General features: G+C 43.8%; 45 protein-coding genes and 2 tRNA genes (1 of these 47 running past the window's edge). 21 read left to right on the top strand and 26 right to left on the bottom strand.

The window, feature by feature from the left end; translation table 11 throughout:
• A protein-coding gene (locus tag ACHEVO_RS11620) for a hypothetical protein (protein WP_394125034.1) crosses the window boundary here: on the top strand, positions 1-15 show its 3' end. It extends 705 nt beyond the left edge of the window; only the last 15 of its 720 coding nucleotides appear in the window; the start codon falls outside the window, past its left edge; its stop codon occupies positions 13-15.
• A gap of 93 nt (positions 16-108) precedes the next feature.
• On the opposite strand, the gene ACHEVO_RS11615 is transcribed toward ACHEVO_RS11620, so the two are convergent.
• From ACHEVO_RS11615 to rsmH, 8 genes are all read right to left on the bottom strand, one after another.
• Positions 109-408, bottom strand: coding sequence for a hypothetical protein (locus ACHEVO_RS11615; protein WP_394125033.1), 300 nt, complete (start codon positions 406-408; stop codon positions 109-111).
• A 431-nt stretch (positions 409-839) separates the two neighbouring features.
• Positions 840-1,787 carry a putative RNA methyltransferase gene (locus tag ACHEVO_RS11610; RefSeq protein ID WP_394125032.1) on the bottom strand — a complete coding sequence of 316 codons (948 nt, stop codon included), beginning with the start codon at positions 1,785-1,787 and terminating at the stop codon, positions 840-842.
• Positions 1,788-1,926: 139 nt separating this feature from the next.
• On the bottom strand, positions 1,927-3,045 hold the full coding sequence (mraY, locus tag ACHEVO_RS11605) for a phospho-N-acetylmuramoyl-pentapeptide-transferase (RefSeq protein ID WP_057762045.1): 1,119 nt from the start codon (positions 3,043-3,045) through the stop codon (positions 1,927-1,929).
• Between the two features lie 3 nt (positions 3,046-3,048).
• Positions 3,049-4,497 (bottom strand): UDP-N-acetylmuramoyl-tripeptide--D-alanyl-D-alanine ligase, encoded by a 1,449-nt coding sequence (locus tag ACHEVO_RS11600; protein ID WP_394125031.1) that lies wholly within the window; start codon positions 4,495-4,497, stop codon positions 3,049-3,051.
• A gap of 83 nt (positions 4,498-4,580) precedes the next feature.
• Complete coding sequence (locus tag ACHEVO_RS11595; RefSeq protein ID WP_394125030.1) at positions 4,581-6,296, bottom strand: UDP-N-acetylmuramoyl-L-alanyl-D-glutamate--2,6-diaminopimelate ligase; 1,716 nt, start codon at positions 6,294-6,296, stop codon at positions 4,581-4,583.
• A gap of 66 nt (positions 6,297-6,362) precedes the next feature.
• On the bottom strand, positions 6,363-8,453 hold the full coding sequence (locus ACHEVO_RS11590) for a peptidoglycan D,D-transpeptidase FtsI family protein (protein ID WP_057762051.1): 2,091 nt from the start codon (positions 8,451-8,453) through the stop codon (positions 6,363-6,365).
• Complete coding sequence (ftsL, locus tag ACHEVO_RS11585) at positions 8,450-8,932, bottom strand: cell division protein FtsL (RefSeq protein WP_394125029.1); 483 nt, start codon at positions 8,930-8,932, stop codon at positions 8,450-8,452. Before ftsL ends, ACHEVO_RS11590 begins: the two co-directional genes overlap by 4 nt.
• Positions 8,933-9,358: 426 nt before the next feature.
• Positions 9,359-10,408, bottom strand: a complete 1,050-nt coding sequence (gene rsmH / locus ACHEVO_RS11580; protein ID WP_394125093.1) for a 16S rRNA (cytosine(1402)-N(4))-methyltransferase RsmH — start codon at positions 10,406-10,408, stop codon at positions 9,359-9,361.
• A 352-nt stretch (positions 10,409-10,760) separates the two neighbouring features.
• Between rsmH and gltX the strand changes: the two genes are divergently transcribed.
• The 6 genes from gltX to ACHEVO_RS11550 all read left to right on the top strand — a co-directional run bounded on the left by gltX (position 10,761) and on the right by ACHEVO_RS11550 (position 15,904).
• Complete coding sequence (gltX, locus tag ACHEVO_RS11575; protein ID WP_394125028.1) at positions 10,761-12,284, top strand: glutamate--tRNA ligase; 1,524 nt, start codon at positions 10,761-10,763, stop codon at positions 12,282-12,284.
• A gap of 142 nt (positions 12,285-12,426) precedes the next feature.
• Positions 12,427-12,792 (top strand): hypothetical protein, encoded by a 366-nt coding sequence (locus ACHEVO_RS11570; protein WP_394125027.1) that lies wholly within the window; start codon positions 12,427-12,429, stop codon positions 12,790-12,792.
• A gap of 122 nt (positions 12,793-12,914) precedes the next feature.
• Positions 12,915-12,990: transfer RNA gene (locus ACHEVO_RS11565), tRNA-Ala, on the top strand.
• A 148-nt stretch (positions 12,991-13,138) separates the two neighbouring features.
• Positions 13,139-13,214: transfer RNA gene (locus ACHEVO_RS11560), tRNA-Glu, on the top strand.
• Between the two features lie 292 nt (positions 13,215-13,506).
• Positions 13,507-14,160, top strand: coding sequence for a LysE family translocator (locus ACHEVO_RS11555; RefSeq protein WP_394125026.1), 654 nt, complete (start codon positions 13,507-13,509; stop codon positions 14,158-14,160).
• Positions 14,161-14,395: 235 nt separating this feature from the next.
• Positions 14,396-15,904, top strand: coding sequence for a DUF5677 domain-containing protein (locus ACHEVO_RS11550; protein WP_394125025.1), 1,509 nt, complete (start codon positions 14,396-14,398; stop codon positions 15,902-15,904).
• Positions 15,905-16,168: 264 nt separating this feature from the next.
• Here ACHEVO_RS11550 and acnA read toward each other — a convergent pair whose 3' ends face one another.
• Together acnA and ACHEVO_RS11540 are read right to left on the bottom strand one after the other, a co-directional pair.
• Positions 16,169-19,006 (bottom strand): aconitate hydratase, encoded by a 2,838-nt coding sequence (gene acnA / locus ACHEVO_RS11545; RefSeq protein ID WP_394125024.1) that lies wholly within the window; start codon positions 19,004-19,006, stop codon positions 16,169-16,171.
• 296 nt (positions 19,007-19,302) lie between these two features.
• Positions 19,303-20,373, bottom strand: coding sequence for a DUF3025 domain-containing protein (locus ACHEVO_RS11540; protein WP_394125023.1), 1,071 nt, complete (start codon positions 20,371-20,373; stop codon positions 19,303-19,305).
• Between the two features lie 126 nt (positions 20,374-20,499).
• Here ACHEVO_RS11540 and ACHEVO_RS11535 point away from each other — a divergent pair, with 126 nt between their 5' ends.
• Both ACHEVO_RS11535 and ACHEVO_RS11530 read left to right on the top strand, forming a co-directional pair.
• A complete protein-coding gene (locus ACHEVO_RS11535; RefSeq protein WP_394125022.1) occupies positions 20,500-21,216 on the top strand; it encodes a hydrolase in 717 nt (238 codons plus the stop codon).
• A gap of 59 nt (positions 21,217-21,275) precedes the next feature.
• On the top strand, positions 21,276-21,863 hold the full coding sequence (locus tag ACHEVO_RS11530; protein ID WP_394125021.1) for a YchJ family protein: 588 nt from the start codon (positions 21,276-21,278) through the stop codon (positions 21,861-21,863).
• A gap of 24 nt (positions 21,864-21,887) precedes the next feature.
• Here ACHEVO_RS11530 and ACHEVO_RS11525 read toward each other — a convergent pair whose 3' ends face one another.
• The 3 genes from ACHEVO_RS11525 to ACHEVO_RS11515 all read right to left on the bottom strand — a co-directional run bounded on the left by ACHEVO_RS11525 (position 21,888) and on the right by ACHEVO_RS11515 (position 24,407).
• On the bottom strand, positions 21,888-22,808 hold the full coding sequence (locus ACHEVO_RS11525) for a class II glutamine amidotransferase (protein WP_057762068.1): 921 nt from the start codon (positions 22,806-22,808) through the stop codon (positions 21,888-21,890).
• Positions 22,809-23,171 (bottom strand): hypothetical protein, encoded by a 363-nt coding sequence (locus ACHEVO_RS11520; protein WP_341610369.1) that lies wholly within the window; start codon positions 23,169-23,171, stop codon positions 22,809-22,811.
• Between the two features lie 72 nt (positions 23,172-23,243).
• A complete protein-coding gene (locus ACHEVO_RS11515; RefSeq protein ID WP_394125020.1) occupies positions 23,244-24,407 on the bottom strand; it encodes a homoserine kinase in 1,164 nt (387 codons plus the stop codon).
• A gap of 185 nt (positions 24,408-24,592) precedes the next feature.
• On the opposite strand from ACHEVO_RS11515, the gene hisF reads away from it, so the two are divergent.
• The 7 genes from hisF (at position 24,593) to glmS (ending at position 32,376) form a co-directional block, all read left to right on the top strand.
• A complete protein-coding gene (gene hisF, locus ACHEVO_RS11510; RefSeq protein ID WP_101205985.1) occupies positions 24,593-25,375 on the top strand; it encodes an imidazole glycerol phosphate synthase subunit HisF in 783 nt (260 codons plus the stop codon).
• A 185-nt stretch (positions 25,376-25,560) separates the two neighbouring features.
• On the top strand, positions 25,561-26,082 hold the full coding sequence (ribH, locus tag ACHEVO_RS11505) for a 6,7-dimethyl-8-ribityllumazine synthase (protein WP_075106501.1): 522 nt from the start codon (positions 25,561-25,563) through the stop codon (positions 26,080-26,082).
• Positions 26,083-26,298: 216 nt separating this feature from the next.
• Positions 26,299-27,141 (top strand): transcription antitermination factor NusB, encoded by an 843-nt coding sequence (nusB, locus tag ACHEVO_RS11500; protein WP_394125019.1) that lies wholly within the window; start codon positions 26,299-26,301, stop codon positions 27,139-27,141.
• Between the two features lie 8 nt (positions 27,142-27,149).
• On the top strand, positions 27,150-28,181 hold the full coding sequence (gene thiL / locus ACHEVO_RS11495) for a thiamine-phosphate kinase (RefSeq protein ID WP_394125018.1): 1,032 nt from the start codon (positions 27,150-27,152) through the stop codon (positions 28,179-28,181).
• Positions 28,182-28,184: 3 nt separating this feature from the next.
• Entirely contained in the window at positions 28,185-28,766 is a 582-nt protein-coding gene (locus ACHEVO_RS11490; protein ID WP_296211298.1) for a phosphatidylglycerophosphatase A family protein, read from the top strand.
• 206 nt (positions 28,767-28,972) lie between these two features.
• Positions 28,973-30,349, top strand: a complete 1,377-nt coding sequence (gene glmU, locus ACHEVO_RS11485) for a bifunctional UDP-N-acetylglucosamine diphosphorylase/glucosamine-1-phosphate N-acetyltransferase GlmU (protein ID WP_394125017.1) — start codon at positions 28,973-28,975, stop codon at positions 30,347-30,349.
• Positions 30,350-30,531: 182 nt separating this feature from the next.
• Positions 30,532-32,376, top strand: a complete 1,845-nt coding sequence (gene glmS / locus ACHEVO_RS11480) for a glutamine--fructose-6-phosphate transaminase (isomerizing) (RefSeq protein ID WP_394125016.1) — start codon at positions 30,532-30,534, stop codon at positions 32,374-32,376.
• A 302-nt stretch (positions 32,377-32,678) separates the two neighbouring features.
• Here the strand turns inward: glmS and ahr are convergent, their stop codons facing one another.
• The 6 genes from ahr to recG form a co-directional block, all read right to left on the bottom strand.
• Positions 32,679-33,680: an NADPH-dependent aldehyde reductase Ahr gene (ahr, locus tag ACHEVO_RS11475; protein WP_394125015.1), complete on the bottom strand. Its 1,002-nt coding sequence runs from the start codon at positions 33,678-33,680 to the stop codon at positions 32,679-32,681.
• 254 nt (positions 33,681-33,934) lie between these two features.
• The gene (locus ACHEVO_RS11470; protein ID WP_394125014.1) at positions 33,935-34,870 is read right to left on the bottom strand and encodes a DMT family transporter; all 936 of its coding nucleotides are present in this window, start codon (positions 34,868-34,870) and stop codon (positions 33,935-33,937) included.
• Positions 34,871-34,959: 89 nt separating this feature from the next.
• Entirely contained in the window at positions 34,960-35,670 is a 711-nt protein-coding gene (locus ACHEVO_RS11465) for an AraC family transcriptional regulator (protein ID WP_394125013.1), read from the bottom strand.
• A gap of 84 nt (positions 35,671-35,754) precedes the next feature.
• Positions 35,755-38,844: an efflux RND transporter permease subunit gene (locus ACHEVO_RS11460; RefSeq protein ID WP_394125012.1), complete on the bottom strand. Its 3,090-nt coding sequence runs from the start codon at positions 38,842-38,844 to the stop codon at positions 35,755-35,757.
• Positions 38,841-40,133, bottom strand: a complete 1,293-nt coding sequence (locus ACHEVO_RS11455) for an efflux RND transporter periplasmic adaptor subunit (protein WP_394125011.1) — start codon at positions 40,131-40,133, stop codon at positions 38,841-38,843. Before ACHEVO_RS11455 ends, ACHEVO_RS11460 begins: the two co-directional genes overlap by 4 nt.
• A gap of 503 nt (positions 40,134-40,636) precedes the next feature.
• Positions 40,637-42,988, bottom strand: coding sequence for an ATP-dependent DNA helicase RecG (gene recG / locus ACHEVO_RS11450; RefSeq protein WP_394125010.1), 2,352 nt, complete (start codon positions 42,986-42,988; stop codon positions 40,637-40,639).
• 280 nt (positions 42,989-43,268) lie between these two features.
• Between recG and ACHEVO_RS11445 the strand changes: the two genes are divergently transcribed.
• On the top strand, positions 43,269-44,273 hold the full coding sequence (locus ACHEVO_RS11445) for a patatin-like phospholipase family protein (protein ID WP_394125009.1): 1,005 nt from the start codon (positions 43,269-43,271) through the stop codon (positions 44,271-44,273).
• A 174-nt stretch (positions 44,274-44,447) separates the two neighbouring features.
• Here the strand turns inward: ACHEVO_RS11445 and ACHEVO_RS11440 are convergent, their stop codons facing one another.
• Positions 44,448-45,035 carry a hypothetical protein gene (locus tag ACHEVO_RS11440; RefSeq protein ID WP_394125008.1) on the bottom strand — a complete coding sequence of 196 codons (588 nt, stop codon included), beginning with the start codon at positions 45,033-45,035 and terminating at the stop codon, positions 44,448-44,450.
• 398 nt (positions 45,036-45,433) lie between these two features.
• On the opposite strand from ACHEVO_RS11440, the gene argA reads away from it, so the two are divergent.
• The gene (gene argA / locus ACHEVO_RS11435) at positions 45,434-46,756 is read left to right on the top strand and encodes an amino-acid N-acetyltransferase (RefSeq protein WP_057762129.1); all 1,323 of its coding nucleotides are present in this window, start codon (positions 45,434-45,436) and stop codon (positions 46,754-46,756) included.
• A gap of 140 nt (positions 46,757-46,896) precedes the next feature.
• Here the strand turns inward: argA and ACHEVO_RS11430 are convergent, their stop codons facing one another.
• A complete protein-coding gene (locus ACHEVO_RS11430) occupies positions 46,897-47,628 on the bottom strand; it encodes an FKBP-type peptidyl-prolyl cis-trans isomerase (RefSeq protein ID WP_057762133.1) in 732 nt (243 codons plus the stop codon).
• A gap of 456 nt (positions 47,629-48,084) precedes the next feature.
• Here ACHEVO_RS11430 and ACHEVO_RS11425 point away from each other — a divergent pair, with 456 nt between their 5' ends.
• Positions 48,085-49,749 carry a mechanosensitive ion channel gene (locus ACHEVO_RS11425; RefSeq protein WP_394125007.1) on the top strand — a complete coding sequence of 555 codons (1,665 nt, stop codon included), beginning with the start codon at positions 48,085-48,087 and terminating at the stop codon, positions 49,747-49,749.
• A 143-nt stretch (positions 49,750-49,892) separates the two neighbouring features.
• Here ACHEVO_RS11425 and ACHEVO_RS11420 read toward each other — a convergent pair whose 3' ends face one another.
• On the bottom strand, positions 49,893-51,344 hold the full coding sequence (locus ACHEVO_RS11420; RefSeq protein WP_394125006.1) for a hypothetical protein: 1,452 nt from the start codon (positions 51,342-51,344) through the stop codon (positions 49,893-49,895).
• Between the two features lie 298 nt (positions 51,345-51,642).
• On the opposite strand from ACHEVO_RS11420, the gene ACHEVO_RS11415 reads away from it, so the two are divergent.
• The gene (locus ACHEVO_RS11415; protein ID WP_057762139.1) at positions 51,643-52,425 is read left to right on the top strand and encodes an SDR family NAD(P)-dependent oxidoreductase; all 783 of its coding nucleotides are present in this window, start codon (positions 51,643-51,645) and stop codon (positions 52,423-52,425) included.
• A 179-nt stretch (positions 52,426-52,604) separates the two neighbouring features.
• On the opposite strand, the gene ACHEVO_RS11410 is transcribed toward ACHEVO_RS11415, so the two are convergent.
• The 3 genes from ACHEVO_RS11410 to ACHEVO_RS11400 all read right to left on the bottom strand — a co-directional run bounded on the left by ACHEVO_RS11410 (position 52,605) and on the right by ACHEVO_RS11400 (position 56,131).
• The gene (locus ACHEVO_RS11410) at positions 52,605-53,300 is read right to left on the bottom strand and encodes a lysophospholipid acyltransferase family protein (RefSeq protein ID WP_341610393.1); all 696 of its coding nucleotides are present in this window, start codon (positions 53,298-53,300) and stop codon (positions 52,605-52,607) included.
• A 165-nt stretch (positions 53,301-53,465) separates the two neighbouring features.
• Complete coding sequence (gene parE / locus ACHEVO_RS11405) at positions 53,466-55,352, bottom strand: DNA topoisomerase IV subunit B (RefSeq protein WP_394125005.1); 1,887 nt, start codon at positions 55,350-55,352, stop codon at positions 53,466-53,468.
• A gap of 110 nt (positions 55,353-55,462) precedes the next feature.
• Entirely contained in the window at positions 55,463-56,131 is a 669-nt protein-coding gene (locus ACHEVO_RS11400; RefSeq protein ID WP_394125004.1) for a YqiA/YcfP family alpha/beta fold hydrolase, read from the bottom strand.
• A 187-nt stretch (positions 56,132-56,318) separates the two neighbouring features.
• On the opposite strand from ACHEVO_RS11400, the gene ACHEVO_RS11395 reads away from it, so the two are divergent.
• A complete protein-coding gene (locus ACHEVO_RS11395) occupies positions 56,319-56,579 on the top strand; it encodes a DUF1289 domain-containing protein (RefSeq protein WP_394125003.1) in 261 nt (86 codons plus the stop codon).
• A 441-nt stretch (positions 56,580-57,020) separates the two neighbouring features.
• On the opposite strand, the gene ACHEVO_RS11390 is transcribed toward ACHEVO_RS11395, so the two are convergent.
• The gene (locus ACHEVO_RS11390; RefSeq protein ID WP_394125002.1) at positions 57,021-57,473 is read right to left on the bottom strand and encodes a hypothetical protein; all 453 of its coding nucleotides are present in this window, start codon (positions 57,471-57,473) and stop codon (positions 57,021-57,023) included.
• Positions 57,474-57,671: the final 198 nt, after the last annotated feature.

The raw sequence follows: 57,671 nt of genomic DNA, 5'->3' as shown, positions 1-57,671 counted from the left end.
TTTCTCAGTCAGTAGCACTTGCTCAATTAGTAACGATCAATAGTGTCATATAAACAAAAAAAATAGCGCCTTATTAAGGCGCTATTTTTAGATGGTAAAATCGGGTTTTTACGAGCGACGGTCATGGTTGTTTTTGTCATGGTTGTTTTTGTCGTGACTATTTTTAGCATGAACATTTTTGGCTATTGCTTTGTGCTTAGCAGCCACTACGTTCGCTTTGTGATGTGACTTTGCTGCCTTAACTTTGGCATGCTTATAGTTATTACTCGCTTTATTGCTGCTGTGTTTTTGTTGCTGTACTTGAGCTGAATGATGCTTATCAAAATTAGGTGCAGCATTGGCTTGACCCACCATCGACAAACAAGCAGTAGCGGCTAAAATCGAACTAACTAGTATCTTTTTCATCATTTTATTCCTTTGAATTCATATTTAGAGTCGTTATAGATAATTCATTTAGTGTTAAATGAACTATCGTGATAAAGCTTTACTCTATCGACAAAGAGAATGATAAATGATTCTGGTATTAAGTAGATTTATGAAACTTGAAGAAAGGTTGCGATTGTTACGAGGGCATGCGCGCTTAAAGGCATGTTAGGTATTGGCGTAATGTTTGGCTAAATGACAGCGTATTTACGCTTTATCGGTAAGCATCGTAAACAGGATATTTATAAAAACGCGAATGACTAGCTGATTGATGAAGAATGCAAATACGGAAACGGTTAAGCCAAATTTCCTGATAGCAATACTTCTGCTATTCGAAAAACCTAACTCATTAGAAGTTTCTGGCTAATGTTTAAAACGAGCATAGCAATACTCCATACTGCGATGCTCTAAATGTGCTAAACAGGCGTTTTCTGCAAAATATAAACCACAAACTTCGCCTCTGTGCTAAATGCTGCTGTTTCTACGGCAGTCAATAGTGCTTGCCTTTTTTCGCTGCGGGCACGGTAAGCGTAAGGTGTCATCGTCATCAAATCAGCCAAATCCTCTGCGGATAACGTCAGCTCTGTACTGACACGGCAGGTCTCAACCAACATAAAATATGGTACCAATTCTTGCAAAAATTTATCAGAATCATGCTCACGTACATCATCAAATAACGCATCACGCATCGTTGCCAAATGCCCGATATCAGGTTTGGCAATAATTAAATAGCCCCCATCCATCAATATATTATCAAACGCCTCGGGCAAAATAGGGCTAAAAATACTGCTAATACCCATCATACTGTGCGGGCGTAACGGTAGATGTGCAGCACTGGTCACTAATGGATAGACCGCTGTCGTCTTGGCAGTATCTTCTTGGCGCGGCTGATACCATAGACGACCTGCTAGTTTACTGACTTTGGCCAGCTCAACCACTGCAGGCTTACTGATGTCAGCGGCTATCAGCGTGTCTATAACATCCAAGCCCATTTGTGCCATTGCCTGCGTGTAGTAGCCTTCTCCGCAGCCAATATCGAGCCAATTGACTGACTTGTTATCTTGCTTATCTATTAGCTCATCGTTAGACAGCAACTCTGTCATTTTTTGACTAATTAGCTTTTGGAGCGGTGCATAGTGCCCATGATTCAAGAACCGTTTACGCGCATCGATAGATTCTTGGCTGTCCCCAGGTGCTTTGGACTTTTTCTGTTGTACTGGCAGTAAGTTGACATAGCCTTGACGCGCTACATCAAAAGGATGTGAAGTCTGCTTAGGGTGCAGACTACCATCACAGCGCCAAGTATCTGCAGCAGGCTGTAGCGGTGACTGACAAAGTGGACAAATAAATAACGACACGGGCATCTCAAAGTGATAGCAATATGCTTCGCATTTTAACAAAATTCATGGGCCTTGAGCGACAAAAAGCCGTCTCAATCATGATTGAAACGGCTTTTTGGATTTTTGCAAATTGATATCCATATAGGTACTTGGCGGTTATGGCTTAACGCAGTTTTAGCGTCATTAGCCCAAGGATGACAAGGATAATGGCAATAATCCAAAATCTCGCCACCACTTGCGTTTCTTTCCAGCCAATTTCTTCAAAGTGATGGTGCAGCGGTGCCATACGGAAGACGCGTTTTTTGCGTAGTTTGTACGAGCCAACTTGTAACATCACTGATAGCGCTTCGGCGACAAACAAACCACCCATAATCGCAAAGGCAATCTCTTGACGAGTCATCACGGCGATAGTACCTAGCATTGCACCCAGTGCTAGCGCGCCAACATCACCCATAAATACTTGTGCTGGATGCGCGTTGAACCATAAAAAACCAAGACCTGCTCCGACCATTGAACCACAGACGATGATGACTTCAGAGTTGTAAGGAATATAAGGCACATGCAAGTAATCAGCAAAGCGTACATCGCCTGATACATAGGCCATCGCGCCCAAACCTGCAGCGACGAGAACGACTGGCAAAATCGCCAAACCATCCAAACCATCGGTTAGATTGACTGCGTTAGAAGCACCATTAATCACAAAGTAGGTAAAGATGATAAAGCCAATACCAAATGGCACCGCTGAAAATGGAATCATCCAGTCTTTGAATACTGGCAATAGCAGATCCTGCATCTCACGTGTGGTATTAATATCCGGTTGTAGCGTGGCGATATAGTACAAAGAAACACCGACAAACAATGCGCCCATAGACAACCAAAAGTATTTTTTGCGAGCGATTAGGCCTTTTGGATCTTTGTACTTAATTTTTAGCCAATCATCAGCCCAACCTACGGCGCCGAAGATAACCATGACCACGAGCAAAATCCAAACATAAGGATTATTTAATCGTGCCCATAGTAGCGTCGATATGCCAATCGCACTGAGGATCAATACCCCGCCCATGGTTGGTGTACCAGTCTTTGCCAAATGCGATTGAGGCCCATCATTACGAATGGCCTGACCATATTTGAGCGAACGCAAGTGCCGAATGACACGGCCACCAAACATCATGCTAAACATAAGGGCGGTAACAACGGCAAGCAATGCTCGCAGCGTCAACGAAGAAACCGCAGAAAACGGCGTATAATACTGGCCAAGCCAGCCGAACAACCAAACTAACACCGCCTACTCCTTTACTAGCGCATGAATAAGTGTTTCCATTCCCATGGAACGAGAGCCTTTGAACAACACAGTACAAGGCTTAGCTTGTTGCGCTTGCAAATACGGCTGTAAATACTGTAATAAACTGTCTTTGTCGGCGAAAGCATGAGCGCTGATATCAGACACCTCTTGCGCACCCGCAACGGTATAAGGGGCATATTCGCCAACACAAAGCAGCACGTTGATACCTGTGGTCGCGATAGTACGGCCCAAGCTTTGATGCTCACTAATAGCCGCCTCTCCTAGCTCACCGATATCGCCCAACACCATGACTTGCGTACCCGTTTGCGCAGCCAATACTTTGGCGGCGGCACGTACCGAATGAGGGTTGGCATTATAAGTATCATCAATGAGACGATGCATACCAAGTATCTGGCTATTTAGACGACCTTTAGCAGGACGTGCATTTTCGAGCCCAATCACAATGTCACTTACCTCAATATTTAGCGCATGCGCACAGGCAGCAGCGGCCAAGGCATTATTAACATTGTGCTCACCTGCCAATGGCAAGTTGATATCATGGACTTGGTTACCGATATGTAGCTTAAATTCGCTACGCTCAGGCTCTACGTCTAGATGGCTTGCGCTTACATCCGTATTACCAAAGCCAATCACATGTGAGGTATGCTTTTCAGCGATACGACGTAGCTGATTGGTAAAATCATCCTTATCGGGAACGATTGCAAACTGCGCGTCCGTCAACGTATGGTAAATCTCAGCCTTGGTTTGGCAGATACCTTCACGGCTACCAAATTCACCCAAATGCGCTGTACCGATGTTTAAGATACAGGCCACGTCAGGCTGAACGATTTCAGTCGTATAAGCAATCTCGCCAATATGGTTTGCGCCCAACTCTAAAATAGCGTAACGATGATGATCTGATAGCTCAAGCAACATCATTGGCACACCCAAATCGTTATTGAGGTTACCACGAGTGATCAAAGTCGGTGCCAATCTACCAAAGATACTGCCTAGCATTTCTTTGCAAGTGGTCTTGCCGCTAGAACCCGTAATAGCAATCACGGTTAAATCTGTATGCTGCTGACGACGATACGCTGCCAATTGACCTAGTGCCAAACGAGTATCGCTGACTACCAATTGTGGAATAGCATTTGGGCCGGACAACGAGATAGGACGCGAGACGACAGCAGCAACAGCGCCTTTTGATATTGCTGTCTCGATATAATCGTGACCATCAAAATTATCGCCGCTTAGCGCCAAAAATATATCACCTGCCTTTATCGTGCGGGTATCGGTGGCTATACGTTTACTAGACAAGGCCGTCTGCTCTGCTGCATGGCCTTGTGGTAGTTGCCAATGCCCATCGAGCGACGTGGTCGCTGCGAGCAAATTGTCCATTTGCCAGACATAGAGCCCTTGCGACTGGGCAGTATTATCGGTGTCGGCTGTCATAATGATTACCTTATATGATGACTACTTAATTTTTATATTTAATGATCAATTTTTTACTAATGCATGTATCGAAAGTCAATCAACTACACACGTCCCGCCTGACTCAATGCCTGCTGCAAAACAACACTGTCATCGAAATCATAACGAACGTTGTTAATCTCTTGATAGGTTTCGTGACCTTTACCTGCGATGACCACGATATCATTTACACCTGAGTGACTAACTGCATATTCAATGGCGGTTTGGCGGGCAGGCTCGATATGGGTTCGTTGATATTGCTCAGCTGTCATACCAGCCTGCATATCTTGCAAAATTACATTGGGGTCTTCGGTACGTGGATTATCCGCGGTCAAAACAACTTGATCAGCACCTGCCAGACCTGCTTGCGCCATCAACGGTCGCTTGCCTGCATCACGATCTCCGCCGCAACCAAATACCGCCCATAGCTGACCTTTACAGTGGGTTTTTAAACTTGCCAGCACTTGGCTTAGCGCATCTGGAGTATGCGCATAATCAACGATAAAGCAGCCATCATTTGATGATACACGCTGCATACGCCCAACTGCACCTTGCAACTGTGCAACAGCAGGCGCAATATGTTCAATATTCATAGCCAAGTCAGTATCAAGTGCTACGACAGCTGCGATCGCTGCGAGCAAATTGGCTACATTGAAGCGACCTAATAATGGACTAACAATCTCTATGTTGTCAGCTTTCTCATCACCAAAATCAGTACGCAAATTTATTTTGACGCCTTGCAGACTTGGTATGATATCAGCGGCAACGAAAGTAGCAGCTTTTGATGAATCCAAACTGTATGTCCATACCGTCAAACCGCTAGCGTTTGCCGTATCTAACATAACCTGAGCGTGCTCATCATCGATGTTGATAATGGCATGAGTCAAATCTGGGAAATGAGCTTTATCAAGCAGCTTGGCTTTGGCAGCGGCATATTCTGCCATATCAGCATGATAGTCTAAATGGTCACGACTCAAATTGGTATAAATTGCCACAGTGACTGGCATACCTTGTAGACGTTGCTGGTCCAACCCGTGAGAGCTGGCCTCTAATGCCAATATTTCTGCCTGCTCTGTTCCCATTTGATATAGAAACTGTTGGACAGCTAACGCATCGCCTGTGGTATGGCTGGCTTGCACCAGAGCGCCAAGTCGACCATTACCTGCCGTACCCATCACTGCGCTACTCTGACCCATCAACTGAGTAAGCTGTGCCACTAATTGACTGATGGTTGTTTTACCATTTGTACCAGTCACCGCAATCACGGTCGGTAGAGTCACTGGCTGCTGATATTGCAGGCGCGCTTGAATTAAGCTACCTAAAAAGTCGCGAATGTTAGGAACGTACAATACAGGGCATGGTAATGCTGCTAGTTGCTGAGGTGCATTAGCAATACTATCTGTCTTAGGTTCACTATTGGTATTTGAGAGGTTGTTTGCTTCGCTCAGCAAAACAATAGGGTCAATTTCTGAGAGAATAAACGCAGCTTGCTCAGCGGCTTGTAGTAGATAATCGCGACTTTTTTGAGGGTTGGCTGTTTGACTTTTTAACAGGACAAATACGTCATTCGCATCCAATTGGCGATTGTCCAAGCGAAACTGTTGAAACGAAATATGGGCAATAGACTGGGATTGATCTGAACCTACCTGATTGGATGCGTCCTGAATCGATGTTGCTATCATCGCTGTAAGCTGCTCAGCCAGCTTTTGCTGCTGGCTTTTATTGGCATCTATAAGCTGTTGTAAAGTAACAGTAGCGCTATCTAGCGATGATATAGTCATAGATAAATCCTAAACAGTTAAAACGTGTCAGCTCAGTAGAACTGGACATTTAAAATAATTGAACGCTTACTGCGCTTCCGTTTTTAGTGGCTTATCCAAAGGCACATTATACAATCGTAATGCTTCTTTCATCACATTATGGAAGACAGGTGCGACCGTTAGACCAGCATAAATCTGACCGCGCGGGTCTTCGATAAGCATCACGCCTACCAGCTTTGGATTGGATGCAGGCGCCATACCAGCAAAGACGTTACGATACTGATCCGTATAGTAACCACCGTCTGGATTGATGCGGCGTGACGTACCCGTTTTACCTGCCACGCGATATCCATCAATAGCAGCGGCTTTTGCCGTACCACCAGGCTCAGTCACGCTCTCAAGCATCTGTACAATCGACATTGCCTGCTCATGCGCCATAATGCGTTTGCTTGGCTGTGACTTATCATCTTTAATTAAAGTTAATGGATGCATGACTCCACCTGCTGCTAGGGCTGAATACGCCTGTGCAACCTGTGCTAATGTCACTTGCAGACCATAACCATAACTAACCGTCGCACGACGCGAGGTTTCTTTTTCTTTTGGCGTGACGATTAGACCACTGCCCTCACCTGGGAATTGCAAAGGTGTTTTTGAGCCAAAGCCAAACTGTCGTTGCATATTACTAATAGCATCGGCTGGCAGTGATAGCGCAATCTTGGTCGAGGCAACGTTACTAGATTTCTGTAATAGCGTGGCCATGTTAATCATGCCCAAATTATTATGATCTCGAATGGTATAGCCACGTACGCGAATCGAACCAGGATTGGTATCAATCAAAGTCGTTGGCGTATATTTGCCCGAGTCTAGCGCTGCCGCCACGGTAAACGGTTTCATTACCGAACCTGGCTCAAACACATCTAACAATGCGCGGTTACGCTGGTTTTCACCCGTCATCTCATTAAGGTTGTTTGAGTTAAATGACGGCCATGTTGATAATGCCAACACTTCACCAGTCTGCACATCAACGATCATACCCGTTGACCAGCGTGCTTTTTGCAAACGCCCAGCCTTTTCTAGCTCTTTATACAGCAAATACTGTAAACGCGAATCAATCGTTAATGCCACATCTTTGCCAGGTACTTCTGGCTCGATTTGTTTGATTTCTTTTAGGCTATTTTGTTTGGCGTCTTTTAGAACTAAAACTTTTCCGTCATCACCTGCCAGATCTTTTTCATACTGACGCTCAATACCAGCACGGCCTTCGTAGCCGCCTTCGGGATCTTTGGCGTTTTGACCCATAAAACCTAGCAGCTGTGCGTTAGACTGTGGCTGCGGGTAATAACGCTGAAAGAAATTCTTTTCGTAGACGCCAGGGAAGTCAAGCGAGCTGACGCTTTGGGCAATCTCAGGTGTAACTTTATTAAGCAGTGGCAAATAGTGCGAGCCTGCGCCAGATGGCAAAGCAGCTTTTACGGCTTTCTCATCGGTCACATCGATACTGTCATCAATAGCCGTGACTTTCTTTAGTTCATCGACCGAGATATTGGCAGCAGCGGCTAGCTTTGTCAGATCCATATTATCCAGACGCTTCTGCATACGCGCCTGTAATTGTGGACTGCTAGGATTGGTAATGATAATGCGCTTTAGCTCGTAATATTCACGCGAATAATCATGCGGACTAAACGAAACCGTCGCGAGCGGCGCGCTGACCGCAAGCGGTAGATTATTACGATCGGTAATCATACCGCGATAAGATTTTTGGGTGCGCTCACTGGTAATGAGCTCATTACCTTTGTCTTGATAAAACTGTGCATTAGCAACCTGAATATAATAGGCGCGGCTAATCAGTAGCGCTAATATGACCAGCGCTAGACCCCAGACCATACGAAAACGGTTTTTGTCTTGTTCGAAACCACCGAGAGCAGAAGCACCTGACGCTTTGCTCGAAAAAACCATTTTACTTTTGCGATTTTTTACACTGGTATAAGCACCTTGGGTATCGCTTTTTTTGATACGACCAAACAATTTGGCCTTACGATTACTTGCAGCTTTATCAGGCTTGCTACTCGTCTGACCAGATTTAGCAGCACTGGCTCGGCGTAGAGGTTTGGTTACCTTGCCGCTGGCTGGTTTTTTGCTAGTATTTTTTGCGGTGGATTTAGGCTTTTTTTCACTCATTGTCCTGCCTCCGTCGCTGGTTCTTCAGGAGAGATGTCGGTAGAGGCACGTGGCCCAATGACATCATTCAAATCTTCATCTGAGTCTTCCGTAACCACTGGCACCAATGCAGTAGCGACACCAGGCTGGATAATCAGCTTATCCTTTAATGTTGGTGAATACATGCCCAATTCAGCAACCGCTCGACTGGCAATCTGCGGCGTGGCGCTAAAGGTTTGTTGCTCAATCAATAGACGCTGATGCTCTACTTGTAGCTTACGTTCTTGTTTTTTCATGTCTTGCAAAGTTTTGTAGTCCTGATGATATTGCTGAACTTCTTCGGCAGTTTTGATACCACTCCATACAATCGTGGCGGCCAATAGCAGTAGCACGACCACATAAATGCTCACCACATTAAACCGGCGCACGAACAGCTCGCCGACATCGGTATTATAAGGTGTAGCAGTGCGGCGATTCGCAGGTTTGTCAGATATTGCCATGACGATCTCAAAAAGGTGAACGTAAACGATAGAGTAGATAACGGATTGCGAAAGATGAACGTGTCATTATTCGGTCATACCATCGATAAATATAAAACCAAAGACACTTATAAGTGTAAAACCTAAACCTAAAAAACGAATATGAAAAACACAGCCAATAGCTAATATATTCAATAGCCACAAGTCATCACAACTCATGACTATCAATATGCCATACCATAACCAAACACGTTGAGTGGCTATACTATATAAAACCATTCAACTATTAAGCAGATAAAAACTAACTGCTGAGCCTAACAGACAATATTTACAGATTTTTAACAGTGGCGTAGCCATTAGGACGTTTGCGCATCATTTAGACAAACATTAGCAATCTTAGACAACTCACCAATTTTATTCGACTATGATTTGTGGCAGCATGATGTTCTATGGTGCTGTTATCTGCTCATAAGCTGTGTCAGTACGCGTTGCCATACGCAGCCATGCGCTACGCGCGCGCGGGTTTTGACTCGTCTCAGCTTTGCTTGGGCCAACACGTTTTGGCTTGCTAAAATAGCGCGGACGATTCGGCGGCATTGGCAGGTTTTCGTCTTCTGGATATTGCCCTTTACTATGTCGCTGCAAAAACTGTTTGATACGGCGATCTTCTAATGAGTGAAAGCTAATGACCGCTAGTTGACCACCTGACTTTAAGATAGGAATACTTTGCGCTAAAAAGTCGTCAACATCGCCTAGCTCGTTATTAATAAAAATACGCATGGCTTGAAAGCTTTGCGTCGCTGGATGTTTGCCGCGCTGCCAGTTGGGATGCGCTACTTTAATCACTTCTGCCAACTCAAGCGTAGACTCGTAGCTCTCCATCTGTTTGATAGCACGAGCAATACGGCGACTGTGACGCTCTTCACCAAAATCATAAAGCACATTGGCCAACGTTTCATCATCGACTGTTTCGAGCCATTCGGCAACTGACTGGCCTCGACTGGTGTCCATACGCATGTCTACTGCCCCGTCACGCATAAAGCTAAAGCCGCGACTACCATCATCAATCTGCGGTGATGAAATGCCCAAATCCGCCATCAAGCCATCAACTTCACTGATGCCCATAGCAGCCAGACTATCGGTCAACGTCGCAAAACTATCGTGAACCACACGCACACGGCTGTCTTTGCTTGCCAGCTCTTGCGCCACACTAATGGCGGTCGGATCTTTGTCAAAGACAATCAGTGTTGCGTCATCGGCGAGTTGACTTAGTAGCAGTCGACTATGGCCGCCACGACCAAAGGTCGCATCAACATAGATACCACTTATATTTAAGCTATTTTGGTCGCCTTCTGTTTGCTTGGGCAAGGACTTCACACCTAGTACTGCTGCGACGGTCTCTTGCAGCAGCACCGCATCATGGACAAAACTCAATTCATCAGACGTGATATCACCCTCATGACGGGCGTGAGTAACATCCAGATCGACATCTTGCATAGACGCATCCTTTACAACAGAAGGACTAGACACTGACTCAGAGAGATCAGCGGCGGCAGAAGGACTGGCTTTCGATTTTGGCTTAGACTTTGATAGGGACACAAACAACTCAATAGATGACGACCATACTGGCCAGTAATTAGATGAAAATAAACAAGTTATGACTTGCTTAGCATTATTATCGCAAGGATACACCTGTAGTCAAGCACTAGAAGGGCTTTTCATTAAAAATATCACATGTCTCTGTTATACTAGCGCTATATTTTACGCTATTTCTTGACATCGACTTCATATCTTTCATCGCTATTTATACTGATAGCTTATATCGATAGCAAACTTTGAGACTTTTACCATGCAAACCTCTACTGACAGCACGCGCCCTGTGCGCACGCGTATCGCCCCATCACCAACTGGCTTTCCTCACGTAGGTACTGCCTATATTGCCCTGTTTAACTTGGCTTTTGCCAAAGCGCATGGTGGCGAATTCATCTTACGTATCGAAGACACTGATCAGACTCGCTCGACTGAGCAATCAGAACAAATGATTTTGGATGCCCTACGCTGGGTTGGGTTGGATTGGAGCGAGGGCCCAGATATTGGCGGCCCACACGCCCCTTATCGTCAGAGCGAACGTAGCGATATCTACAGAAAACACGCTGAGATACTCATAGAAAAAGACCATGCGTTCCGCTGTTTTTGTACCAGTGAAGAGTTAGATGTTATGCGCGCTGAACAAATGGCTAATGGCGAGACCCCTCGTTATGATGGTCGCTGTGCCCATCTTGCACCAGAAAAAACCGAGCAATTGGTAAGCGAGGGCAAGCCGCACGTGATTCGTATGCGTGTACCGACCGAAGGCACTTGTCAGGTACAAGACATGCTACGTGGCACCGTTGAGTTCCCTTGGACTCAAGTCGACATGCAAGTACTGCTAAAAACAGACGGTATGCCAACGTATCATTTAGCCAACGTCGTTGATGACCATTTGATGGAAATCACTCATGTGATGCGCGGTGAAGAGTGGTTGAACTCTGCGCCTAAGCATCAACTGCTATATGATTATTTTGGTTGGGAAATGCCAACGCTTTGCCACATGCCGCTACTGCGTAACCCAGATAAGTCAAAACTGTCTAAGCGTAAAAACCCAACCTCTATCACCTACTATCGTGATGCAGGCGTGCTACCTGAAGCATTGTTAAACTATCTCGGTCGTATGGGCTACTCAATGCCTAATGATGCTGAGCAATTCACACTAGAAGAAATGATTGCCAGCTTTGATATTCAGCGTGTGTCGCTTGGCGGCCCTATCTTCGATATCGAAAAATTAAACTGGCTCAATGCAGAATGGCTACGTGCGCTTAGCCCTGAAGAGCTAAAGAATAAAATCCTTGAATGGGCTAGTAACAGTGATAAGCTAACGGCTATCGCAGCGGCGATTCAGCCACGTATCGAGCTATTGTCTGATGCGGTTAATTGGGGTGGTTTCTACTTCCAAAACCTACCTGATATCAATGCTGAGAGCTTCACTCATAAATCGCTCACCCCTGAGCAAATTATCGAGATGCTGCAATTAGCGCTTTGGCAGTTAGAAGTCCTGCCGACGTGGTCAGAAGAAAATATCTACGCCACGCTAAAAGGCCTTGCTGCTCATCTGGATATTAAGATGCGTGACTTTATGGCGCCGTTCTTTATCGCTATCGCTGGTAGCACCTCATCGACGCCAGTCATGAACTCTATGGCGATTATCGGTGCTGATATGACGCTGACACGCTTGCGCCATGCGGTTGACGTACTGGGTGGCCTCGGTAAAAAGAAACTGAAAAAACTTGAGAAACAAGCGGCAGAGTTGCCAGATTTCTTAACTGCTGCTGAATAACTTATCTACTAAACAGTTAACTAGCTAAACTTGTCGAATGTAAAAGGGTCAGGCCATCTCTGACCCTTTTTTCGTTAAGCGCAGTTATTACTACCTCAAATTATTAGACATCTTTTATTAAATATTTTAATTGGAAATAAACATGGCCGCCAAAACCGTCACGATAGAAAGCAAAGACTATGTCTTTAATACCCTAAAAGAAGCACAGAAATATTATGATGCCATCATAAAGGAACTGTTTGATGCAACTTTGACCCTGACCAAGGGCCAAGACTTCGAAGATTTAAAATGGATATACAGCACTTACTGTGGTTACACCAAGCATAATCTAGATAAATTGGGCGAATATGACATCATTGGCGTCAAAGGCATCAGAACTATCCGAGAAAAAGGCGGTCAATATATGCCAACTGAATGCTGTGCGATTATTTTTTCTGATGGTAGCGAAGAAGAGCTTTATACCGATAAAGCCATCAAAGAGATCGCGCTGAAGCAAAATCCACGCTAATTTGGGCTTGTTGAGCCTTTAAAATAGGCTAAATCGCTTTTTTTTGCATATTTATGAATTATTTTTAAAATAGTTGTTGACAAGACTGCCGCTCTTACATAAAATACGCACACTCTTAGCGAGGGGCTATAGCTCAGTTGGTAGAGCACTTGCATGGCATGCAAGGGGTCAACGGTTCGACTCCGTTTAGCTCCACCATACTTATTTATAGCAACGCTCAGTATTACTGAAACGTAATAATAAATACTCGCTAGTAGGACGATATCAGCACCTAGGCAATGCTTATTTAATAAGCTATCTGATATTGTGAAGTACCGTTGTAACCACTGGTTATAACACTCTATGCGTCCCCATCGTCTAGAGGCCTAGGACACCGCCCTTTCACGGCGGTAACGGGGGTTCGAATCCCCCTGGGGACGCCACTATTCGGCGTCACTTATTAGCACTTTTGCTTAGCATCAGGTTAGACTAATAAGCGAACAATAAAAAAGCCCAGTCATCATATGGTGACTGGGCTTTTTTATGTCTGTCGTTTCTTAAAACCCTCTATTCTGTTGTCGTTAGCTTATTATTAATAGCTGCTAGCTTACTGTTGATAGCGCTATTGCCAACCTATCTAATACTCGTTAACATCGACCTGACAAGCGTATTGATAAAGTGCAGCTACCTACTATAAATGATGGGGCTTAGCGTGATTAAAGGGAAGTGATTGCGATGTTTGGTATCGAGAGTTATCTAGGGTTTATCTTAGCGGCTATTTTGTTAAACCTAACGCCAGGTACGGATAGCATGTACATCATCACCCGTAGTATTTCACAGGGGCAAACAGCAGGGTTTTATTCTGTTCTTGGCATTACTTCGGGTGTTTTGGTACATACGTTATTGGCGGCACTAGGATTGTCCGTATTACTTGCCAACTCCCCTATCGCTTTCATGATCGTCAAATATATCGGTGCGGCTTACTTGTGCTATTTGGGTCTAAAAATGCTACTGAGCAAAAACTCTAACTCGATAGCAAACAATTTATCCAAAGATCAGGACGTGACTAGCCAAAAGACTGTAGATGGTTGGCAAATATATAAGCAAGGTGTGTTGACCAATACTTTTAACCCAAAAGTCGCTTTATTCTTCTTGGCGTTCTTCCCTCAGTTTATCGACGCTAGTTATGCTTATGGCATGCTGTCATTTTTGATGTTGGGGCTGACCTTTGCCACCACAGGCTTTATATGGTGCTTGAGTTTGGCGCTGTTGGCGTCAAAGTTCAGCAAAAAACTAAGAGAGAATCCAAAAATTGAATCCATGATGAATAAAATAAGTGGTGTCGTATTTATGGGGCTAGGAATTAAGCTGTTGACTGAAAAAGCTTGAAGAGTAAATATGCTTAAATTATTAAGTCAGATTAGACTAGGATATATTAATACTTACTGTATCATTCATCTTTGATAACTATGAAGATGCAAGCTTATATTTACTTCAAAAACATAGTTTTATCAGTCGGTATAACATGGCCTAATCAGTTTGCATTCCTTTTGAGATCATTAGATAGTATTGAAGGCAGATGAATAAATGTTAACATTCTATTTAACGAACAGGAGTTCAATTGATGTCTCAAAAAAGAGTAAGGCAAAAACAAAAGAATAAGAGCAAAGGGAAAATTGATTCTCATAAAAAGGAAGGTTCTAAACTAATATCTCCTTTTAATCAGATTCCAAATGCGGCTTATATCTCTTGGATGAATGATAGGCTTCCCTGCATGGTTTGGGCTGCATTGCTAATGAATGCAATCGGTAGAGAACAAGCAATTGAAACCTTTAGACAAATAGGACTACATGTTGGAAAGTTATTTCAAGAGATAGAAAATAGGAATTGTAGTTTACCTCGTGTAGGGATATATGGTTTATCTATTCTAGATTGTGATCTGCAAGATAAATTTTTTGAAGTGCTTTTTTCAGATAAAAGAGTAGTTAATGCTTTAAAGCCATTAATATTGTTTAAAGATTTACCTTTATCCAAAAAGTGGGGCGAATATCTTGGAGAAGTGCCGGAAAATGAAGGAGAACTTTGGACTAATCTAGCGGATGCAGTCGCAATTCTTTTAGATCATCAATCTCAAGAAGCTACTGATTGTCGTTGGGCTTATATGATACCCATTATTTATTCTGGAAAGCTTCAACTCCAAACTGAAGGGCAGTATAGAGAGTATACTGAATATCCCAATTACGAAGACCAACGAAAGGTTAGGCCGTTTATTCGAGCAACTGAAATGCAATTTGGCGGTGACACGTTGGATAAAGATTACTCTCAAGGAAAAAAGGCTTGGACAGAAAAATTCTGGAATGAATGCAAAGGTAATACAGAGTGTATTTCGCCCGTACCAAACAAAAGCAGTGTTGATTTTGATTTAATGGAAACTGTCTCTTCAGTCCGAGACATTTGGAATGATTTATTTGATCATTTCTTAAGAACTGATAAATTCACCCATATTCAGCCCAAACGTGATGCATCCTTTGGTTTTTGTTTTTATGCTCTCACTGTAACACAAGAAGGGTTGGCATCATCAGGGAAGTTAGTAACTGCAAAGTTAGCTTTAAGAATGCTGGCTGAAATCTATATCACTTTTAATTACTTAATAAGTGTAAGAGATGAAAAACTTTGGGATATTTATAGAAGCTATGGTTCAGGACAAGCAAAGCTTACATTTCTAAAGTTGGAAGAGATTCTAGAAAACCAACCTGGCTACATTAAGAAAGAAAATGTTGAAGCATTAGCGAATGAAGATATCTACATGGACTTTCAAAATATTAGTTTAGGTAATTGGGCAAACATAGACTTACGTAAAATGTCTCAAGTTGCAGGCTGTAAGAGTATATACGATGCTTATTACGCTTGGCCTTCTTCATATGTACATGGTCAATGGTGCGCAATTAGGGATGTTGTTTTTACTACTTGCCATAATCCACTTCATCGGCTTCATAGAATTCCAAGACTAGCACCACGATATGAAGATGGTGCAGAAAGTGACCTAATTCTTCTATTCAATAAAGTCTTAGATTTATTAAATGAGGTTTATCCAAGCTTCGATAAACGAGCAGAGTTGGTTCAGAAACCTTAGGCTAGTGCTAAAAATGTGTTTCAATTGAAACAACACTTACAGTAGGTTGTTTTTATTGAACTCTTTAAAAGAATACTAATGAAACGCGACTCACCAGTTTGAATAGTTATTCCTGCTTATTGAGCCGGTTACGTTTGCACTATCCCAAACTTGTATTTTGTCTTGATGTTCAAGCAGCTAAATTTTCAAAATGCCACATAGAAAAGCCCAATCCCCTACTTTAAAGGTGATTGGGCTTTTTATCATACAAAGCTTAACTAACTACTAGCCTGCTTCTTTGCTCTCAGCAGCCAATTGACGTAGTACATAGTGCAATACGCCGCCATGACGCACATATTCGCGCTCTTTTGGCGTTTGTAGACCAACATTTACCTCAAAGGTTTCTGCCGAACCATCAGCACGTGTAGCCGTAACCGTGGCTGTTTTACTTTCACCATTATCTAGCCCCGTGATGCTCAGCACTTCAGAACCATCTAGTTTGTAAGTCTCCGCATTTTGACTATCTTTAAACGTCAATGGTAGCACACCCATACCGACTAGGTTTGAACGGTGAATACGCTCAAACGAGCTGGTCAACACCGCTTTTACGCCTAGCAAGATAGTACCTTTAGCTGCCCAGTCACGGCTCGAACCAGAACCATACTCTGCCCCGCCCAGTACCACTAGCGGACGCTTATCTTCTTTATACTTCATTGCTGCATTGTAGATGGGCATTTCTTCGCCATCTTGTAGCGTAGCGCTGTCATCTTTGAAGTAATAGGTATAGCCGCCTTCTTTACCGCCCATCATGGTATTTTTGATACGGATGTTGGCAAAAGTACCACGAGTCATGACTGCATCGTTACCACGGCGTGAGCCATAGCTGTTGAAGTCCGCTTCCATCACACCGCGCTCTTGCAAGTACTTACCTGCTGGCGAGTCTGGATCGATATTACCTGCTGGTGAGATATGATCGGTGGTGATTGAGTCACCAAACAGACCTAGGATACGCGCGCCTTCGATATCAGGGATACCTTCTGGCTCCATGGTCATACCATCAAAGAAAGGTGGGTTTTTAATATACGTTGACCCTTCATCCCATGGATATAGTTGGCTATCCGCTGAACTAATTGCGTTCCATGCGGCACTACCATCAAATACTTCGCCGTAGTTTTTGCGGAACATATCAGCATCAATATTGTTGGCAATTAACTCGTTAATTTCTTCTGAAGTCGGCCAGATGTCTTTTAGGAATACATCGTTGCCGTCTTGGTCTTGGCCTAGTGGATGAGTGGTCAGATCGATATCGACTGTACCTGCTAACGCATAAGCAACGACCAACGGTGGTGAGGCTAAATAACTGGCTTTGACATGCGAGTGAATACGACCTTCAAAGTTACGGTTACCAGACAGTACCGCTGCCGCGACTAAGTCGTTTTCTTCAATGCCTTTTTCGATTTCTTCTGATAATGGCCCTGAGTTACCGATACACGTCGTACAACCATACCCTACTAAGTAGAAGCCCGTCTTTTCTAGCTCATCCATTAGATGGGTTTTTTCTAAATAATCGGTTACGACTTTAGAACCCGGTGCGAGCGATGTCTTAACCCAAGGCTTGGCTTTAAGACCTTTGGCAGCAGCTTTCTTAGCCACTAGACCTGCACCAATCATTACCGCTGGGTTTGAAGTATTGGTACAAGAAGTGATGGCAGCAATAACTACCGATCCGTCTCGTAGTTTGTGTTGTTTGTCATCGATGCTGACATTTGAGAAGACATTGTTTGCTGGCGCGTAACCTGCATTGTCATCACTGGTATCAACTTCGATATTCGGTTCAGCCGCTAAGTGTTCAGCTTGCTCTTGCTCGCCGCCTTCTTGATCAAAGCGTACTTTACCTTCTACTTCTGACTTACGATCTTTAGTCATTTTTTCTAACGTTTCGCCAAACTTCTCATGCATATCAGACAAATTGATACGCTGCTGTGGCAAGTTTGGACCAGCAAGTGCTGGCTGTACTGACGACAGATCTAGTTCTAACTTACTCGAATAAGTCGCCGCTGGTGTATCGGCATCGTGCCATAAACCTTGCGCCTTAGCATATTTTTCAACCAGTTCAATCTGCTCTTCGTCACGGCCAGATAGACGCAAGTAATCAATCGCCATTTGGTCAATTGGGAAAATACCACAAGTCGCGCCATACTCTGGTGACATATTGGCAATGGTAGCTCGATCCGCTAGCGGCATACTGTGTAAGCCTTCGCCATAAAACTCGACGAACTTACCTACCACACCATGCGCACGCAGCATTTCAACGACACGTAATACCAAATCGGTTGCCGTGACGCCTTCGGTTAGCTTGCCTTTCAGCTCAAAGCCGACTACTTGTGGAATCAGCATTGATGACGGTTGACCTAGCATCGCCGCTTCAGCTTCGATACCGCCTACACCCCAACCAAGTACGCCAATACCATTAATCATCGTGGTATGGCTATCTGTACCAAATACTGTATCTGGATAAGCGGTCAGCTCGCCATCGACGTCTGCTGCCATCACGACACGGGCTAAATACTCAAGGTTAACCTGATGCACGATACCTGTCGCTGGCGGTACCACGACGAAGTTTTCAAAGGCTTGCTTGCCCCAATGCAAAAATTCATAGCGCTCATTATTACGCTTAAATTCAATTTTTTCGTTCAAATCTAGCGCATCTTCGCGGCCATAAGCATCGACCTGTACAGAGTGATCGACGACCAGCTCACTAGGGATAAACGGATTGATCTGCTCAGCCTTACCGCCAAGCTCGACAACTGCATCACGCATCGCAGCCAAATCAACTACCGAAGGTACACCAGTGAAATCCTGCAATACCACACGCGCTGGCATAAAAGCGATTTCTTTTGACGCCTCAGCCCCTGCATCCCAGTTGGCAACTGCTTCGATATGGTTTTTACCAACCGACTGGCCGCCGTCTTCGTTACGCAATAGGTTTTCTAATACCACTTTCATACAAAATGGTAGTGTCTTGATATGCTCATAAGTTTCGGTCAGCTTTGGCAGGCTGTAGTAGGCATGCTCCTTGCCAGCAACCGAAAGGGTGTCTTTTACATCAAAAATATCACTCATGATAGCTTCCTTATCGTTGTTATAAATCCTGGACATAAATTATTATAAGTTTATGTATGACTGGTGGCTCAATAAATGATTGATCTATCTTGGATCAGCAGAGCAGTTTCGCAAAACTGTCTGATAGAAGTCAGTGTTAACAAAAGAGATAATCATATCTGTAGTGATTAACAGAAACTCCCTTTTACCATAACAAACATACAAGGCTTTGTTAACGTCTGGACGTTGTCGAATCGTGGCACAATCGTAAACGTAACAACGGTTTAGCGAGCTATCTTTAAATGATTTATTCCTATTTAATTTTTATCTTTTTTACGTCGTCCACTGCGGAATACATAGCTGTCCTCATAGAAGTCAGTATCGGCATTTTCTGCCCAAAAATGCGGCACCCCCAAGATAGGTAACGGCGCAAGCTGGCGCGGTTTGACTTCATCATTGGATAATAAGGTATCCATATATTCGGCAACTTTGTCATCCAAATAGCTCATACGTTCAGCTAAGGATAAGGTAAAGAATTCTTGTGCAACGTGAATGACAATGCTGTGAGCGCATAGAGGTTTGCGAGGATGTACCAACTGCTCAAGCAGTGCATGCCCAAAGATATAGACTGCGGCTTGAGCGCTGTTATCAGGCTGAGTTGGGTTGTCCCATTTAGCACGCGGCTTCACCAAACTTGCCTGCCAGTCAAAATCAACCAATGCCTCACCGATACTAGCATCAGAAGTCACTAGCACTGCGCCATTCTCATCAAAGACAGTAATAGTGTCGCGCACACGCCCTCGACGCTCACTGATGCCTTGCTTTTCGATTTCTAGCATATGATAGTAATTGAGCACAGCCTTAGTCTTCGGATAGGTCAGCCAAATGCTGCCATTAAACAAGTCATGCAAATTATCCCGTGTTGGGATATTGCCAGTTGTGCCGATGAAATGCTCATAAGCCTCCCCTTCAGGAAATGCATTTTGAGAGACGAATTGTAGCGTTTGAGATTTGTGGTCATGAGCAGGTTTGGTACACGGTAACGGCTGTTGCAAGTGATTAACCTGCTGCGTCATCGCCGTTTTTAAGACTTTGGCAATCGTGTCAGGCGTATTGGTGCCAGAAGCATTTATATTGTGCTCATATAGACTTTTCACATTATCCAAACCTTCTGAATCATTCAAACCATCCAAGCTATTTCTCTGTGATTTCGAGCGACTAAGCCGTTCAATCGTGTTGCTGATATAACTCAATTGAGTAATATGCGATAACCAAGGCACTTGCCAGTCAATAGTAGCAAAGCTGTTATCAAGCTGACCTTCTACTACAGGCAGCTGCTTAGTATGAGTATCGGAGTTAAGTGTGGTGGGCAAATCATTGGCAGGCATAGAAGCTCTCTCTTACAGGCTATCTCTATTAGACGTATGGGCGGTCTATGGTATCATGGTGCGCTTTTTTACTGCTAGATACGCCGCTCGAAAGGACTTTTTGAGCGCTATGGATGAATGAGTTTTATGGCAAATTTTAATACCCACTTAAATGTCGCATTTATGGTCAGCGGCACACTGAGTTTGACGGTTTATAAAGCTGGATTGATTGATGATTCGGGATTTTTGGTGTGCGTGGCGCTTGGTACTATCGGTGGGTTGCTGCCAGACTTAGATTCTGATAATTCAACACCGATTAAGCTCGGTTTTAATATCACCTCGTTTATCTTTGCCTTTGGGCTGGTCATGCATTGGCGTAGTGATTTGAGCTTACTGGCATTGATAGTATTGTGGCTGGTGGGCTACGGTTTTATGCGTTACGTGGTTTTTCATATTTTTACTACGATGACGGTGCATCGCGGCGTCATCCACTCTGTGCCGTATATGGCGATACTGGGATTGGGTCTGACGTGCCTAAGTTATTATGGTCTGCACCTACCGCTGACGACCAGTTGGTTTTATGGTCTGTTTTTATTTGGTGGCGCAATGGTGCACTTATCATTGGATGAACTGTATAGCGTCAATCTGTCCAATATGAAAATGAAACGCTCATCAGGCACTGCGATGAAATTTTATCAGCCAAAAGACAAATGGTGGTATTTGCTTCTATACACTATCCTTGCGCTACTGGTATATGCCGCCCCACCTTTTGAGATGTTTTGGTCACGATTAAGTGATCCTTCTGCATGGGCGCAGCTCAAAGTCGGCATATTGCCAGAATTAATAAAAAGCATGCTGCAATAAAGTTATCAAAAGACCATTAAGCCTAAACGAATAAGCCCAAACAAAAATTAGAGTAAAACATGCAATCTTACCCAGATACTTGCCCTTGCCAAATCAATCCAACAGCAGAGACGACAGATGCTCCACTATCCTATCAAGACTGCTGCCAGCCATATCATGATACTTTTTATAATGGTGCGTTTTATAATGATGAGGTTGACAAAGCAGATGGTACAAAAGCGGAGACAGCCGAACGGCTTATGCGCACGCGCTATAGTGCCTTTGCATTGGTGAAACCAGAGTATATCGTCAAGACCACAGTGCCTGCTCAGCAAGCATTACTTGATGTTGCAGCGATTGAAAGTTGGGCAAAAGAGACAGATTGGGCAGGACTAGAGATTGTAGAGCACACGCCAAAACTGGGTAAACGTCATGCACAGGTTGAATTTAAGGCTTACTTTAATGCCAAAGATAATGCAGTTGATTTAGCAGAAAAAATACAGGCGCATCATGAACTGTCTACTTTCGTAAAGGTAAAAAGCAAAGCTAATCAAGATGCACTTTGGTACTTTTTAGACCCGACGGTTGCGATGACTGTCAGCCAAAAACAACCGTGCATTTGTGGGTCTGGTGAGAAATTTAAACGGTGTTGTGGGGGTTATATTTAAACAGTATTGGATATTCATTAACCTTTAAACACTCGCCCCAACTGCTCGTGCGATTGCAATACCTTCATCAACCGTCAAAAACTTGCGCTGGCTTGGACTATCTTTATAAATGACATCACCATCTTGAAAAATTAAGCATTCATTGACGGCGAGCTGCTGCCACTTCTCATTTTCAGTCAATGGCACGGTGACTAAAATAGTGACTTTATCTGTATCTGTAGTCACATCACCAAAGTTAATCGCCATATCATCATCAGCGAGTTTGGCTTCACCAAATGGCGCTTTGCGCGTAAGATAAAACAGTAAGCTACCCGCATAAGCCAATTGCCACCTGCCATTCGATATTAAGCAATTAAATAGACCATTGGCCGATAGATAGCGACACTGCGTGGTCAAAAAATTAAACAGCGTTTTGTCATCAGGACGCGACTTAAAGCTACTCTTTAGACGATTGACCAAATAACAGAATGCCATCTCAGAGTCAGTTGAACCGACTGGCTGACAGTGTGAGGCATTACCGTTGTCTTGCAAGCGCTGACAGCGTTTGATAAATTCGCTATTCATCTGTCCATTATGAGCAAATACCCACTGCTCGCCCCAGACTTCACGGACGAATGGATGGGTGTTGGCCAAACAGTTCTGCCCTTGTGTCGCCTTACGAATATGCGCAATAACATTCATGGCTTTGATTGGGTAATTGTTAACCAAATCAGCGACTGGCGACAGATGGCTTGGGCGATTATCATGAAACAGACGCAAGCCCGTTGAGTCATTTGCCGTCTCATCGTTCGTTTTGTCATTATTGCTACATTCGCTGCGCTCAAAAAATGCAATACCAAAGCCATCTTCATGACTGTCCGTCATCCCGCCGCGCTTGCGAAAGCCTGCAAAGCTAAAGCCAATATCCGTTGGGGTATTACAGTTCATTCCTAAGAGTTGACACATTTAATCGTTACCGCCATTGTTATTATTAAGCGAATCATCGTTTATGATCGGTTCATCATTTATTGTCGGGTTGCCTTGGGAAGTGTTACTTTGAGCAGCAGATAGCGCATCAAAGTCAGCATCACTCATCTCATCCAGTAAGGCGGCACCATCAGTTGGGATGGTATCCAAAATGCGCTGAGCTTCTGCCAAATCTGTACTTTCTACCCAAAGAACGATACCCGAGTTCATGCCAGGGATAGCGCTGAGCGGCTGCAAGGACACGGTGATGCCGTTATTACGTAGTAGGTTGGCGTGTAGCTCACCTTGCATATTGGTATCGTAGCGCGCCAGTTTGTGCCAGTTATCAACTTGATCGGTCATGGGGTCGCCTCTAAGGTTTCGGTGCTAAAATTAGTACTAGCATTGGTACTAGAATAAATGAATAGGCAATGCTTAAGACAATTGATCTAGCGTATATTCTTTGATTGCAAACTCACTACTATTTAATGCTTCCTGCGCTTGCTCAGCTTGGGTAATACTGCTAAATACACCAACTATTTGATTATCTGGTTTGGTTGATAGTACAAATACGGTATTCTGTGACTTTTCAACATGCGTCCAATGGTAAGCGGCCAGACGTTTCATCAAGTCAGGGTTTTTGACCATGATGTTATCACCTGTACGGCCTTCGGTACGGTTGTAGTGAATCACATTTAGGCGTAATAACCAGAAAATCACCGCCGCTTTCGCCAGCATAACAGGTAGTGCGCGTTTTTCATCGCTGTTCAGTGGGCGGATCGATTCATAACCTTGTAAGAACGCTGCCATTTTACTGCGGTCAAAGTTAACGGATTCGCCTTGTTCTGCAACGCCCCACGTGGTACAAAAATCATTGATGGTAATGGCAATGTCCATCACGTAATGCTCGACACTGACTTCGGTAAAGTCCAACAGGCCCGTCAAACGTGCTTCGCCTTTTTGTAGATTCCATAAGGTATTGTCGGCAAACATGTCTAAATGACACAGACCTTTTGGTAAGGTTACCAATGGTAATTCTGAATAAGAGCGCCAGATATCGCTCATTAGCTTGGCTTCGTCACCTGGCATGAACTGCATTTCACGGTCGCGCACCTCTGTCCATGGGTACAAAGGCACGCCGTATTGCTCACTTGGTTGTAGTGCTTGTAGCGTTTCATGCAGCATTGCTAATGCTGCGCCAATATCATGACACATTGCTTGCGTGGTTTGATCCGGATGTGAGCCTGCTAGACACGGTACTAGCGTAATCGCTTTGTCTTCATAGTGGATGACATAACGCTTGTCCTCGCCATCCGTTTGCAAACCATTTGATTCAATAACGGCTAGCGGCGCAGCAACTGGTAATTTGCCATTTAATTGATTGAGGATAACGGCCATTTTTTCGATATCAGCAGGCGGACGCTCTTCAAACAATGTGAACACGTAAGAGTATGTGCCATCTACATCGTCAGTCGTTTGAATAAACCAGTTTGAGTTTTTTATCCCTTGAGTGATCGGAATCGCACGGGCGAATGACACGCCAAAGCTTTGGCAAAAGGCGGCAAACTGGTCATCGGTTAACTGGGTATAGACGGACATGACATCTCACTTATAGCAATTGGATAAGAAGTTGAATAGGATAAATTTATGCGGTAATGACAGCAATTGTACCGCGCATGATAAAACTATGGTGAAAAGCGTAATAATCTTGCGAAAACCTGCCTGAAATAGCAGTGATTTTGCTAGACTAGCGCCTATGAATTGATTATAAGGTGAAAGACCCTATGTTAGCAAAGCGTATCATTCCTTGCTTGGACGTTGACAATGGCCGTGTGGTCAAAGGCGTGCAATTTGTCGATATCAAAGACGCAGGCGATCCTGTTGAAGTAGCCAAACGCTACAACGAACAGGGCGCTGATGAGATTACTTTTTTGGATATTACTGCGACCAATGATGAGCGCGATACCACTTATCATACTGTTGAGCGCATGGCAGAAACGGTATTCGTTCCGCTGACCGTTGGCGGCGGCGTGCGTAAAATCGCTGATATCCGCAATTTGCTCAATGCTGGCGCGGATAAAGTTGCCATTAACTCAGCAGCCGTATTTACGCCGGAGTTCGTTGGTGAAGCCGCGCAGAAATTTGGCAACCAGTGTATCGTCGTTGCCATCGATGCCAAACGTGTCGCTGATATCAACGTCGATGGTATTGTCGTGCCACGTTGGGAGATTTTCACTCATGGTGGCCGTAAGCCAACGGGTATCGATGCCGTTGCTTGGGCGAGCAAAATGGCAGAGTTGGGCGCTGGTGAACTACTGGTCACCTCGATGGACGGTGATGGCACCAAAAAAGGCTATGATTTGGCACTGATGCAGCAAATTACGAGCCGTGTTAATGTACCAGTTATCGCCTCAGGCGGCGTCGGTAACCTGCAACATTTAGCAGAAGGCGTACTAGAAGGCGGCGTAGATGCCGTACTTGCCGCCAGTATTTTTCACTTCGGTGAGTACACGGTATTGGAGGCCAAAGAGTATATGGCAGCGCAAGGAATACAGATGCGTCTTTAGCACGCTCGTAATATACAAATAAAACCCAAAAAAATGCTATCATAGCGCTAACCATTTATTTTCGTTCAATTAACTAGGGCAACGCCAAAATAATAGGCGACCGAGTCGATTGAACGCATCAGACTATTTAGCTATTTATTGACGCCTATATTTCAATTGAACGCTTATTAAGCAAAGGATTTTTTATGTCGAATTTACAACAGCAGCGCAACGACGTGACTCATATCGATGGCAACCTACATCAAAACGCTGATGCTCGCATTGGTATCGTTGTCGGTCGTTTTAACGGTTTTGTCGTTGAGTCATTGGTTGATGGTGCAATCGATGCCCTACTCCGTCATGGTGTCTTGGGTAGCAACATTACTGTTATTCGCGTGCCTGGCGCATTTGAGCTACCACTTGTGGCCCAACGTGCTGCTGAATCAGATCGTTTTGACGCGATTGTGGCGCTGGGTGCAATCATCCGTGGCAGCACTCCACACTTTGATATTGTAGCTAGCGAGTCGGCCAAAGGTTTGAGCGCTGTGGCAATGGATTATAATATCCCTGTTGCTAACGGTATCATCACTACTGATAGCATCGAGCAAGCCATTGAGCGCTCTGGTACTAAAGCGGGCAACAAAGGCTCTGAAGCTGCGATGGTTGTACTAGAAATGATCGCTGTTTTATCACAGCTAGATATTGATGACAGCATCGATGAAGCGTAAGCTTTAAAGCTCAAATTTATTAGCTTAACTGGTGCTGCTATTTAGTAATAACAGCACCTCATAGCATTAGCCAGCTATCAAAACAATTGGCTACTTTTTGAATTTTCGCCGTATTTCTATACCCTTTAAAGCTTTAAGTCAGCATAGCTAATAAGTTACTTTGCTAATTTATATTTTGACTGGGTATCATCTCAAAAATTTAGGTACAGACCCCCTATGACTGACCAACTCAAGCGCGCTATTAGCGCTGCGAAAACCGCACAAGCCAATGATGGACAAGCTGAAGCTACCCGTATAGCGAGCAGTAGTGCGGGTGATCAAACATTCGATATGAGTGAGTCTTCTTACAAGACCAGTCACACTGCTATTCGTAAGGCACGTCGCTTTGCGATGCAGGGCCTATACGAATGGCTCGTCACTGATCGCCGCTTTGATGTAGATGGTAAGCTTGGCTGGAAAGCCAATGCTCCGCATGATATTGCTGCTCGCACGCGTGCAACCAATGCCATGCATACCGTCCATATCGGTTATTATCATGAAATGATGCGCGACATCCCAGAGCAGATTGAAGCACTCGACGCGCTTATCAGTCAGCATCTCGATCGTGAGGTTGATAAGTTAGATACGGTTGAGCACGCTATCTTGTTGATTGGCGCGTATGAGCTGCAAAACCGTGTAGAGATTCCTTATAAAGTCGTGCTTGATGAAGCAATGAAGCTAAATAATCACTTTGGGGCGACTGATGCTCACAAATTGATTAATGCGGTACTGGATAAAATGGCCGGTGAGCTGCGCGCAGTCGAAGTGCAAGCAGACACTAATGCCAATCTACGTACGTCACAAAAAGCGGCGGCTAAACAGTCTGAAGCAAATCCAGTGGATAGCATCGAAACTGCTGCTGAAACAGAAAGCGCGATCGTCGATGAGCCGACTGCATCAAACAAGCCGCGTATCAGTGCTAACAAAGCCAACGTTAAACGCAGTAGTGCCAGTAAAGCCAGTGCAAATATCAGTGACTTTAAGGCGAGCAAGAAAAACGCTAACGATACCAAAGACTAAGACTAGCCATGAACGAGTTTGAGCTGATTGAGCGTATATTCTCACAGATGCAGGCCACGCATACGCCATTAACTGGTATCGAAAAAGGTATCGGTGACGACGCGGCGGTGATGGCATTGCCAGCAGGATCACGCTTGGTTAGCTGTATTGATACGTTGGTTCAAGGTCGTCACTTTCATGCTAACTGGCAAAGAGTCGACGAATTAGCGTTTGCGATTGGCTATAAAGCCGTGGCTGTTAATGTCTCAGATATCGCTGCTATGGGTGCGACGCCACATAGCATTATGCTAGCGTTGGCACTACCTGAACGTCTAGCAAATCACGATTGGCTCACGACATTTGCCAAAGGCTTATTTCATGCGTGCCAGCTGTTTGGCGTGACGCTGATAGGTGGTGATACCACGCGTGGTGATCGTTTAGTGCTCAGTATCAGCGCGCAGGGATTACTGGCCGCAGATACACCAGCCATTTATCGCTCAGGTGCACAAGTGGGTGACAAAGTTTATGTTTCAGGCACACTTGGTGATGCTGCTTTCGCCTTGCAACATCCTGACAGCGCACAAGGTATCGAGTTGGCACATCGTCTACATATGCCAACGCCGCGTATTGCGCTAGGTGCAGCATTGGCAAAGATGGGTGCCACAGCGATGATAGATATCTCCGACGGTCTTTACCAAGATCTTGGGCATATCTGTCAGCAAAGCTCTGTCGGCATACGAATCCATTTAGATAAGCTACCGAGTAGCGAGTCATTATCTACTGTCGATTTGTCTGATCGCTTATTAGGTCAGCTAGCGGGCGGCGATGATTATGAACTGGCATTTACTTTGCCTTCACATATCAAACCGCCTACTGGCAACACACCTGTCACTTGTATCGGCGAGGTAATTGCACTAGCAGATCCGATAGCGACAGATACCAAGTCTTCTGATAACTCACGTCTTGAACTGTTTTATCAAAATCAGCCAGTGACGCCAACTCAGCCCGCACCGTTTTTGACGTGGCCCAATCTTACTGGTTACCAACACTTTACAGGCTAATCCATGACTGATCACGACTTATCTAAGCCTGACATCCGTAAAGCAAATGACTGCCCACCATTACCGGTCGGTGCCAGTATGCTTGACCGTGTGGTTTATTGGCTTGGGCTAGGTTTAGGTAGTGGTCTGCCGCGCCGTGCACCTGGCACTTGGGGTACTGTTGGTGGGTTAATCATTGCAATACCATTGTTGAGTTTGGGCTTTATACCTTTTCTCATTCTGACAATTCTATCTTGTATTTTGGGCGTTTGGATTTGCGGACGCACTGCTGAGCTGATGCAAGGTCATGATGATCCGCATATCGTTTGGGATGAGTGGGCAGGTATTTGGATTACCCTACTGCCTCTTTCTTACATGGGGATTGCTGACGATAACTTTTGGCAAAATATGTCTCAAGAACTTTCTATTTTCGCCATTGTTTTCGCTTTTATCTTATTTCGCTTTTTTGATATCGTTAAGCCGCCACCGATTGGATGGGCTGACAAAAGAGTTGCTGGCGGGTTAGGCATTATGCTCGATGACATCATCGCCGGTATCATGGCAGCAGTAGTATGGGTAGCGGTTATGTTTGGTGTGCTGTTATAAGCTACCCTAACTACTACGATGCTGAATTGGCTACTCTACAACCGCTAATCCTAGCAACGTTATCAATTTGAACGCTACTCTCCTGTATAGACAATTGATCTATTGTTAGTAGGTGGCATTACAAAGCCTGCACATCACAGCATTTTTATAAATGAACATTTGCGCTATAATCCAATATTATATTTTGTTACATTTGTGAGCCTATTATGACATCTCCTCTTTCTGTAATTATTTTAGCTGCCGGTAAAGGCACACGTATGCAATCGGCAAAGCCAAAGGTATTGCAGACATTGGCTGGGAAGTCTTTATTAGGCCATGTGCTAGATACTTGTCATCAGCTCACTGTTGATGAAACCATCATTGTTCATGGCTTTGGTGGTGATCAAGTAAAGTCAGAGATTACCAATCAATATACACAAGCATCGATTACTTGGGTTGCTCAAACTGAGCAATTGGGAACTGGCCATGCGGTCAAGGTGACACTGTCTGATTTACCCAAGTCAGGACAAAGTCTTATTCTTTACGGTGATGTGCCATTGGTAAGCTGTGAGACATTGACAGCATTGAAAACTGCCAATATTGATGGCATGTCGATGCTGACGCTGACGGTCGATAATCCGTTTGGATTGGGTCGTATTAAGCGTGACCAAGCCGGTAATATTGAAGCCATCGTTGAGCAAAAAGATGCCAATGCTGAAGAGCAAAGCATTAAAGAAATTAACAGCGGTATCTACTGCGTCGATAATGCGTTACTGCACAAATACTTGCCTGAGCTCTCTAACGACAATGCACAGCAAGAATATTATCTGACGGATATCGTTAAAATGGCAGTCGCCGATGGTATTACTATCGCGGCGATTGAGCCTGAGCATACGTTTGAGATTGAAGGAGTTAATAATCGTCAACAGCTTGCTAGTCTAGAACGCACTTGGCAGCGCAAGCTAGTTGCTGATTTGCAAGAAGCTGGCGTGCAATTTGCCGATCCTACCCGTGTCGATATTCGTGGTACGTTAACCGCTGGTCAAGATGTGTTTATTGACGTTAATGTGGTATTTGAAGGTGACTGTACCTTGGGTGACAACGTCTATATCGAAGCGGGCTGTGTCATCAAAAATGCCCAGATTGGTAATGCCTGCTACATCAAACCGTATTGCGTGATCGATCGCGCTGATATTGGTGCTGGTGTTGATATCGGACCTTTTGCGCACTTGCGTCCTGATACCGTACTATCTGATAACAGCAAAATTGGTAACTTTGTCGAAATTAAAAAATCGACTATTGGTCAAGGCAGTAAAGTAAATCACTTAAGCTACGTCGGTGATGCAACCGTTGGCACAGGCGTTAATATCGGTGCTGGTGTCATTACCTGTAACTATGACGGTGCTAATAAATCGCAAACCATCATTGAAGACAATGCGTTTATCGGCTCTAACGCCAGTCTAGTCGCTCCAGTGACGATTGGCGATACTGCTACCGTTGCTGCTGGTTCTGTGATTACCAAAGACGTTGATAGTAGTGCGTTGGCATTTGGTCGTGCGCGTCAAGTACAAAAAAATGATTTTCAAAGACCCCCTAAAAAATAATTGCTCATTGGTGGTTTAGTCAACCTCAGTCATTCTTGAACCATTTTAAGCAGTACGGCAATCTTTGTGGTGCTGCTTCATCATATTTATCTGTTGATGACTCATCATTAATGACCAACCAAATTATTTGATCTTGCAACATTATATATTGAACTACTAAAATTTGAATCTAAGGAAGAGCCATGTGTGGAATTGTAGGCGCCGTTGCTGAGCGAAATATCGCTAATATCTTACTTGAAGGCCTAAAGCGTTTAGAATATCGTGGCTATGACTCAGCTGGCCTGACGGTTATTCGTGATGGTGAACTACACCGTGAGCGCCAAGTAGGTAAAGTACAGGCACTGGTTGATGCCGTTGCAATCAATCCAGAGTTTTTTAATGGTTACATCGGTATTGCTCATACGCGCTGGGCAACCCATGGCGAACCAGCACAGCGTAATGCACATCCACACGTGTCAGGCAAGATTGCGGTCGTGCATAACGGCATCGTCGAAAACTACGCTGAACTAAAAGAAGAGTTAATAGCCAAAGGCTACGTGTTTACTTCACAGACAGATACTGAAGTTGTGGCGCATCTAATCCATGATATCTACAAAAAAACGCCTGACTTGTTAGAAGCAGTACGCACCATTATCCCGTTACTGCACGGTGCTTTTGCATTGGGTATCGTACACGTAGATTGCCCTGATGAACTCATTACTGTACGTCTAGGCTCACCTTTAGTGATTGGTGTCGGTATCGGTGAGAATTTTATCGCATCAGATCAATTGGCGTTGCTGCCAGTGACTAACCGCTTTATGTATCTAGAAGAAGGCGATATCGCCAAATTAACTCGCAATAGCATTCAAGTTTATGCAGATGGTGTTGAAGTCCAACGTCAGATACATGAGATTGATGCAACCCAGCATAATGCCGATAAAGGCGAGTTCAAACATTATATGCTCAAAGAAATTTACGAGCAGCCAGATGCCGTCGCTCGTACGATAGAGATGGCTTTGGATAATGGTGAAACGACTAAACTACGCGACGATTTTTTACAGCGTCATGAGACACTGTTGTCAGGTATTCGTCATGTGCAAGTGATTGCTTGTGGTACCAGTTATCACGCTGGTATGGTCGCAAAATACTGGTTTGAGAGCCTTATTCGTATACCTTGTTCGGTCGAGGTTGCCAGCGAATTCCGCTATCGCAATCCTGTCGTCGTCGATAACACTTTGGTCATCTGTATTTCTCAATCTGGTGAAACGGCTGACACCTTATCAGCGTTACGTGATATCCAGAAGCAAACACCAACAGGCTTAGTCAGCTTGGCATTATGTAATGTACCGACGTCATCGCTGGTACGCGAAACAGATATTTTCTTGCCGACGTTAGCAGGACCTGAGATTGGCGTCGCCTCTACCAAAGCATTTACCACTCAGCTTGTGGCATTGATACTGTTGATATTAAAAGTTGGCGTCACGCAGAAGCGCATGACTGACGAACACTTAAATACGTTATTAAGTGAGTTACATCAATTATCAGGACAACTCTACGCCAGCTTAAACCTTGATGCTCCTATCAAGACCATGAGTGAAAGCTTTGAAGATAAGAAGAGCTGTCTATTCTTAGGTCGCGGTCTACAGTTCCCGATTGCTCTGGAAGGCGCGTTAAAGCTAAAAGAAATTTCTTACATTCATGCAGAAGGTTATGCGGCAGGTGAACTCAAACACGGTCCATTGGCATTGGTCGATAAAGACATGCCCATCGTCGTATTGGCACCTAAAGATAGTATGTTTGATAAATTAAAAGCCAATATGCAAGAAGTGCATGCGCGTCATGGCGAGCTATTTGTCTTCGCTAGCGAAGCCAGTCAGATGGTCGCTGAAGATAGACTGCACTTAGTATATGTGCCCGATGTTTGCGAGACGCTTGCCCCTATCGTCTACAGCGTGCCTGTGCAGCTGTTGTCATACCATGTAGCAGTAATGCGTGGTACAGACGTCGACCAGCCACGCAATTTGGCAAAATCAGTCACGGTAGAATAAGAAGAATTACTCTACGAGAGCTCTGAAAAAACAAATATTTACCCCTGCTATTGTGAACTCAGTAGCAGGGGTTTTTTATAATTTTAAAACGATCTACTAGCAGTTTAAAAAAGTAGTAATAATTGGCTGAGCAAAAATTAAATAAAGATACTTAGACCCAGTTCCAAATAATTCTCATATTTTAAAAACTGGTGAAAAGTAGAATTACGATACAAAAAAAATAGTGATACTCCGTCTATTAACTAGAGTATCACTATTATTGTTCTTATTTGGTGGCTACATTTAGTTGCCTGTAACGACGTTTAGTCTCTCTCTAGCACCACTCTATAGCGAGCATTGCCACTCTCTAATCGCTCAAACGCTTCATTAATCTCAGACATTTTGTATGTTTCAGTGACTGGCTGAATATTATGGCGAGCAGCAAAATCTAGCATTTTACGTAGCGTCGCTGGTGAGCCAACTGGTGAGCCTGATAGACTGTTTTGAGCCATAATCATTGGTGCAGCCGATATCTCTAGTGGTGCTTCTAGCAGTCCAACAAAATGCAGCTTACCTTTTGGTCTTAGCGTCTTGATCACGACATCCCAGTTCATATCAACGTTCACTGTTGAGATGATTAAATCAAAAGAACCTGCGGCTTTTTCAATTTCGCTATCGTCTCTTGAGTTTAGTGAATGGTGAGCGCCCATCTCTTTTGCTTCTTCCATTTTTGATTCACTGGTAAATGCCGTCACTTCACAGCCCCACGCGTTGGCAAATTGCAATGCCAAATGACCCAAGCCACCAATACCAATTACAGCCACTCTAGAAGTTGGTTTGATGTCGTACTGCATAAGTGGGTTAAACACTGTGACACCGCCACATAACAGTGGTCCTACCGCGTTAAAATCAAGCCCTTCAGGTATCTTGATGACGCTAGTATCTTTTGCGCGTACTTTATCTGCAAAGCCGCCATGATTACCAATGATCGTACCTTCTTGCTCAGGGCATAAGTTATGATCCCCATCGATGCATAGATCACAAACGTTACAGTATCCTTTATGCCAGCCAAGTCCGACTTTATCGCCCAATTCTAGATGCTTGACGTGCTTGCCCTTATTAAGGACTTTACCTGCAACCTCATGCCCACCGACAAACGGATATTGAGTCATACCCCATTCGTTTTGCCACATCGATAAATCACTGTGGCAGATACCGCAGCTATGTACTTCGATTTCTACTTCGTGATCGCCTAGAGCACCTGGGTCATATTCATAAGGCTCAAATTTGCCACCTTTCTCTTTTGCTGCATATGCGTTAATCATAGTTATTCCTTATTTTCTAGTTTTTTTAAAGATTGGTTTATAGCTCTAGTAGCTACTTATCTATTAGTAAAATTAAAATAGTGCTATAAGAGATAAACAATTTCTTCAATTAATTTGGTTGGACAGACTATAGCAAAGACTGTCCCAACTAATCCATTCAACTTACCAGTTTTAGACTAACGTCATACAAAGAGTCATACTTAGCAGGCAGTAACTCATCAAAAATACTGCTTATCGTCAGAAATATTGCTTGGTTACTTATATAGTGCATGTCTTCTTCGATACCTTATCAGTTTTGGCGTCTTCATTACCTGCAATAAGAGACAGATTATCATGAGTGACATTCCTAGCCAGCCGATAGGAGAGAATGTTTCACCGATTATAATGATAGCCAATATAGTGGCCACGATAGGTTCTAACAATGTGATAAGTGTCGCTTTGCTCGCCTCGATCTCTCTCAACGCTTGACCAAAAAGTAAATAACCAAAGAACATCGGCGCAATTGCCAGATATAGGGCAACGCTTATATGTTTTGCATCTAAAAACAGGTTTTCCCCTGTTAATAATAATGATGGCAACAATAAGATTGCCGACAGACCAAACATACTGGCCATCGCTGATTTCGAGTTTACCCCGTTCTCTATCATCTGACGTGCTGACCATGAGTATGTGGCATAGGTCAGTCCTGCAACTAACCCTAACAACACGCCTAATATCTGACTATTTGCTTGTGCGTTTATATCTAAATATTGAGTTTTCCCTAAAGTCAGCAAAATGACGCCAACCACACCAAATATAAAACTTACCACCCATCGACTAGTGAATCTTTTATTGCTAATCAGACGCTCCATGATAACAGTGAAAAATGGTGCGCTAGCAATTGAGATCACTGTACCAATAGCGACACCAGCCAATCTCATAGAGGAATAAAAAGCTAAAGGATAGATAGCAACGCATAGGCTACCGATGAATAAGAGACTGGGTTTAGAAAGTAGTTTCTGTCTATCGCTTAATAAATTATTCTTAGCATTCAGTACTAGCAATACACCACCTACCCCCATAGAAAACGCACCAACGGCTAATGGACTAACGTCGGGTATAGAAGCAGAGGCTGTACCTGTCGTTCCCCAAAGTACACTGGCAGCTATCACACATAAAATAGCACTTAGATTAGATTTATTCTGCAGCATAGTAGCTACCTCTAACGTTATAATGAATAACATTATTATAGAGATTTATAGACTGATATTTGTGCAGATTAGACGGTTTGCATGTTTGGTTAGACGTGTTTTAATTTGGAAGGGGCAATACCAAAATATTTAGAAAAGCGGCGGCTAAAAGCACTAACATCCGTATAACCAACCAGTTCGGCTATGATAGCGATAGGTGAATCAGTATGCAGTAACAAAGCTTGCGCCTTTTGCATTCTGATCCTTGTGATGTACTCAGTGACGGTTTGGTTTGTTTGCAATTTGAAGTTCTTTTTGAACTGCGTAGCACTGAGACAAGAGATATCCGCCAACACTTCGATAGAAAGGTTTTTAGAAAAATTGTGGTGAATATATGCGACGACTTCTCTAATTCGAGCGTCATATTGCACAAATAGATTTTGTTGTTCTAAGAGTTTATAAAAGGTATCAAACATCAACTTCTCAACTTCAGGATTGATTTGATACCTTAACTGACTTTCTGAAAACTCCAAAAATGCCAACAATGGCGAACTTATAGAAAAAACAATTTGTGATGAATGAAGCACATTTTCTGGTAATAGATCTGTATCCACAACGATAAACTTTGCATTCTCCTCAGCGCTAAAGTAGTGCTTTTCATTTACCTTGACCACAACACATTCGCTCGGGATAACTTTTCCAGTATAGCTCCCAACTTCGATATTGATTGCCCCTCGCAAAGGCAAAACAATCTGATGAAAGTCATGAGAATGCCCTCGAGTCTGGCGAGTGTATGACCTAATTGAGAGCGTGTTAATCATGCATCATTTTCCAGACTGCTATTATTGTATCGTGTCTTGGCTCACTATTGGGTTAGCTATTTGGCTCTCTATAAGAAGTGACTATTAGAGGTCACTAGGTTTGCCATGTGGAGCTAACCATTTAGCAAACCATCCTGATAGGTCATCCATCAAGGTATAGACGACAGGAATAACAACCAAGCTCAATAGCGTAGAGGTTACCAGACCACCCAATACCGCTGCTGCCATCGGTCGCCTAAAGGTAGGATCTGCATCACCCCAACCAAATACTAGAGGCAACATACCTGCGCCCATCGCAATAGTTGTCATGATAATAGGCCGTGCACGCTTACGACATGCATCTACGATAGCTTCAAAGCGTGCCAACCCACGTCGCTGGGCAATCAACGCATAATCGACCAGCAGGATTGAGTTTTTGGTCGCAATACCCATGAGCATAATAAAGCCAATCATCGAAGGCATCGATAAGCTGCTATTGGTAATAACCAAGCCAACAAACGCCCCACCGATCGACAGAGGTAGCGCCATCAGAATGGTAAAAGGCTGCAACAAACGACCAAAAAGTAAAATCAGTACGCCTAAAATACAAACTACACCGACGGACATCGCAATGATAAAGCCACTAAAGAGGTCGGCCATGTTTTCGGCTTGGCCTTGATCGATGATGGTAATCGAAGGCGGCAATTGTTGCATGGTCGGCACTGCTTTGACCGCTTGTACCAAATCGCCAAGCTCGCCACTCGCAGGTTGTACTGTGATACTAATAGCACGCTCTCGATCCAGTCTGCTAATCTGCGCAGGCCCAGTGCCAAAGTCTAGCGTAGCAACCTCACCGACGCGCACGCCTTGACCTGCAGGCATAGTACTCGGCACGTACAAACCTTCTAGCTGGCTAACATTTTGCTTAGCCACATCAGGTAGACGTACGACGATTGGTACTTGACGCGTATCAAGATTGAGCTTGGACAATTGCTGTTCGTAGTCGCCTACGGTCGCCACACGTAAAGTCGTAGCGATATCTTGCGTCGTGACCCCTTTATCCGCCATTGCCAACCTATCTGGCGTTACCGTTAGCTCTTGGCGTGGTAGACTTCGATCACTGGTCACAGCGCCTGCACTTGGTAGCCCCCGAATCTCAGACATGATTTTTTGTGCAGTTTGTTCAAGCAATTGCGGGTTGGTACTGGTTAATGAAAAGTTATAGCCACTTTCACCACCACTCGATAGCCCGACTGTAAACCGTGCTCCTGGCACTTCTGTCATCAGCTTGCTAATTTTGCGCTCTATCTCTTGCTTGGTGCCTCGTTCTGCACGCGGAGCAAGCACAATATCCAAGCCAGCGATGTTTTCAGCCTTACCGCCGCCGCCATCCGACGCACCCATCGACGCCTGTGCCTCTCCCACTGAGGTAAAGATATTGGTCACCTCAGGCATGGCCAAAATACGAGCACTTGCTAGCGCTGCCACGCGCTCAGTATCTGCCAACGATACGTCAGGTGTCAGCTCAATAGCCACTCGAGTTTGATTGATATCATTATCAGGGATAAACGACGTGGGTAGCAGCTTAACCAGAGCTAGCGATGCCACAAATAAAACAAGTGTTGCACCCATGGTTATCCAGCGATGATGTAGAGTCCAAGACACAATCTTAAGATAGTACTTCATCATCGCGCTTTGTTTTTCGACGTGCTTTTTCTCAGGTCGTAAGATATAAGCTGCCATCATAGGGGTAATCAGGCGCGCCACCATCAGCGAGGCAAAAATTGATAAGGCAGCTGTCCAACCAAACTGACGGAAAAACTGTCCAACGATACCGCCCATAAAGGCTGTTGGTAAAAACACCGCAATCAACGTAAAAGTGGTGGCGACAACGGCCAGACCAATTTCATCAGCGGCTTCCATCGCCGCTTCATAAGGCGTTTTACCCATACGTAGATGGCGTATGATGTTTTCGACTTCAACGATTGCATCATCGACCAGCACCCCAATAACTAGTGATAGTGCCAGTAGTGAGATGATATTAAGACTAAAGCCAAACAGATACATACCCAAAAAGGTTGGAATGACTGACAGCGGTAAAGCGACTGCGGCAACGATAGTCGCTCGAATATTGCGCAAAAACAGGAAGACTACCACTACAGCCAACAGCCCTCCTTCGATGAGCATTCTTAACGAGGCTTCATAGTCTTCTGCAATGGGTGTGGCTCGATCATAGACCTTTTCGATACTGATATTACCGACATCAGCGGTCAGCTTGGCAAGCTCCTCATCGACCAGCCCCATCACGTCGACCTCACTGGCCCCACGCGATCTAGTGATGTTAAATGCCACCACTGTTTGACCGTCCAGCTTAGCAATCGAGCTTGGATCTGCTGCGCCGTCAGTGATTTTTGCCATACGACCTAAAGCTTGTGTACCCCCCGTAGGGACCGCCACTTGTAAATCGTTTAGCTCATTTGCTCGCTCAACAGCGCCGAGAACACGGATGGTCTGAGTCGTATTGCCAACTTCTGCCTCCCCGCCAGAGCTGTCCTGCTGGATACCAGCGATTTGCTGCGATAATTGTGAAATAGAAAACTTCAGACCACTTAACGCAATTGGGTCAGCAGCAACCGTGATTTCACGCTGCAACCCGCCAACACGGCTCACGGTACTAACGCCTGGTATGTCAGATAGCCGTTTGGTAACGGTATCATCGACAAACCAAGATAGATCCTCCACGCTCATATTCTCAGCAGCGACAGAGTAAGTAACCACTGGAAACCCAGCAGTAGATACTTTGGTAATAATAGGATCATTAGCCGCAGCTGGTAGATCACCACGTACTTCGCCGACTGCTGACCGCACATCGTCTACCGCTTCTTGAATGTCTTTTTCTAAGGTAAATTCAGTGGCAATGGTCGCCGCGCCCGTCTGTAACGTGGTGCGAATATGACTCACGCCCTCGATACTGGTCAGTTTATTTTCAATCTTTTTGGCGATATCGTTTTCGAGCTGTGAGGGCGCAGCACCCGGTAGCGTTACCGTGACTACCACCGCTGGCAAATCTATGTCCGGAAACTGCTGGACTTTCATTTTCATGAAACCGTAAATGCCGCCTAACGTCAGCAGCACAAATAGCAAGATAGCGACGAGCGGGTTCTTTATCGAATAAGCGGAGACGTTTAAGCTCATGGCTGTGCCTGCACTGGCTTACTGGTTTGGGTTACACCATTAACAACACGTACTAGGTCACCATCATTTAAGAAGCTGCCGCCCTGTTTTACGATACGACTGTCACTTGGCAAAGGCTCTAGCACTGCTACGCTCTCGCCCAATCGCTCACCTAACGTGACTCGCTGCTGCTTGATACGCCCCATGGATCGATCATCTCGAGTAGTCGATTCGGTAACGAGCATCACATAATCATAACCATCATTGCTAACCACGGCGCTATTAGGAATCGTTTGCGTACTAGTACTTCCCAATAGGAACTCACCTGTTTGATACATGCCTGCACGTATCTTTGAGTTGGCAGCTAGGCTGGCATAAATCGTAATTTGACGGTTGTTGTCTGCGGTTGGTGCGATGCGGTTTACTTGCCCCATCACTGTATCACCACCCGGCAGACTGACTTGTACAGGCGTACCGACGTTTATATCACCGACAAGCTTAGGATCTATATCTGCTCGCCATTCCAAAATGCCGCCTTTAATAATCGTAAATAGCGGATCCCCGCCTGCCACTTGACCAACCTCTACCATCTTTTCACTGATAATACCGCTGACAGGAGCGACGACTTTTGCATTCTCTAACGTCAAACGCTGATTGCTCAAACGGGCTTTGGATGCTTGCAAAGAGGCTCTGGCACGGACTTCCGAGGTACGATAGCGATCGGCTTCTTGTTTGCTGATGGCATCGATATCGATCAATGGCAGCACACGTGCAGCATCAGCGCTAGCATTGGCAAGGGTGGCTTCCGCTTCTGCGACATCTGCTTGCGCTTGTAGCACTTGCTGCTCCATGGCATCAGTATCGAACACCGCTAAAACTTGACCCACTCTGACGCGGTCGCCTTCTTCGACCAAGATACGCTCAATAGCCACACCATTGACTTTTGCACTGACGTTCGCAGTGTCTTTAGCATTGATGGTTCCATCGGCACTGAGCGTGCTACCGATATCATCTTGGCTTGGACTGACTGTTTCTATTGAGAGTACTGATTGCTCAATACTGGCATCACTACCAGTTACCTGATCGTTTGCGACAGAATTAGAAGTTGCTGACTCATCTGTAGCTGCATTACTATCATTGCCCCAATATTTGCCAAGCAGTACTCCAATCACTAGCACGGCTGCTAATACGGGCCACAACCATATTGGTGGTTTCGCAGATGGCCTTTTAGATACAGTGTCAGTTTGACGATACGGCGGCAACTCAGATTCAGCTGACGGCTTAGAATGGGTTTCTTCAAAATCGCTCATGATAACTCTCTGTAGGTACAGTCAATATTGAAATACTCGATATGGAATGACTAAAAATATCAATCAGTCACAGCAATAATAAAAAGTGGCACGCAATCGAAGCAATTTTTGGACAGCCTGATATAGGGCTATGAGCGTTGCTTACAGAGAGTATTACGATGTTCTCTAAAGCACTGTTTATTATTATAATAGTCCATCAAATTATCGAGAATAGCATATATTTAGTCATCATCTTATTTTTATATATAGTGTCTAGCGTTCATAATTTTAATTGAAACTTAGACCGAATATCTGTGCAATATTCAAGGCATATCGACCAATTTAAAGAAATAAGAGCGCGTGTAGCCAGTCGCTGAATCTCTGATGTATTCAACGACTGACTATGGATGGAGTAACGTCTATCAAGAATGTTAACGTTGTGGCCATACTGTTTGTTTATATCCAGAGCTAGGTTCGATGACATATTAAACCCACTTGCCGATACCGATACTAAGCACTGATTACTAGGCATTGGTATAGCGACTTGCCTCAGGCATCCAGCGATGAATCAATTGACTGACATCTGCTTTTCGCGTAGGGTCTGCTATCAAATGCTTCGCTAACCGCTGAGCAATGGCAAATAATTGCTCATCACGGATCAGATCAGCCAAATAGTAGCCAACGTTACCTGTTTGACGTTTGCCTAACAGCTCTCCTGGCCCACGTAACTCTAAGTCTTTTTGAGCAATGACAAAACCATCAGTACTATCGCGTAGGACATTTAGTCGCTCAGTACCTGTCTCTGATAGCGGTTTTTGATATAACAGCACACAGAAACTTTTGGTCGAGCCACGTCCGACTCGCCCGCGCAGCTGATGCAATTGTGAGAGTCCCAAACGCTCCGCATTTTCGATAACCATTAACGATGCATTGGGCACATCAACCCCTACCTCGATGACAGTCGTCGCAATTAACAAATCCAGATTACCTGCTTTGAACTCCTGCATGATGGCTTGCTTATCAGCAGACTTCATCTTGCCATGTACCAGTCCAATACGAATATCTAGACGTTCATTTAAGTCCTCATAAGTGGCTTCGGCTGCCTGCGCATCCAAGACACTAGACGCTTCTACCAGTGAGCATACCCAGTACGCTTGCCTGCCCGCTTCGCAATTGATCGCGATACGCTCTATTACTTCATCGCGTCGATTGCGATCGATGGTTACTGTCGTAATTGGTGTACGCCCCGGTGGCAATTCATCGATGATTGAGGTATCCATATCGCCATAGACACTCATCGCTAAGGTTCTTGGAATCGGTGTTGCGGTCATTATTAGCTGATGCGGGGTACTGTTAGCCACGCCTTTATTGGTCAATGCCATGCGTTGCTCAACACCGAATCGATGCTGCTCATCAATGATAACCAAACCTAACTTAGCGAACTGAACTTGCTCCTGAAACAGTGCATGAGTACCGACCACCACTTGCACGGTATTTTCTGCGACAGCTTCCAAAGCTTCGCGGCGCTGTTTGGCCGTTTGCTTACCGGCGAGCCAACCGACACCAATGCCCAATGGTTCAAACCATTGCTTAAAATTCAGTAGATGCTGCTCTGCCAAAATCTCAGTTGGTGCCATTACCGCGACCTGCCAACCACTATCGAGCGCATAGCCTGCCGCCCCTGCTGCCACCAACGTCTTGCCAGCACCCACATCACCCTGTACCAGTCGTAGCATCGGAATTGAGGTCGCCATATCCGCAGTGATGTCTTTCATCACTCTTTTTTGCGCCCCCGTTAAATCAAAAGGCAATGCAGAAAACAGCTTGTCAGCAAGAGGGCTATTGGTAGTACATTTGGGCGATTTATGCTGATGTAGCTGTTGGCGACGATATAGCAGACTGAGCTGATGCGCAGTCAATTCTTCAACAATCAAGCGCTGGCAAGCAGCATGCGTACGAGCACTAAGTTGAGTGAATAGTTTGTATTGCTGAGACGCGCTGGTATAAGTAGGCGGCGTATGCAGCAGTACCAATGCTTCAAATATCGTTAAATTATAGACATTGTGCTGAGCAATACTGGCCGCGACGCTATGTATGTCATTATCTGCCTGATAGGTAGAAGGACTGGGTTTGTATACGCTATTGCCAATCGCATTATCAGGCACGCTGCGTGCTAACGTTGAGAAAATATCTTCGGTATATTCGGCCTCTGACACCGCTGACTTAGATGGCTCAAAAGGCACTAATGGCAAATCGGATACAACTGCAAAATCTTCAGCCGTAAATAGTGTCATCGGCAGACCTTGGCTCCGAACCGTTTGCAATGCCAGCTTAATTAAAGTGCGCAGCTTGTTTTGATGTAAGCCTTTGACAGTAGGGTAAATAGGCTGCAATCCCGTATCGGTCATGACTGTATTGTCAGTGATAACTTGATATTCAGGATGATGTACCTGCTTACCGTAGCGGCTGACTTTAACCTCACCAAACAGTTGTAAGCGCGTTCCCAAGTTCATGGTCTGTACCAGACCGCGATAGACCTTAAAAAACCGCAACGATATCGTACCCGTATCATCATCCACCGTCACAGTCATCCCACTGCGCTTGGTATCGACATGGACGATATGACCGGTAATTAGCGCTGACTGTCCATGCTCTACATCGGCGATTGATACCAGTCGACTACGATCCTCATAATCACGAGGCAAATGTAATAGCAAATCGAATATCCGCTTGATATTTAACTGCGCCAACTGCTCTGCGACTTTTACCCCCACACCTGCTAGCGCAGATACTGGCATATCTAGTGCTGACAGCGGCATGTCAGATCTAAGGTGATCTAATGAGTTGGCTGAGGCACGACTCTCCGATATTGGCATTAAAGATCCTAACAATATTATTTTTAATTTTCGTATGCTAAATCGAGCATTTTTAGTAGGCTGCACATGATGACTTGTACCACAGAATAGCGATAACGATAGTACGTATAAAGACGTCGACTCATTTCATTATAGCTGACAATACAATTGCTTATGCTAGGCTATTTAGTAAAATAGCATCTATACAGTCCATCTACTATAGATAAACCGCTTCTCCTCATCATACCAATAACTGATGTCTGATTTTTTGAATTATGGCAATTTCATAAGGTGTTTTTCTATGCTTGTTTCTATTTTGCCTCGTCAGTTGCTTCATAACTTAATTCGTCGTAATCTAAAACTACTGAGGTTGAGCTTAATACCCATTCTCGGTTTGTATCTCAGTGCCTGTAACACGTTGCCATCGACTATTCCTGGCACACCAGAGCCTGTTGTTAAGGCCCCTACTGTCGCACTGGTGTTGGGTGGTGGCGGTGCGAAAGGGTTTGCCCATGTAGGTGTCATTAAGGCACTAGAAGAAAACGGTATCAAACCAACATTGGTAGTCGGGACGAGTGTGGGTAGCTTGATTGGCAGCTTATACGCCAGTGGTTACACGCCGGCACAGCTTGAGCAATTGGCACTGACCACTACTGATAGCCAGCTCACAGACTTTACTTTATCCAATCAAGGTTTTATCGAAGGTATTAAGTTAAAAAACTTTATTAATAGCAAAGTGAATGCGCGAGCCATAGAAGACTTCCCCATTGCTTTTGCGGCAATCGCAGCAGAAAAACACACTCTGAACAAAACAGTCTTTACCACTGGCGATGCTGGGCTTGCCGTACAAGCGTCCTGTAGCGTGCCCAATATTTTTATTGCCCCGCGCATTCCTGAAAAGGTCGGTAAAAAATATGTCGATGGCGGTGTGGTCAGTTTAGTACCAGTAGATAGCGCCTATGACTTGGGTGCTGATATTGTCATTGCTGTAGATGTGACGGGAGCTCAAGGCAGCAATAATACGAGCAATCAAATACCGACTATGAACTCATTGAGTGACTTTTGGGGCTTTCTAGAAACCAATATTATGGCTACTAACCTGACTACTAGTCGCTCCGCATCAAATCAGAGCGAACGAGATCGAGCAGATATTGTTATTACTCCCAATGTCGGTCGTAACAGTTCGATAGATACTAGGCAGCGGCGCAGTCTAATACAAGCAGGCGCCCAAGCTACAACGCCACAAATCAATGCCATTAAACAACTTATTCAAGAGAAATCCAGTAGCAAATATGCCACGCTGTAATTGAGTACTTTTACTTACTTATCAGCAAAAATACCAAACATCCTGACACACCATAAAAAAGCACCGCAGCTATAAACTGTGGTGCTTTTTTATTGATAGCTTTCAGTACTAAATGGATAGTTTTCAGTGCCAACTATATCAATGCTAGCTAAATTCTAATCCAAAAGTTCAGGACTATTTTACACGAGCGCGATATTTTACAGCGACGGTATCATTTAGGCCTACGCCTTCTAGGTCCCAACGTACCGCTTTATAGTATTTAAGCGCGACATCTTGTAGTTGATTATCTACTTTGGTACGTAATGGCATACGAGCAAAGTTATTGCCATCTACACTGCCATATGGGAATTCAGGAGCAACCGTTTTTAGTAGTTCTACCTGCTCTGGAATGCTCATCGTAACGGTCATTTTACGTACGCGATCTGCATTGGTATTGGTAAAGTATCCTTGATACTCCAATACATTGCCTGACTGCAAACGAGTATTGGTATCTACAGGGACGAGTACTTCTTGACCATTGGCATCAACGCTGACCAATGACGCTGTGATTCTGCTATTAACGGCCTGAGCACTTGAGTTGCTGCTCTTGTTAACATTTGTCTGAATAGCCATCGAGCTATCAACCGCTTGCTCTGGTGTTGGCAGCATCGCTGAAGCTTGTGTGACTACCATTGCACCGATAAGCGTACCGGCAACAACGTGAAATAAGCGGTGGCCGCTCCAAGCACTGAACGGGCTAGCAAACTGGTTACTTTTTTTCATGATTTTCATTATCCCTGGTTGATATGTCGGTAAAACACAGATGGTGCAACTTAAGTTATTTTTATAATTTGTTCAACAGATAAAAAGCATTACGATGTATATAAGATATTGCTGTGAAATAGCTCATGCAATCTATGAAGCACATGAACTCACTTATCTAACCTGATTATCTTCGCTCAGCATCTGTAAAGCAATAGCGCTTAGCATAACAAAAAGCATTTGTACGTACATTAACCCAGTGTTGAGGTTGTGTATATCAGCGATTGGCAATAAGAATGCTTGAATACAGCTGAAATAAAAGATAGCTCATAACCGCGTTTTTTGCTATGGTAAATCTTTAGCGTTAGGCATTTTTTTGCTGCGCCCCTTTTCTTATTCTAACGACTACTGCTCCCATTATGACTACTAGCTCCATGCCCCAGATTAACCCTGAATACGTCCATTGGTTCCGTAACTCTGCACCCTACATTAATACCCATCGCGGCAAAACTTTCGTGATCATGTTTGGTGGTGAAGCGGTCAATCATGCGAACTTCAGCACACTTATTCATGATTTTGCCTTGTTGCATAGCTTGGGTATCAAGCTGGTACTAGTACACGGGGCACGACCGCAAATCGAAAAGAACTTAAAAGACGCTAACATTGAATCGCCGCTACATCAAGATATCCGTATTACGCCACGTGCAGCGATGCCATCTATCTTACAAGCCGTTGGTGCCATTCGTTTACAGATTGAAGCTCAGCTATCGATGGGGCTGGCCAACTCTCCGATGTATGGTTCGCGTATCGATGCGATATCGGGTAACTTCGTGACAGCTCGCCCATACGGTATCCGTGAAGGTATTGATTACCAAATGACGGGTGAAGTACGTTCTATCGATGTGGAAGCCATCAAAAACAATCTACTTCATGACCATATCGTTGTACTAGGCTCGATGGGCTACTCTGCAACTGGCGAAGTATTTAACTTATTGGCCGAAGATGTGGCCCTAAGCGCTGCCGTAGCACTGGGTGCTGACAAGCTTATATTCTTAGGCGAAGAAGCAGGTATCAACGATGACGATCGTTTATTACGTGAAATGATTCCTAATGAAGTTGATCGCTTCTTACGTGACCGTGATTTAAATTGTGAAATTAATTATTTCTTGAACTGTGCAAGTTTGGCCTGTCGTCAAGGCGTCCATCGCACGCATATTATCTCGTATGCCAAAAACGGCGCATTATTAGAAGAGCTATTCACACGTGATGGTTCTGGTACGCTGATTAGCCACGACCCTTATGAAGAAATTCGCCGTGCCAATATCGATGACGTGGTTGGTCTTATTGAACTGCTGTCACCTTTAGAAGAGCAAGGCATCTTGGTCAGTCGCTCACGTGAGCGCTTGGAGCAAGAGATTGACAACTATAGTGTGATTGAGCGCGATGGTATGATTTTGGGCTGTGCAGCATTGCATACGCTAGATTCAGAGTCAGCAGAAGTTGCCTGTGTTGCCGTACGTCCTGAGTATCGTAGTGGTAGTCGCGGTGCAGATTTACTAGCATTTCTAGAACAGCAAGCGCGCAGTCATGGTTTGTACAAGCTATTTGTTTTGACCACTCGTACCGCGCATTGGTTCGTCGAGCAAGGCTTCGCTGAAGTTGAAGCCAGCGCTTTACCTGAAGCACGTTTAGAGAAATACCATAATGGCCGTAACTCTAAAGTCTTTCAAAAGAATCTATAATTTATCGCCAACTTGATATTTGCTTTGTAAGCTCGATATCAATCTGAGGTAAAATATTAGTCGTAAAAAAGCCTTCATAATTATATGAAGGCTTTTTTGTAGGCTAAGTACCTAAATTAAACAATATTTGCTTTAGATACTTATTTTACTTTTAATAGCTCAACAGTAAAGATAAGGGTGCTGTTTGGCTCGATACCAGCGTTACCCGCTTCGCCATACGCGATGTCTGATGGGATATAGAACTCGTATTTTCCGCCTTCTTTCATCAACTGTAGACCTTCAGTCCAGCCAGCGATTACTTGGTTTAGTGGGAACTCGATTGGCTCACCGCGCTCATAAGAGCTATCAAATACTGTACCATCAAGCAATTTACCTTCGTAGTTTACTTCAACCACGTCAGTTGCTTTTGGCGATTTACCAGTACCTGCTTTGATAACTTTATACTGTAAACCAGACTCTGTTTGCTTCACGCCTTCTTTTTTGGCGTTTTCTGCTAAGAATGCAGTACCAGCGGCTTTATTTTCTGTCGCTTTGGTTTCCATGTCTTTAACGAATTGCTCTTCTTGCTCTTTTTGATAGTCCATCAATACTTGTTGCATTTGCTCTTGGGTCAATGCTGATTCATTGCCTTCGTAGCCATCACGGAAGCCTTTTTCAAAAGTATTTAGGTCTAGATCTTTGACAGCGTCTTTATTGCCTTCTGCCATCATGAAACCTAAGCTATAACCTACTTTTTCACTAGCTGAGCTTTGTTCAGTAATGGAAACGCTTTGAGCGGCTGTTTCTTGATTGCCATTGTTGGTGCTACAGCCTGTTACTAACAACATAGCGCTAGCAAGTGCACTAACGCCTAAAGTAGTGATTTTTTTCATAAAGTACTCTCTAATTGTAAGAATAGTGGCGAGATGTCACATTCCTCTATAATAACAAATCTTAGTTTTGGGAACCACGCTTTGCACGAAATTATCGGGTCAATGTATAGTCTATGTTAATATCTTCTATCATAATAACAAGTTATCACACAAATATAGTAACAGGTAAAGCTTTCTGTCTTTAAATCCCTCAATACATCAGCTAAGCTGAATTAGTTAAGGAGATAAGTAACCGAGCGTTAATTTTTATCAAAAATAAGCAGATATCGATAGCGAAGTCACTGTAATATAAATAAGAGATACTGCTGATAATAATTTATGCTCAAAAACGATAACATCTCTATATAACTGATTCTAAAAATACTATTTATGACAACCATCTATATGTCTTGCTCACTAATCGCTGTATGAACATTGTTTTTGGCGAGTTATATAAGATGCTTCAAGGAGGATAAGATGAACCCAATGTACACATCTTTTAACGGCTATCTTGGTGGACCTATCGGTTCCATCATTGGTGCTATTTTGATATTCGTTATTGGTTGGCTAGTAGCCCTTGGTATCGCAGCACTGGTACGCGGCGTACTCTCTAAAGTTAATCTCAATCAACGTATGAACTCTTCAACTGGTAAGACCTACGACCTTGAAGGTATCATCTCCAAAATTGTTTTCTGGTTTATTTTCATCATTGCTATCTCAGGCGCACTTAGCCAATTAAACTTAAACTCTATCTCAGCACCATTCGCAAATATGGTTAATCAAGTATTGGCATTTATCCCTAATCTTATCGGCGCTATCGCACTTGGTGTGATCGGTTGGGTCGTGGCTACTGTTGCACGCACAGCGATCAACGCAGCTCTTGCGAAGACCTCTATGGATGAGCGTTTAAGTGCACAAGCTGGCGTAAAACCAATGAGCAGCACGATTGCTGATATGGTTTACTGGTTCATCTTATTGGTTGTATTGACCATGGTACTTGGTCAATTAGAGCTTGATGGTTTGTTCGCTCCACTGACTAATATGGTCGACAAAATCTTTAGCTTTATCCCTAATATCTTGATTGCTGGTGTGGTCTTCGTCGTTGGTTATATCATTGCTAAAGTCGTACGCGGCATCGTAACCAACCTTGTTTCTACTTTTAATGTACAAGAATTGGCGTCAAAAGCAGGTTTAAGTGAGCAAAACAGCTTACCTAATATTGCAGGTTCATTAGCATTTTTAGTGGTTATTATTCCAACCATTATTGCTGCTCTAAATGCACTAAAAATCGAAGTGATTGCTCGCCCTGCGACCAATATGCTTAACAAAATCATGGAAGCCTTGCCAAATATCTTTATGGCAGTCGCTATCCTAGTAGTAACTTTCTATGTTGTACGTATGGTTGCCAACATCATTAAAGGTTTGATTGAGAACACTCAAATCAATCAACTGCCTGCGAAAGTTGGTCTACAAGAAACCATGGGTGATAAGAAAATTTCTGACCTAGTTGGTTATGCGATTATCTTCTTTGCTATGCTATTTGCTGCTATTGCAGCCGCTGATTTACTAGGTTTCGAGCCTATCTCAGCTATTATCACGATGTTTATCGCATTCGGTGCAAACATCATCTTAGGCGCAATTATCCTATTCATCGGGTTCTGGCTTGCCAATATCATTGCAGGTGTGGTTGAACGTTCTGAGCAAGGTTCACAATTCCTAGCAAACATCGTACGTGTATTAATCATGGGCCTAGTATTAGCAATGGGTCTAAAAGCGATGGGTATTGCCGATTCAATCGTTAACCTAGCATTTGGTCTAACACTAGGCGCGGTAGCCGTTGCCTTTGCCCTATCATTTGGTCTTGGTGGTCAAGAAGCTGCAGCTCGCTTTTTACGTAAAATGCAGGATAAGATGGATCATGAACGCACTGAAGCGAAAGCAAAATCTGCGCTACAGCCAAGTTCATCAACTCAAGAAAAGGTTGCTGATTCAGTTCGTGAAAACACGCCCTCTGCTGCTAGCACACCTACCACTGATTTACGTACCGATGTAGTTGATACACCACGTGTTGATACTAATGACATCTACAACAGTGATGACATACTTCCTGGTAGCGGTCTCAATGACGATATCAATAAGTAAGTATTTTTGATTGTTTAGTTTAGATACGAAAAAGACAGCCTAGGCTGTCTTTTTTTATGTCAGTAAGTATATTAATAAATCTGTGGTTATTGTTATCGAAGCTCTTAGTATAAAAGGTCATTCAAACAATTTCACGCTACAATCTACTGCTTATCTTTACGTGCTGGAATCGTTAAACTCATCTGTACTTGCGGTAATTTTTCTTTTTGCGCCTTCGTAGGTTTACCACTTTCCACGCTACTAGCAGGTGGCGTATTCTGTTTATCTAATTCTTGTTGTTTTAGCTTCTGCATTTGCTTAGTAAGTTGGCGCTCCCGTTGAGTCATCGCATCGACTGGCTGAATCCACAAATCAATATCGAAAAAATTCTCATTATTCTCAGTGATAAAGTCGATACCAAGCACGACTACATGATGTAGCTCAATAATTGGCAAACGTGTGGCAACGTCCTGTGCGATCTTTGCTAGCTTTGGTTGGACTGCGGCTTTGCTATTAGGTCCTTTTAACTCCTGACTATAAAAAACCAGTACATAATGTCGTCCCAAACTTTCATAAGAATGTTGATGTACCACATAGCCATCTTTTTGCAGTGCTGTGCTCTGTTTAGGATGTCTATATAGCGTACGGATAAGCTCGTGACGTGAAAACAAAGACTCATCTAGCAGTTGCTGTTGCCAGTGAGCTAGCGGTGTTTCTGTCTGTTCGTCACTGTTAGTTATGTGCTTTTTACCATACGTATCTATCATCTGCATACTTAGCTGAGACCATATCGTGGCTGCTTGTATCATATGCTGATGGTACATCTGCGCAGTTGAACTTTGGTTTTTGTAGGCAAGTGTGATAGCTACCAGTGCTGAGTTAGGTTCGTCTTGTACTTCATTTTTGATGAGCGCATTATCAACTACAATAGCAGGAGCAAATAAATCTGGACTTTGTAAGAAACGCTCAACCAAAGCGTCTTCCGATTCAAAACTTGGGATATGGTTTACGGCCGATTGATGTAGCTGCTCCAGATGATAAGCTAAGAAACGCCATAACTCACATGGGGTTCGTACCGCTGCTGCTATCGAGTACCAGTCATCCCAGCTAAAGACTTGCAGCTGCTGCATGCTTTCGCTCATGTCGACAACTAAGTCTTCTAAAAAGTAACGAACCCCAAAATTGTGTTTAAGTCGTTGTAGAGCACTGTTTGAATGGTTTGCACTGTCACCGTTATCATCTTGATTGAGACTACTACCCCCTCCGACAAGCTGAATGTCAAAAATCATAGCTTCATAACCAGCTGAAGCATTGTCTCCATCTTGAGACGATAATGACTTGTACCATGTAAGTGCTGACTTGACCGCAGTTATGCGTACAGCCTCAATATCAACTGACTCTGTATCATAGGGTAAATACAGTGTCAGCTCCAACAGCTGTAGCTTGCCAAGTGGCAACTGATATTGGTAGTGACGAGCGATGTACTGAGCATTGTATTCATGCTCAATTGTGTGCATGCCTGCCAAGGTCACCGCCATAGCATCTGCTTGTAAATAACTGACTAGCTCGGTCGTCAGATAGCCCCAGTCGGGCATAGTAGTAATCGAATGGGACACAAGTTCCAACCTTCTATTATCGTATGGTGAATATCGCACATGCCAGCTCGTAATAATAACAACATCATTATCGCGTATTACAAATATCTGAATGATGCAAAATTATGCTACATAAGCACTATCAGAGACAGTCGCTTTCAAAGCGATCACTTGTTATGATGATATCAAAGCAGTATTGCTTGCGTGCAAGTTTATGGATGACGAACTGTACTTAGTTGTATGTATCGAAACCGTAGTCGTTGAATTTTTAATCATCGAATTTTTAATGACTATTATATAATAATAAGGATTAAGCATTATGAAGCGTTTTAAAGAAAAGACCGTCGTTGTAACGGGTGCAGGTTCTGGTATTGGCCGTGCAACTGCCATTCGCTTTGCCGAGGAAGGCGCTAGCGTGGTTCTAGTAGGACGTACGGCAGCAACACTAGAAGAAACTGCCAAAGAATTACCACAAGATCGTACTTGGATTCACACCGACAATTATCTCATTATTACATGCGATATCAGTGTCCAAAGCCAAGTACAAGAGATGGTTGAGCGCGCTATCGACAAATTCGGCAAAATTGATATCTTGGTAAACAATGCTGGTAAGGCAACCCAAGGTAAAATCACAGAATTATCTGCTGATGATTGGCGCTCTGCTATCGATGTAAATCTAAATGGGACTTTTTACGTCTCTCAAGCGGCTATGCCTCACTTGATTGCATCAAAGGGCAACATCGTCAATATCTCATCGCTCTCAGGTGTTGGCGGAGACTGGAACATGGCTGCTTACAATGCCGCTAAAGCGGGTGTAACCAATTTAACCCGTACATTAGCATTAGATCATGGTTCAGATGGCGTTCGTGTTAATGCGGTTAATCCAAGTGTCACCAAAACCGATATGACTACGGCTATCCAAGACAATGAGTCTAAGACAGATAAGTTCTTAGCTCGCTGTCCGCTTGGACGTTTGGCAACCCCAGAGGATATCGCCGCTGCCATTACTTTCTTAGCAAGCGATGATGCCTCCATGATAACTGGTGTCAATCTACCTGTCGATGGCGGAGTTAGCGCTTCTAACGGCCAACCACAGTTCTAAATTGTTAAGCTGATAGACATCCAAATACTACTTAAAAAAAGCCCCTGATACCATCATATCAGGGGCTTTTTCAATATCAGTTATCAGAACTTAGTTGTAGGTAACTGTTAGCCTGCGTACCCGTAATACAGTCAGTTCTGTTAACTTAACTAATTGAACTAATATTTATACCACTTAGCTTATTCAGCTGCATTATTGATGTCTTGTAGTGGCTGTGACAAACGCTCAAGGTGTCTTGGCAACACCCCTTTATACTGAGAATATATTTTTGGCAAATCTGCTTCGATATCACCTGTAGGATAAACCAGCGACATAAACCGTATTTCTTTAGTATTGTAGTCCATCGCTACTGGCAAAATCGGTACACCAGCACCCACCGCTAAATAATAAAAACCTGTCTTCCACGACTCAGTATATTGCCGTGTCCCCTCTGGTGATAATCCCAAAAATAATGGTTCACCAGTTTTGAACTTATCAATACTGGCTTGTAGTACAGAGCCTTTGTTACCACGATCGATAGGAATAACTCCTATCCAATTTAACAACTGGGCAAATACAGGTACTTTAAATAGCGTGTGCTTGCCCATAATGCTGATTTTGATATCTAATGCAAACAGACTTGGAATCGCATAAATACCATCCACATTAGAAGTATGGGGCAGAGCAAGCACTACAGCTTGTGAGATATTTGGAATCTCGCCTACCGTACGCCAACCTGCTGCTTTTAACAGCGCGGATGCAATAACAGGCGCAAACTTATTGCCACGCTTAGGAACCTTATCTCCCAAATGCTTCTTGCTAAGTTTTGGGAGTACTTTGGAACGCGCAGGTTTAGAAGTAACAGACTTAGAACGGTTAAAAATCTTCGGTATCATGACAGCACAATATAATGAAAGGTACTGACATAATACCATTAAGCTTTTGTGGCGAGGCTGAATTTTGCGTGCTTTTATTATGTGATAGATCGTTTAACCATAAATATAAGTAATGACCTATTTCGATATTCTGTACACCTACTTCTTTAAACTTATTGCTAAGTGTTAAGAAATATCGGCCAAATCACCTTTACTCTCAAGCCACGACTTACGATCAGAGGCACGCTTCTTAGCCAGTAGCATATCCATCACACTATTGGTCAGTACCATGTCATCCATATCTAACTGTACTAAGCGGCGTGTATCACGGCTCATCGTCGTCTCACGTAGTTGCTCAGCGCTCATTTCACCAAGCCCTTTAAAGCGTGTAATCTGAGCTTTTTTATTGCCCGGTACGTTAGCCAAGATATGTGCAAGCTCCGGCTCATCCAATGCATAATGAACTTCTTTACCCACATCTACTCGATATAATGGCGGCATGGCCACAAACAAATGACCCGCATCTACTAGCGCAGGGAAATGCTTTACGAACAGCGCGCAGATCAATGTCGCAATGTGTAGTCCATCAGAGTCAGCATCCGCTAAGATACATATCTTGTCGTAACGCAGCTCAGACAAATCATCAGAGGCAGGGTCGACACCGATAGCAATGGCAATATCATGAATCTCTTGGCTTGATAGCACCGTATCTGATGATACTTCCCATGTATTTAGGATTTTGCCGCGCAGAGGTAGGATTGCCTGATAATGACGATCTCTTGCTTGCTTAGCACTACCACCCGCAGAGTCACCCTCTACTAAGAACAACTCAGCGCCATCACGCAAGTCACCACGGCAGTCTGCCAATTTACCAGGCAATGCGGGTCCCTGAGTAATCTTTTTACGAGCGACTTTTTTGGCAGATTTCAGACGACGTCCAGCTTTATTAATTGCCAATTCAGCGATTTGCGTACCCATGTCCGCATGTTGGTTTAACCATAAACTGAAAGCATCTTTTGCCAATGTCTGTACAGCGCCTGCAGCTTCACGGCTAGATAAACGTTCTTTGGTCTGTCCAGAAAACTGTGGCTCAGAGAACTTCAGAGACAGTATATAGTTAACCCCGTCCCAGGCATCTTCTGCAGTTAGCTTCACACTACGTGGTAGCAAATTATGAATATCACAGAACTCACGCAGAGCTTCTAAGATGCCCGTACGCAGTCCGTTGACGTGCGTACCGCCCTGAGCTGTGGGAATCAGGTTCACATAGCTTTCTTGAATCGGCGTGCCACCATCAGGCAACCAAGACAAGGCAAAGGTAATAGCCGCTCGTTCACCTGCTTTCGCATCATAATTATAATAAAACGGTGCTTCAGGTAATGTTTCCAAACCATCTAATTGTTCGCTTAGATACTCGACTACCCCATCCGTAAACTGCCAAACGACCTTTTCATCATTAATATCGTCAGTGAATTCAATCGTCAGTCCAGCGGCCAAAACAGCCTTTGCTTTTAAATTATGCTTGAGCTGTTTTACATTAAATTTGGGCGTATCAAAGAAACTACCATCCGCCCAAAAGTGTACTCTAGTGCCACGTTTACGCTTATTTGAGCTGACTGCTTCCGTCAATGGCGTAACTGGTGCACCATTTTCAAATGCCATATCAAACTGTGTGCTATCACGCCATACCGTAACCTCAACGCGAGTTGATAGCGCATTGACGACAGAGATACCCACGCCATGCAGACCACCTGATACTTCATAATTAGAGGTCGAGAACTTTCCACCTGCATGTAAGCGAGTTAATATCAGCTCAATACCAGATTGACCAAACTCAGGGTGAATATCAGTTGGCATACCGCGTCCGTCATCTTCGACAGACAACGATCCATCACTATGCAATTGCACCTTGATGGTTTTAGCATAACCAGCTAACGCTTCATCCACTGAATTATCAATAACCTCTTGCGCCAAATGATTCGGGCGCGTGGTATCGGTATACATACCTGGACGACGACGGACTGGCTCAAGACCTTCTAAAACTTCTAACGATTGCGCATTATATTGACTCACAAATGCATCCTTAACTGTTCGCGTGCGTTTAATTCTATTAAACCATTATAACGAAAAATAGCGACGTTAACGTTAATACTCCATCGCTTACGTCATATAATGTCGTCTATTTAGGCTTGTACTAAATTCTGTAAGATATTCATCACCATCGGTAGCTGATCATTAAAATCACTGAAGCGATGATCGCCACCTTCTTGAACCGTTACCGATGCGCCATGACTTTGATAAAAATCTCTAGACAGTTCAGAATTTAACAGCTCGTCGCTTTCTTTTAGCAGCACAGCAACTTTATCGGGATAATTTACTGATAACAGCTGATTATCTGCAAACCACTGTAAATCAGCAGGAGTAATACTCCAGCCACCTGCTGTCGTATGCAGGACCTTGCTAGTAGATGACTCATTTAAGTTATTTTGACTTGATACTGGTCTATTAGAGAAACGCTGTAAAGTGATATGGGGCTGAGTGCTAGGGTTGAGCAATAAAACTGGGCAACCTATCTGATTGCTTATCAAAGTAGAAAAATACCCACCTAGCGAGCTACCGATTAATACCGTATTTGATAACTCAGTCTGTTTATCTGCTGATTTTCCATCTTCAGTATCATTTAGCGCTTTGATTAAAGACAGTAGTTGCTCACACACTTGCGCAGGGGTTTTATTTAAATCAGGACGCAGCACATTAATATCAGGATAATGAAGCTGGCAATATTTTTCTAACAACATCCCTTTGGTCGAGTTGGCATCACTGTCCAATCCATGGATATAAATCAAGTTCACGTATCATCTCACTTATTAATTTTGTTATGATTATCTTATAAAGGCTATCAAAGCTAAGCATAGCACCCGCTAGACGGAAATAATAACAATAAAATGGCACACTATTAGTCAGTATTTGCGACATAATAATGTTGTACAGTGATTTTATGCAGGTCAAAGGAATGACGGTAGTCATTATGGAGGAGTCATGAATCAACAGTTTGAGCTGTTCGAGATTGCCAACCCATGTATTGGTCTTTGTCAAAGCAATAAGAAGGGTTATTGCTTTGGTTGCTTGCGTAGTCGAACTGAGCGCCAGCGATGGCATGACATGACCACAGAGCAGCAGCGCGAGGTGCTACGGCTTATCGCAGGACGGAAGCTGCGTATAGAACAAATGAAACAGCGTAAAGATGAACAGTTAGGTTTTGATTTTGAAGAGATACCTGAGATAGGTGAGTTGTTTTAAGAAGTAATTAATCAGGCCAGACATGCCAACAGTATCCTCAAAATGCGTTAAATTTCGCTAAAATATATGCCCAATAACCTAACAGTAGAATCAGTAGTCCCCACGGTATGGCAAAACACCAATAAGATAAATCGCTAGTAGTAAATACGTAAAAATAAACAGCCATTCCAACACTGATTACAAGTGAAGCTGCATATCCAATCAACAAGGTAAAGAGAACATTATTCTCAATTTTGGTTAAGCGTGGGCTTCCCTCCGCACACATATAAAAAAGAAACCCAAAAGCAAAAGCCCCGCCAATAGTAATATGCAAAAATGATATTAGAACTAGCAACCAAATTGACACGCATACTTCCTTATTAATCTAGTATTCGCTTAGATAAAAAACTACTGGCTAAAGCTAAGAATAAAAAGTACCTTTCTTACATTATATTAAATATTTCAAGTTACACCAAAGAAACTTATAACATATGGCCCTGCTAGAATACCTATTACAAACATAATCAGTCCAGCTAATATGTTTATAGCGAAAGCAATAAAACGTTCAGAAACTTTTCCTTTATTAAGACTTATATCCAGCTGTTTCAAAAGTGCTCTAGCTTTATCCTCTTCAACTTTCGCCAAACTCGAATACCGTTCATGCTCTTCTTTAAGTTTATGAACTTGTTTTAGTTTCCAATCCAATTCAGTTTCCAATCTCTGTATCAGATTTGATGTATCTTGAAGTGATTGGTAGGCTTGATCAATTTTTCTAGCAAAAGACTTTTCATTCTCTGTTAAATCTTCTAGTAAATGACTAAAGTCTACTAGAAAGCTTGGCATAAAAGTCTTAATAAAAAATCTATATAAATATTTATTTATTAGATCTAACTTGGAAATTTTACTAGACGGCATCGAGTTGTATTACCTTTGAAGAAAAGTACTTAAGAGTTTATCATTTTATGAATATAGGAACAGAAATAATAGTTAGATAAAATTTCAGACAAAGAAAAGCCCCCAACGCGTGAGCGTTGGGGGCTTTATCTAGAATAGAGAGCTGACGATGACCTACTCTCACATGGGCGAACCACACTACCATTGGCGCTACGATGT

It is taken from the genome of Psychrobacter nivimaris, from assembly GCF_043419765.1.
Taxonomy (GTDB): domain Bacteria; phylum Pseudomonadota; class Gammaproteobacteria; order Pseudomonadales; family Moraxellaceae; genus Psychrobacter.
The sequence above is the reverse complement of the archived record's forward strand: the minus strand, read 5'-3'. Positions and strand labels throughout refer to the sequence as shown.

Coding starts and splice junctions, on each gene's coding strand:
- ACHEVO_RS11440 (WP_394125008.1), bottom strand. CDS start 45,035: ATGAAAAAAAGTAACCAGTTTGCTAGCCCGTTCAGTGCTTGGAGCGGC.
- ACHEVO_RS11515 (WP_394125020.1), bottom strand. CDS start 24,407: ATGTCCGTCTATACCCAGTTAACCGATGACCAGTTTGCCGCCTTTTGC.
- acnA (WP_394125024.1), bottom strand. CDS start 19,006: ATGAGTGATATTTTTGATGTAAAAGACACCCTTTCGGTTGCTGGCAAG.
- ACHEVO_RS11410 (WP_341610393.1), bottom strand. CDS start 53,300: ATGATACCGAAGATTTTTAACCGTTCTAAGTCTGTTACTTCTAAACCT.
- ACHEVO_RS11490 (WP_296211298.1), top strand. CDS start 28,185: ATGACTGATCACGACTTATCTAAGCCTGACATCCGTAAAGCAAATGAC.
- ACHEVO_RS11610 (WP_394125032.1), bottom strand. CDS start 1,787: ATGCCCGTGTCGTTATTTATTTGTCCACTTTGTCAGTCACCGCTACAG.
- ACHEVO_RS11595 (WP_394125030.1), bottom strand. CDS start 6,296: ATGACTATATCATCGCTAGATAGCGCTACTGTTACTTTACAACAGCTT.
- ACHEVO_RS11535 (WP_394125022.1), top strand. CDS start 20,500: ATGGCAAATTTTAATACCCACTTAAATGTCGCATTTATGGTCAGCGGC.
- ACHEVO_RS11430 (WP_057762133.1), bottom strand. CDS start 47,628: ATGAAAAAAATCACTACTTTAGGCGTTAGTGCACTTGCTAGCGCTATG.
- ACHEVO_RS11470 (WP_394125014.1), bottom strand. CDS start 34,870: ATGCTGCAGAATAAATCTAATCTAAGTGCTATTTTATGTGTGATAGCT.
- ACHEVO_RS11390 (WP_394125002.1), bottom strand. CDS start 57,473: ATGCCGTCTAGTAAAATTTCCAAGTTAGATCTAATAAATAAATATTTA.
- hisF (WP_101205985.1), top strand. CDS start 24,593: ATGTTAGCAAAGCGTATCATTCCTTGCTTGGACGTTGACAATGGCCGT.
- ACHEVO_RS11520 (WP_341610369.1), bottom strand. CDS start 23,171: ATGACCGATCAAGTTGATAACTGGCACAAACTGGCGCGCTACGATACC.
- ahr (WP_394125015.1), bottom strand. CDS start 33,680: ATGATTAACGCATATGCAGCAAAAGAGAAAGGTGGCAAATTTGAGCCT.
- ACHEVO_RS11460 (WP_394125012.1), bottom strand. CDS start 38,844: ATGAGCTTAAACGTCTCCGCTTATTCGATAAAGAACCCGCTCGTCGCT.
- ACHEVO_RS11600 (WP_394125031.1), bottom strand. CDS start 4,497: ATGACAGCCGACACCGATAATACTGCCCAGTCGCAAGGGCTCTATGTC.
- glmS (WP_394125016.1), top strand. CDS start 30,532: ATGTGTGGAATTGTAGGCGCCGTTGCTGAGCGAAATATCGCTAATATC.
- ACHEVO_RS11615 (WP_394125033.1), bottom strand. CDS start 408: ATGATGAAAAAGATACTAGTTAGTTCGATTTTAGCCGCTACTGCTTGT.
- ACHEVO_RS11550 (WP_394125025.1), top strand. CDS start 14,396: ATGTCTCAAAAAAGAGTAAGGCAAAAACAAAAGAATAAGAGCAAAGGG.
- ACHEVO_RS11590 (WP_057762051.1), bottom strand. CDS start 8,453: ATGAGTGAAAAAAAGCCTAAATCCACCGCAAAAAATACTAGCAAAAAA.
- nusB (WP_394125019.1), top strand. CDS start 26,299: ATGACTGACCAACTCAAGCGCGCTATTAGCGCTGCGAAAACCGCACAA.
- ACHEVO_RS11445 (WP_394125009.1), top strand. CDS start 43,269: ATGCTTGTTTCTATTTTGCCTCGTCAGTTGCTTCATAACTTAATTCGT.
- ACHEVO_RS11540 (WP_394125023.1), bottom strand. CDS start 20,373: ATGCCTGCCAATGATTTGCCCACCACACTTAACTCCGATACTCATACT.
- ACHEVO_RS11455 (WP_394125011.1), bottom strand. CDS start 40,133: ATGAGCGATTTTGAAGAAACCCATTCTAAGCCGTCAGCTGAATCTGAG.
- recG (WP_394125010.1), bottom strand. CDS start 42,988: ATGCCAATATCGGAGAGTCGTGCCTCAGCCAACTCATTAGATCACCTT.
- glmU (WP_394125017.1), top strand. CDS start 28,973: ATGACATCTCCTCTTTCTGTAATTATTTTAGCTGCCGGTAAAGGCACA.
- ACHEVO_RS11530 (WP_394125021.1), top strand. CDS start 21,276: ATGCAATCTTACCCAGATACTTGCCCTTGCCAAATCAATCCAACAGCA.
- gltX (WP_394125028.1), top strand. CDS start 10,761: ATGCAAACCTCTACTGACAGCACGCGCCCTGTGCGCACGCGTATCGCC.
- ACHEVO_RS11425 (WP_394125007.1), top strand. CDS start 48,085: ATGAACCCAATGTACACATCTTTTAACGGCTATCTTGGTGGACCTATC.
- ACHEVO_RS11570 (WP_394125027.1), top strand. CDS start 12,427: ATGGCCGCCAAAACCGTCACGATAGAAAGCAAAGACTATGTCTTTAAT.
- ACHEVO_RS11525 (WP_057762068.1), bottom strand. CDS start 22,808: ATGTGTCAACTCTTAGGAATGAACTGTAATACCCCAACGGATATTGGC.
- thiL (WP_394125018.1), top strand. CDS start 27,150: ATGAACGAGTTTGAGCTGATTGAGCGTATATTCTCACAGATGCAGGCC.
- rsmH (WP_394125093.1), bottom strand. CDS start 10,408: ATGCAAGATGTCGATCTGGATGTTACTCACGCCCGTCATGAGGGTGAT.
- ACHEVO_RS11395 (WP_394125003.1), top strand. CDS start 56,319: ATGAATCAACAGTTTGAGCTGTTCGAGATTGCCAACCCATGTATTGGT.
- ftsL (WP_394125029.1), bottom strand. CDS start 8,932: ATGGCAATATCTGACAAACCTGCGAATCGCCGCACTGCTACACCTTAT.
- ACHEVO_RS11465 (WP_394125013.1), bottom strand. CDS start 35,670: ATGATTAACACGCTCTCAATTAGGTCATACACTCGCCAGACTCGAGGG.
- ACHEVO_RS11555 (WP_394125026.1), top strand. CDS start 13,507: ATGTTTGGTATCGAGAGTTATCTAGGGTTTATCTTAGCGGCTATTTTG.
- argA (WP_057762129.1), top strand. CDS start 45,434: ATGACTACTAGCTCCATGCCCCAGATTAACCCTGAATACGTCCATTGG.
- ACHEVO_RS11415 (WP_057762139.1), top strand. CDS start 51,643: ATGAAGCGTTTTAAAGAAAAGACCGTCGTTGTAACGGGTGCAGGTTCT.
- ribH (WP_075106501.1), top strand. CDS start 25,561: ATGTCGAATTTACAACAGCAGCGCAACGACGTGACTCATATCGATGGC.